This window comes from Nocardia vinacea (genome assembly GCF_035920345.1).
In the GTDB taxonomy this organism is placed as follows: domain Bacteria; phylum Actinomycetota; class Actinomycetes; order Mycobacteriales; family Mycobacteriaceae; genus Nocardia; species Nocardia vinacea_A.
In genome coordinates, this window is record NZ_CP109149.1 from 5,336,675 (window position 1) to 5,394,345 (window position 57,671).

Genomic DNA, 57,671 nt, shown 5'->3' on the forward strand with positions numbered 1-57,671 from the left:
GCTTCGGCATCTGGGGCGGCCTCTCCGAACGGGAGCGGCGCCGCCTGAAGCGCGGCATCGGCTAGAACTTCGCGTCGGCCCGCCTCGGGTGCGCATAGCAGAGGCGGGCTGACTAAGTTTTAGTCATGGCCCGTTCACGTAATCGTCGTCCACCGACCGCACGATCGGTGATCCGTCGTGGACGCGGGGTGCGCGGGCCGATGCTCCCACCGACGGTGCCGGCCTGGCGCACCAGGGGGCAGCAGTTCGACCGGCTGGTCCTGGAGGCCTTCGCGCCCTTGGACACCCGGTGGCACGATCGACTCACCAAGCTCGATATCGCGGTCGACGATGTGCCGAAAATCCGTCCGCTGCACCCGGATTCGGTCACCTGGCCGGACGAGGTGGTGGCCGACGGACCGGTGCCGCTCTCGCGACTCATTCCGGCCGGCGTGGACCGGCACGGCGTGGCCACCCGCGCCCGAGTTGTGTTGTTCCGCAAGCCACTCGAACTACGCGCCGGCGATCCCGACGATCTGGTCGATCTACTGCGCGAGGTCCTCGTCCAACAGATCGCCACCTATCTCGGCGTCGATCCGGACATCATCGATCCCGAAGGCGCGTGACGAACACACCGCCGAGCGGGGTGAACTCGCCCGAAAACGCCGAATCCTTAGCGTGTCTGAGCACATCGGAACGTCGAGCGCGTTACTCTCATCGGCGTGATCCCCATGCGTCGTTGCTGCCGACCAGGTTGCAAGAATCCCGCTGTTGCGACGCTCACCTACGTGTACTCCGACTCGACCGCGGTGGTCGGGCCACTGGCGACGGTGGCCGAACCGCATTCCTGGGATCTGTGTGAAACACATGCTTCCCGCATCACCGCACCAAAGGGTTGGGAGATGGTTCGCCACGAAGGCGGATTCTCTTCCAGCACACCGGATGACGATGATCTGACGGCATTGGCCGAAGCGGTCCGCGAGGCCGGACTGCGCCGCCGTCCCCCGGAGCACGACCAGCGTGGCTATTCCGATTACGCCCCGCCCGCACCGCGCGCCACGCGCACCGGCCGGCGCGGACACCTCCGAGTACTCCCGGACCCGCCCAGCTAGCAGTCGGGACGGGACCGTGTCAGGGGCGTCGGCGCGAGCCACTAGGGTGGTCACCATGACTGTGGCCCGCTCTGCCGAATTCGTGAACGCGGTGATCAAGGCTTATGACGTTCGCGGGGTCGTCGGTGAACAGATCGACGGAGAATTCGTCAAGGATGTGGGGGCCGCGTTCGCGCGATTGATGCGCGCCGAGGGCGCGACCCGCGTGGTCATCGGACACGATATGCGCGAGTCCTCCCCGGAACTGGCCGCCACCTTCGCCGACGGCGTACTCGGCCAGGGTCTCGATGTGGTGCACATCGGACTCGCCTCGACCGATCAGCTCTACTTCGCCTCGGGTGACCTCGATTGTCCCGGCGCGATGTTCACCGCCAGCCACAATCCGGCCCGCTACAACGGCATCAAGCTGTGCCGCGCGAAGGCGCTTCCGGTCGGTCAGGACACCGGTCTGGCGACGATCAAGGACGAGGTGATCAACGGGGTACCGGGCTACGCCGGAACGCCGGGCAGCGCCACGAAAGTCGATCTGCTGGCCGATTACGCGAAGTTCCTGCGCAGGCTGGTCGATCTCGACGATATCCGCCCGCTCACCATCGCGGTGGACGCGGGCAACGGCATGGGCGGGCACACCGTGCCCGAGGTGCTGGGCACCGTGGCGCAGCTGACCCTGGTGCCGCTCTACTTCGAGTTGGACGGCTCGTTCCCCAATCACGAGGCCAATCCGCTCGATCCGAAGAATCTGGAGGATCTGCAGGAGCTGGTCCGCAAGTCCGGCGCCGATATCGGCCTCGCCTTCGACGGCGACGCCGACCGCTGCTTTGTGGTGGACGAGAACGGCAATCCGATTTCGCCATCGGCGATCACCGCGCTGGTCGCCGAGCGTGAGCTGGCCAAGGAACCGGGCGCGGTCATCATCCACAACCTGATCACCTCGCACGCGGTACCCGAACTCGTGCACGAACTCGGCGGCAGCCCGGTGCGCACCCGGGTCGGGCATTCGTTCATCAAGCAGGAGATGGCGGCCACCGGCGCGGTATTCGGCGGTGAGCATTCCGCGCACTACTACTTCCGCGATTTCTGGGGCGCCGATTCCGGCATGCTCGCGGCCCTGCACGTACTCGCGGCGCTCGGCGAGAAGGACCGGCCGATTTCGGAGCTCATGTCGTCGTACGAAACATATGCGGCGTCCGGAGAGATCAACTCGACAGTGCCGGACGCGAAGGAGCGGACGATGGCTGTAGTGGACGCATTCGGGGATCGGGCCATATCGGTGGACCGGTTGGACGGGGTCACCGTCCAGCTCGCCGATGACGCCTGGTTCAATCTTCGCGCGTCGAATACCGAACCGTTGCTGCGGCTGAATGTCGAGGCCCGGTCGACGGAGGAAGTAGACGCACTCGTGACCGAGATTCTGGGCATCGTCCGGTCCTGACTGGGATAGTGGAATCACATGGGAATGCAGTCACTCGCGCGGGATTCGGCGAGCGGGGAAGTATACGGCTCAGCCCGATACCGAGATTCCGGGCATCGTCCGGTCCTGACTGGGATAGTGGAATCACAGCCGGAATGGACGCGCAGGCTCACGATTCGACGCCCGAGGAAGGGGAGGGCTCAGCCCGATACCGCGATTCTGAGCATCGTTCGCTCCTGACTGGAATAGTGGAATTACAGACGTTGGATTCGCCCGACCCGGGCGCCCGTGTCGATCCCTCCGAGTCGACAGCCCGGGTGGGAGCAGGGCGGGACCGCACACAGCGCGATGAGGGGAGGTGTGACGCCCGATGATCGCTGGAACACCGGTGCTCGACCTCGACGATGCCGCTTCGCTCGAGGCCGCCGATGTCGGCGGCGCCCTGCGCTCTGCGGCATCCGGCGGCGCGCAGGTACGCGCGACCGCGGCAGCAATCGGTGAGCACGCACTCGCGCGCCTCGCGGATCTGCGGCCACGCAGCGTGGTGTTGGTCTCCGGCTCGGGCCGGGCGGCTCGCGCCGCGAGTCTGATCGTCGCCGCACTCGGCGACCGTGCCGGCCTACCCGTGGTCCCGGTCGCTGCCCTTCCGCCATGGGTCGGCCCGCTGGACGTGGTGCTCGTCGCGGGTGACGACGCGGGCGATCCCCGGCTGATCGATGCGGTCGACCGGGCACAGCGCCGAGGCGCGGAGGTTGTGGTCGCCGCGCCGCACGAAGGTCCGCTGCGGGCCGCTGCGGCCGGGCGTACCTCACTGCTGGAGCCGCGGATTCCGGTACTGGACCACAATCGGCTGCTGCGCTTCCTCGCGGCCTGTATCGCGGTGCTGCGCATCGTCGATCCGACCCGCTCCGGCGCGGCCGTACCCGATCTGACCGAGCTGGCCGATGTGCTCGATGCCGAGGCATTGCGCGATGGCCCGCACAACGAGGTCTTCCACAATCCGGCCAAGACGCTGGCCGCGCGCATGCAGCAGCGCGCCGTCGTGCTGGCCGGCGACTCCCCGGCCGCCAACGAACTCGCCGAGCACGGCGCCGAGGTGCTGTTGCAGTCGGCGGGCAAGGTTGCCACCGCGGTGGATCTGGCCGAGGCGGTGGCTGCCAATCCCCGAATGGTCGAGGCCGCAGGCGAATCCACGCCCAACTTCGATCCGCTGTTCCACGACGAGGAACTCGACGGACCAGCGCCGGTGGAGCGCGTCCGGGTGTTCGTGCTCAGCGCGGATCTGGATCAGGCCGCGGCGCGTCGCCGGCTCGCCGTCTTCGGCGGCAACGGATCGGGTCTGGTCGACGCCGATCTGGTGAGCGCGGATATCGAACCGCTGCACACCTCACTCACCGATCCCGCCGCGCCCATGCCTGCCAGAGTGGATGATTCGGGCGCGCCGCTGCCCGGCACCATCGCCCATGCCAGCGAACTCGAACAACTCGCGGTGCTCGCGCTGCGCTTGGAGATGGCCGCCGCCTATCTGCGGTTGATCGGCTCGCGCAGCGGTGCGACACAGCCCACGGAACAGCTCGACGGGGGACACTACTAGTGCACGAACTCGTTGGTGCGCTGCGTTCCTATGCCTGGGGTTCACGCACCGCACTCGCTCAGTTGTGCGGCCGACCGGTCCCTTCCGCGCATCCGGAGGCGGAGCTGTGGTTCGGCGCGCATCCCGCCGATCCAGCGTATGTCCGCTTGGAGAACAGCACCCGCTCACTGCTGGAATTGGTCGCGGACGATCCGGAGCGTGAACTCGGCGCCGCCGCACCGGAATTCGGCGGGCGGCTGCCGTTCCTGTTGAAGATCCTGGCCGCCGAGGAACCGCTATCGCTGCAGGCGCATCCGAGTTCGGCGCAGGCGCGGGCCGGATTCGAGCGCGAGAACCACGCGCGGGTGCCGCTGGATTCGCCGATGCGCAACTATCGCGACGAGAACCACAAGCCGGAACTGGTTGTCGCGCTGGACCGGTTCGAGGCGCTGGCCGGATTCCGGGATCCACGTCGCACGGTCGAGCTATTGCGCGCACTGGATGTGCCGGGACTGCGCTCATATGCGGACCTGCTTGCCGCCCAACCCGATTCGGCCGGACTGCGGACGCTGTTCACGACCTGGATCACGCTGCCGCAGAATGTCCTCGGCACACTGCTCCCCCAGGTGCTCGACGGATGCGTCCGCTATCTCTCGGTGAAGGGCGCCCGGGAGTTCACCGCCGAGGCGCGCACCACACTCGAACTCGCCGAGGCATATCCGGGCGACACCGGTGTGCTGGCCGCACTGCTGCTCAATCGGCTGACGCTGGAACCAGGACAGGGACTGTTCCTCGCGGCGGGCAATCTGCACGCATATCTGCGCGGACTCGGTGTGGAGATCATGGCCAATTCCGACAATGTGCTGCGCGGTGGTCTCACGCCCAAGCATGTCGATGTGCCGGAGTTGCTGCGGGTGCTGGACTTCGAGCCGATCGATCTGCCGGTGGTGCTACCGGAACCGGCGGGTGACGGGTCGGTGCGCTATCGGACACCCGCGCCGGAGTTCGCGCTGCGGCGGTTCGACCTGACCGCGGGATCCGGGCAAGTGCCGCTGACAGCCGCGGGACCGGGAATCGTGCTGTGCACGACGGGCACGGTGCGGCTGTTGCAAGGGGAGAACGAGCTGGTGCTGGAACGCGGTGCGGCGGCGTGGATATCGGCGGCCGACACCGAGATTCGCGCCCAGGCCGTCGACGGCGACGCCCAGTTGTTCTGCGCCTGCGTCGGTGGCGGCAACTGACCTGTCCGCCAAGTCTGCTCCTATGCTGCCTTAGGCTGTTCGTTCGACGGCCTTCTGACGGGCCCACAACGGAGCGAGTCTTACGAGCGACCGTTGGCAGCGCCGCAGGGGCTGCAAAACAGACACAGGAGGACCTGACCCAATGTCGGCTGGTGGTGGCAAAAAGGCGATTCTCGCCGCATTGTCGGCGAACGCGGGGATCGCGGCGGCGAAGTTCGTCGGCGCGTTCATCACCGGTTCCGGATCGATGCTGGCCGAGGCGGTGCACTCGGTCGCGGACACCGCCAACCAGGGGCTGCTGCTGCTCGGTCAGCGCCGGGCCGCGCAGGATGCCGATGAACTGCACCCGTTCGGATACGGGCGCAATCGCTACTTCTACTCGTTCATCGTCGCGCTGGTGCTGTTCACACTGGGCTCGATCTATGCCATCTACGAGGGCATCCACAAGATTCAGCATCCGGAGGAGCTGAGCAATCCGATCGTCGCGATCGTCATCCTGTTCCTCGCGATCTGCCTCGAGAGCTACAGCTTCATGACGGCGATGCGGGAATCCATCCCGCTCAAGGGCAATTCGAGCTGGTGGCGGTTCATCCGCAATTCGCGCAGTCCGGAACTGCCGGTGGTGCTGTTGGAGGACACCGGCGCGCTGATCGGTCTGGTCTTCGCATTCGCGGCGGTCGGGCTGACCATTCTCACCGATGACCCGGTCTGGGACGGCATCGGCACCCTCGCCATCGGCGCACTGCTCGGCGTTATCGCGCTGATCCTGATCGTGGAGATGCAGAGCCTGCTGATCGGTGAGGGCGCGACGCCGGAAGAGGATAAGGCGATCCGCGCCAACCTGGTCGACGGCAAGCGCATCGACCGGGTGATCCACCTCAAGACGCAGTATCTCGGGCCGGAGGAGATCCTGGTCGCGGCCAAGATCTCGATCGTGCCCGATCTGGATATCGAGGATATCGCCGCGGCCATCGATGCTGCGGAAGCCAGGGTGCGCGCGGCCGTACCCGCCGCGCGGGTGATGTATCTGGAACCCGACCTGTACCGGACGCCGCGGGCTGATTCGACGATTGCCTGATTCAGCGCGAGGCGCGCAGCAGATCTCTCGGGTCGGTGTGGATTCCGAATTCCTTGCGCAGCACGTGCCGTGCGGCATGCACACCGGACATTCCGTGTACTCCCGGACCGGGCGGGGTCGACGCGGAGCACAGGTAGACGCCGGGTAGTGGTGTGGCGTACGGGTTCCAGCGCGGGACCGGTCGGAAGGCGAACTGGCGCAGGGTCACCGCGCCCGCGGAGATATCGCCACCGATGTAGTTGGCATTGTGCGTCGGCATTTCGGCGCCGGTGACAACATTCTTGGCCAGGATCAGGTCGGTGAAGCCCGGGGCGAAGCGTTCCACCTGGGCGATGACGGCGGCGCTGATGTCGCGAGTGGAACCGTTCGGGACGTGGGCGTAGGTGTAGAGCGTATGGCCGCCCGCCGGTGCCCGCGTCGAGTCGACCACGCCCGGCTGGATGGCGAGAACATACGGACGATCCGCGTGTTGTCCTGCGGCGATGGTCTTTTCGACGGCCATTGCCTCGGCGCGGGTGCCGACCAGATGGAGTGTCCCGGCGAGTTCACACCCCGGCGCCTGCCACGGCACCGGTCCGGACAGCGCGAAGTCGACCTTGCAGGCCGCGCCGCCATAACGGAAGCGGCGCAACCCCTTCGCGTAATGATCCGGCAGCCGGTCCCCCGCCATGCGCAGCAGTTCGGCGGGCGCGGTATCCAGCACAACCGCACGCGCGCTACCGAATTCGTCGAGCGATTCGACGCGGTGCCCGGTGACGACCTTGCCGCCGAGGCGTTCGAGTTCGGCGATCAAAGCATCCGGAATGGCCTGGCTGCCGCCGCGTGGCAGCACCCAGCCTCCGGCGTGGGCGAGTGTCGCCAGCAGCATGCCCGCTCCGGCAGCGGGGATGGCGCGCGGCGGTGTAATCGCATGCGTGGCAACGCCGGTCAGCAGTGCAGGTGCCGCCTGCTCGCGAAATCGTAGGTTCCACAGGGGCGACCCCTGCTCGAGCACCCGCAGTCCGAAGCGCAGTCCGGTCAGCAGGTCGGCGGGCGGGCGGCGCAGATCCGACATCGCGAACTCCACGACCTGCTGCCAATGCCGGATCATCGGCTCGAAGAGTGCACGCCATGCGGCGCCGTCACGGCCGAGACCAGCGGCGGTGCGGTCCAGATCGCGCCAGGCCACCCCTGCCGTCCCGCCGTCGAGCGGATGCGCGTAGGACACCTCGGGCGCGAGCAGTTCGACACCGTGCGCGGCAAGATCGAAGGTGCGAAAGAACGGCGACGCCAATGCCATCGGATGCGCACCGGCGCAGACATCGTGCCGATATCCGGGCAGCGTCAACTCGGCGGTGCGGCTCCCGCCGCCCGCCGTGGCCTGCGCCTCGTACACCTCGACGGTGAGACCGGCACGCGCCAGGATCACCGCCGCGGCGAGACCGTTGGGACCAGAACCGACCACGACGACATCGGGCATACCTCGATTCTGCCGGGTCGACCCGGGCTGTGCCGTCACCCGCGCGAGGTATCGATCACCCATTCACTCCCTTATGTGTCCATTGGCCGAGCAGCACCCGGATCCGCTCCTCGCGCAGCTCGTCGACCAGGCGACCGCTGCGGTCCAGGGTGGCGATGCCGTGCAGGGCGCTCCAGGCCACCTCGGTGCCCGCCTGTAAATCGAAATCGCCCGCGAACGGCGCGTACGCGCTCTGGATCTCGCCGAATGCGTCGCGCAGCGCCTGTGGTGCGTCGTTGCCGAAGTTGAGTTCGGTATCGAGGACGAACATCGCGTCGTATCGGGCCGGATTCTCGGTCGCGAAGTCGAGGTAGCCGCGCACCATGGCCTCGAGCGCCTCGCTCGGAGTCTTCGCGCGGGCCCGCCGCTCGCGCAGCTGTGCAGTGAGATCGACGATGCCTTCTTCGGCGACGGCCGTGACGATCGCCGCCTTGCCGGCGAAGTGGCTGTAGAGCACCGGCTGGCTGTATTCGATCTTCTCGGCGAGGCGGCGCACGGTCACCGCCTCCCAGCCCGAGGTTTCGGCGAGTTCACGTGCGGTGTCGATGATGCGCTGATGTCGTTCGGCTCGTTCGCGTTCTTTGCGGCTCTGCGTGGTCATACCGAAAATTCTAGCAGCGCTAGACAAACTAACGCGGCTCCATTATGGTCGCTCACAGACCTAGCGGCGCTAGTTTTCAGAGCAGCGCCACAAGCACTGAGCACCGATGAATTTCGGCGATCGGCCCCGTCCACATCGCTGAGCGCACCAACAGAGGAGACGAACATGGCAACGACCAAGGCCAAGGGGCCCGCGTCCTACTTCCCGTCGATCGAGGCCAAGTACGGTCGCACCATCGATGAGTGGAAGTCCGCCGTGCGCGCGTCGCATCTGGCCTCGCACAAGGAAATCGTCGAATGGCTGACGTCCGAGCACGGCTTCGGCCACGGCCACGCCACCGCGATCGCCCAGCACTACCTGCATCCGGAGAAGTGGGCCGACTGATCCCACCGACACCACGAAGGGCCCGCAGATCCTGCGGGCCCTTCGTGTTTCAGGAAAACTTCTCGGCGCGGCTGGTCACGGCCCGAGGAATAAACGTTCGCACGGCAGGCGCGGTAGCAGTCGGCAGTCCTCGACGGTTTCGCGAATCAATTCGATTGTGCACCAGCGCTTTCGCCGCCAGTCGTGGATCAGATTGTGTACCGCCGCCACAGTGGCGGTGTAGTCGAAGACCACACCGGACATCCAGATCCGCAGGTGCAGATCACCTTCGGTCGGAAACCATGCTTCGGCGGTCACGGCCTATCTCCTCGCCGGGCAACGCGCGAGGCACTATGCCTTGACCATATCCACGGCGCCTGGCTCCTGCGGTGTCGGCTCCCCGTGTTCGTCGTCGATCATGGTCGTCTCGTCGAAGGGCAGTTTGCGGTCGAGGACCGAGTGGACCCACTCCATGTCGATGGTCTTGGTCCAGGTGCCGACCAGGACGGTGGCAACGGCATTGCCCGAGAAGTTGGTCAGCGCGCGGGCTTCGGACATGAACCGGTCGATGCCGACAATCAGGCCGACGCCGTCGAGCAGTTCGGGGCGATGGCTCTGCAGTCCACCCGCAAGCGTGGCAAGACCCGCACCGGTGACACCGGCCGCGCCCTTGGACGCGACGATCATGAACACCAGCAGGCCGACCTGCTCACCTATGTTGAGCGGTTTGCCCATCGCATCGGCGATGAACAGCGACGCCATAGTCAGGTAGATGGCGGTGCCGTCCAGGTTGAACGAATATCCGGTCGGCACAACGACACCCACGGTGGTCCGTTCGACGCCGAGGTGCTCCATCTTCGCGATCAGCCGCGGCAGCGCGGACTCCGAGGACGAGGTACCGAGGATCAGCAGGTATTCCCTGGCCAGGTAGCGCACCAGCTTGAAGATGGACACCCGCGATACCGCCCACAGCAGCACGCCGAGCACACCGAAGATGAATACCAGACAGGTCAGGTAGAACGCGATCATCAACAGCGCCAACTGCTTCACCGCGTCCAGGCCGGTCTTGCCGACCACATTCGCGATCGCGCCGAACGCACCGATCGGGGCCAGCCACAGGATCATCGACAGGATCCGGAAGACCAACTTCTGCAGCGATGCGACACCGCGCAGGATAGGCTCCCCCGCCGTGCCCATGGCCTGCAGCGCGAATCCGACCAGCAATGCGATAAACAGCGCCTGCAGCACGCTGCCGCTGGTCAGCGAGGAGGCAAGGGTGGTCGGGATGATGCTCTGGATAAATTCCCAGGTGCCGCCTGCGGCGTGCGCCTGATCGGCAAGCTTCGACCCCTGGTTGGCGGTCTTGGCGATATTCATGCCGGAGCCGGGCTCCAGCAGATTGCCGACGACCAACCCGATGCCGAGCGCCACCGTCGACATGACCAGAAAGTACCCGAGCGCCAGCCCGCCCACCTTGCCGACATTGGCCGCCGAGCGCACCGATCCGATGCCGAGCACGATCGTGCAGAAGATGACCGGTGCGATCATCATCTTGATCATATTGATGAATATGGTGCCGAGCGGGGCCACGTCCTGACCGAATTCGGGCGCCAGCCAGCCGACCAGAATTCCCGCGATTACGGCGACGATAACGCCCAGATACAGCCAGTGGGTGCGGTCGCGCCGCTGTCGTTTTACTACATCGCTCATAGCGGGAAAGTCCTCTTCAGTGGTACCGGGGTGAGGTGGCTCACGCCCTCACGTGCACAATGTTGGCTGCTAAGGGTGACGGTGGTCACGCTTTGGTGCATTACGTTCAATGGCTCGAGGGAAAGAAAGTGTTGCGCGGTGAGAAACGCGGGGGACGCGGTCGGCTATCGCTGGCCGGACAGGCCTTCGTGCTCCAACTCGTGGTGCTCGGGCTGGTCATCAGCATCGGAGCGGTGCTAGCCGTACTGGACGCCAGGCACGACAGCGATGTCACCGCCTCGCGTGAGGTCACCGATGTCGCGGTGAGCGTGGCGGACGCGCCGTCCACCATCGAGGCCCTGCGCGCCCCCGACCCGACCGCCCTGCTACAACCGGTGACCGAACGGATTCGCAAGGCAACCGGTATGGACTTCATCGTGGTGATGGCGCCGGATCGGACCCGGTACACCCACACCACGCCCGAACGCATCGGCCAGCCCTTCAGCGGCAATATCGATCGGGCACTGGCAGGGGAGACGTTCACCGAAACCTTTTCCGGAACGCTCGGGCCCTCCATCCGGGCGGTCACGCCGGTCTATGACGATGGGCGCATCGTTGCGTTGGTATCGGCGGGTGTCACCCGGGCGCGGATCGGCGATCAGGTCGGTACGCAGTTGCCCCTGATTCTCGGCGTTGCGGCGGCAGGTCTGGCGGTCGCGGCGGCCGGTTCGTTCCTGCTGAGTCGCCGGATTCGTCGGCAGACGCACGGTCTCGCGCCGGATGAGCTTCGCACGATGTACGAACAGCACGATGCGGTGCTGCATTCGATCCACGAAGGCCTGGTGGTGTTCGGTCCGAACAGTGACGGTGCGGAAGTCGTCAACGATGAGGCGCGCAGGCTGCTCGATCTGCCCGATGGGCCCGTCGCGCGCGCGGATCTGCCGATCTCGATGCAGCGGATGAGTTGGGGGGTGGTCCGCGACGAGATGCATGTGACCACGGATCGGATTCTGCTGGTCAATCAGGATGTCGTCACCTGGGAGCGGCGGCCGATCGGCACTGTGATCACCATTCGCGACCACACCGAATTGCGTACCGTAATGGGCGAACTCGACTCGGTGCGCGGTTTCGCGGAATCGCTGCGTGCGCAGGCACACGAATCGGCCAACCGGCTGCACACTGTGATCACCATGGTCGAGTTGGGGCGCTATCGGGAAGCGGTGGAGTTCGCGACCGCGGAACTTCAACTGTCCCAAGCCCTTATCGATCGGCTGCTCGCCTCGGTCGGCGATCCCGCACTTGCGGCACTGCTGCTCGGCAAGGTGAACCAGGCCGCCGAACGCGGCATCGAGCTGACGATCACCGAGGATACGGCGCTCGACTCGACCGCGCCGCTGTCCGCGCAGGAGACGGTGACGCTGGTGGGTAATCTGATCGACAATGCCATCGACGCGGCCGCCGAAGGTGACGCTGGATGGGTGGAAGTGACTGTGCGCCAGCATGATTCAGCACTGTATGTGTGCGTCGCGGACAGCGGTCCCGGAATGTCGGCCGAAGCATTCACTCGCGCCGCCGAACGCGGCTACTCCACCAAGGCCGACCATCAGGGCCTCGGGCTGGCACTGGTTCACCGCCTTGTCGACCGGCACGGCGGCGTGATCGGCACCGAACGCGATCCGGAAAGTGCCGTGACCGTGACGATCCCACGAGAGGATGCGCGATGATCCGAGTGTTGATCGTCGAGGACGAGCCATTGATCGCGGAGGCGCACCGCGCCTACGTCGAACGAATACCTGACTTCACCGCGGTCGCGGTCGCACACACCGGTCGTGAGGCCATGCGCGCCGCGGCCGATGCGGCCGCCGAAAACGCGCCGATCGATCTGGTGCTCATGGATATCGGACTTCCCGATGCCAGCGGCCTCGATGTGGCCGCCGCCCTGACCGGCCTCGCACCCCGCCCGGACGTCATCGCCATCACCTCGGCCCGCGACCTGGCCATGGTGCGCACCGCAGTCTCCTACGGCGTGGTCCTCTACCTGCTGAAACCGTTCACCTTCGCCGCCTTCCGCGACAAACTCGAACGCTACCGCGAATTCCGCACCGCCCTGCCCGCGGGCGAAACCGCCATCTCCCAATCCGACATCGACCGCGCCCTCAGCGCCTTACGCACCTCCGACCAACGCGCAACCGCCCCCAAAGGCGTTGCCCCCCAAACGCTGGACGAAATCTCCCGCACCGTCCGCGACGCCCCCGGCGGCCTCACCGCCGCCGACACAGCCAGCACCGTCGGCGTTTCACGCATTACCGCATGGCGCTACTTGGAAAAACTCGCCGACGACGGCCTGGTCGACCGCAAGTCCGACTACGGCCGCGCGGGCCGCCCCAAAACCCGCTACACCTGGAAAATCCGCCCGGAGTGATCGGACCCGGCGGGAGCACGGGATGCGCACACTTTCGCCGCTGCCGCACCGGTGCCGCGTGCGGTGACCTCGGACCGGAACCCGGAAATCAGTTCAGAGTGGTGAAGATATGTCGGGCAGCCTCGGCTATCAGGTCTTCGCTAGGTTGGGCGTCGTAGCCACCGGGGCGGTCCGACATGATCGCCAGTAGCAGCGGCGGGCGCGCGGGTGGGGTCACGATGGCGATGTCGTTGGCGCGGCCGTAGTTGCCGGTGCCGGTTTTGTTGGCGACGGTCCAGCCGTCGGGGATGGCGGCTTTGATGCGTTTCGCACCGGTGACATTGCGCTCGAGCCAATCTGTCAAGAATGCACGCTTGTCATCTGGCAGCACCGAGCCCAGGATCAGCGTCCGGAAATCGGCAGCGATCGCGCTTGGGGTAGTGGTGTCCGAATCATTGCCCGGAACAACGTTATTGAGCTCGGGTTCGTAGTTGTCCATCCGGCCGACCTGGTCGCCGAGGCCACGTAGGTAGTCGGTGAATCCAGCCGTTCCGCCGATATCATCGAGCAGCAGATTGCCCGCGGTGCCGTCGCTGTAGCGGACCGCCGCGTCGCACAGTTCGCCAATTGTCATCCCGGACTCGACCCGGTCCTGGGTGATCGGTGAGATGGATCGGATGTCCTCACGAGTGAACCCCACCCGAGTATCCAAATGCGATAGCGGATTTCGCGACAGCACCGCGGCCGCGGCAAACGCCTTGAACGTCGAGCAGAACGCGAAGCGCTCATCCGCCCGATACGCGACCGTGGTTTCGCTTCCGGTCGCGACGGCGAAGATCCCCAGTCGAGCATCGAATCGTCGCTCCAGTTCGGCGAAGTGCGCTGTCGAATCCGGCCGCGCCACCGAATCCGATATCGGCGCAGCGGCGACCTCGTCCGCGGGCGACTTCGTGCAGGCCGCCAGCGTGCTCAGCAGAGCAATGCCGAGCAGCGCGCGCCGCCTGGAATCGATTCCGGCAGAACGAGTCATGTCACACCTTTCGTAGATCGCGGCACTTGTTCGATCTTCGCCATAACGGCCCGCGCCGTCATCGGCGACATCGCAGAGTCGCGAAATCGTCACAACGGAGTTCGGCACAACCGCATCGCCCTACCGGTGGGCGTTTTTGGGGGCCGCGCGGATGTGGGCGCGTTCGCCCTGTTTCCCGAAAAGGCTGAGGAATTCGGCCGGCTCGTTGTCCGCCGCGCCGAACCAGTGTGGGACGCGGGTGTCGAATTCGGCGGCCTCGCCGGGGGTGAGGATGATGTCGTGTTCGCCGAGGATGAGGCGTAGGCGTCCGTTGAGGACGTAGAGCCATTCGTAGCCCTCGTGGGTCTGCGGGTCGGGTTCCCTTCGGCGACCGTCGGGCGGGATGACCATCTTGTACGCCTGGATACCACCGGCTCGGCGGGTCAGGGGCAGCATGGTCATGCCGTGGCGGGTGATGGGGCGCAAGTGGATACGCGGGTCGCCGGTGGGTGGGGCGTCGACGAGTTCGTCGAGGGTGACGCCGTGCGCCTTGGCCAGCGGCAACAGCAGTTCGAGGGTTGGGCGGCGGGCGCCGGATTCCAGGCGGGACAGGGTGCTCACCGAGATGCCGGTTTCCGTCGAGAGGTCGGCCAGTGTGGTTTCGCGCTGGCGGCGTAGCGCGCGTAACCGAGGTCCGACCGCGTCGAGGGCTCTACCGAGGTCGTTGTCCATGCCCACCAGATTGCCATATCGGCAAGTTTGTTTGCCAATCTTGGCGACCAGCCTGCATGGTCGTCCGGAGGAGGTGGTCATGGTGACCCAACTGAAAGATGGCTATGACGTGGTGGTGATCGGCGGTGGCGCGGCCGGATTGAGCGGCGCGCTGATGCTGGCCAGGATGCGACGGTCGGTGGTCGTCATCGATGCGGGGCAACCGCGTAATGCTCCGGCCGAGGGCGTGCACGGACTGCTCGCCCGGGACGGAACACCGCCGGGCGAATTGCTGGAACGCGGTCGGGCCGAGGTCCGCGGCTATGGCGGACATGTGGTGAACGGCGAGGTCATCACGGTCGCGCGGGATGCCGACGGGTTCGCGGTGTGCCTCGGTGACAGGTCCGTGCGGGCGCGTCGACTCTTGGTGACCACCGGTCTGGTCGATGAGCTACCCGAGATCGCGGGACTACGGGAACGTTGGGGCCGCGATGTGATCCACTGCCCGTACTGCCACGGCTGGGAGGTTCGCGACCAGGCCATCGGTGTGCTCGGCACCGGCCCGATGGGGGTGCACCAGGCACTGCTGTTCCGCCAGCTCACCACCGATGTCACGTACTTCTCGCACACCATGCCACTCCGCGCCGAACAGTCGGAGGAGTTGAACGCCCGCGGCGTCCGCGTGGTGCGCGGCGAAGTGACCGCGCTGGAGATCGTCGACGACCGCCTCGCGGGAGTGCGGTTGAGCGACGGCACCGTAATCGCCCGCGAGGTCGTGGTGGTCGGCTCGCGGATGGTCGCCCGAGCGCACTTCCTCGAAACACTCGGACTGCAACCGACCGAACACCCGGCTGGCGTCGGCGAATACATCACCACCGACGCCACCGGACGAACCGATGTGCCCGGCGTTTGGGCCGCAGGCAATGTCACCGACCTGACGGCCCAGGTCGGCGCGGCCGCAGCGGCAGGCGCAGCTGCCGCAGCCCAGATCAACGCCGATTTGGTCGTCGAGGAGACCCGCCGAGCCGTCGCCGCCTACCGCGAACCGTTCTCCGCCGAAACCGAAGCGCAACTGTGCGAGGCCGTTACGGGCGACCATCGGCACGGCATATAGCCCTCAGACCGTTGTCGGCTCGGGAGCCGGGGCGCTGGCCCGGCGACCGAGCCGAACCGGCATCCGCTCATATCCGTGCAGCGTGAACAACTCTCGACGCTGCGGTGCCCCATCGAGTTGCAGGTCCGGGAAGCGCTCGAACAAGGATTGCAGCGCATAGGTGGCTTCCATTCGGGCCAGGCTCGCACCGAGGCAGACGTGGATGCCACTGCTGAATGTCAAGTGCTCCTTGGCATTCGAGCGGCCGACATCGAAGACATCCGGATCGGTGAAGACCGCAGGATCGCGGTTCGCGCCTGCCAGCGACAGCACCACGGTATTGCCCTTGTGCAGCTGCACACCCTCGAGTTCCAAGTCGGTCGATGCGATTCGCGCCGTCGTCTGCACCGGCGCATCGATGCGCAGCACCTCTTCGACCGCATTCGGCCAGAGATCCGGTTCGGCGCGCAATCGATCCAATTGTTCGGGATGCGTGACCAATTGGGCGACGCCGTTGCCGATCAGGTTGACCGTGGTCTCGAAGCCCGCACCCATCAACAGGCTCGCAGTCGCCTTCAAGGCGAAATCGTCGAGTTCACCCGAGCTGACCAGGCTGCTGAGAATGTCGTCGCCCGGTTCGCGGCGCAGTCGCGCGATATGGCCGTCGAGGTAATCGTTCATCACCTCCATCGAACCGAGCGCACGCCGGAATGCCCGCCAGGAAATCCCGATATCGAGCAGCGGCGTCATCCGATCGCCCCACTCCAGGAATAGCTTTCGGTCCTTTTCCGGGAAGCCGAGCATTTCCGAGATGATGGCGATCGGCACCTGCGCGGCATACGACGCGATCAGATCGGCCGAACCGCCCGAAGGCAGCGCACCGAGCAGTTCCTCGGTGACCGTCTCGACCCGTTCCCGCAATCGGCCGATCGCGCGCGGGGTGAAGGCCGATGCGACCGGCTTGCGCATCTGCGTATGCTCCGGCGGGTCGATGACCAGCATCGACGGCGGCTCAACCGGATTGGGCGGCAAGGGAAGTCGCTCGGCGAGCAATTGCAGCGGCTTCGGAATATTGAAGGTGTCGGTGGTGCGCACACCGAATCGGTTGTCCCGCAGCACGGCTCGGCACAGCTCGTGGTCGAAGCTCGCCCACGCGATCGCGGTGCGCTGCAGCCGCCCCTGTCCGCGCAGCCGCTCGATCAGTGGATAGGGATCGGCGAGACCATCCGGCCCGCCCATCAGTTGGGCGAACGGATCACCGCGCCGCGCCTGGGTGCGCAGGGCCAACCGCGGCGCACCCTGCACCGATAACCACCGGAACCAATACTGCGGCTTCATCACTTCACCAACCCCATCGTTGCGCGACAATTCCACCGTACGGACTCCCCGGCCAGGGTGGAACGTCCCATGGTCGGACGCCGACCTATACCAGGGTAGGAGCTCAGCCGCGCTGCGCGGTGACCCGCTCGGATTCGATGCGCCGCTCGCGCAGCGCCGGATCCGGATTGACCACCTGTACCAGCGAAGCCCCCGCCACCAGCACCGAGACAAACCCGTCGATCAGTTCGGCCGCGGTATCCCAGGAAGTGCTCGACAGCACCCGGTCGCCCTCGGAAAACCCTTGTAGCACAGCGGATTTTCTCGCCTCGGCGAGCACCTCGGAGACCGGCATCCCGTCCAGCGCCACCCCGGCCCCGCGCGGCATGAACTGGTCGCCGTGCACCCGCACGGAGGTGGCGAAATCGGTGATGCCGATCGGCAGATCCCGCACCGGCATGCCGAAGGCATCCAGCGAGAGCGCGGCGACCTCCGGAATACCGTCGGTCTCGTCCAATCGTTCGGCGATCGCCAGCGCCAGATCGGCATCCGGATCGGGCCCGAGCACTACCTCGGTCCCCGCCCACCAGCAGCCGAGCAGCACCGCAGCGGTCTGCCAGTGCGCGGGCAGCAGCACCGCGACGCGCGCACCCGGGCTCAGCCCGAATTCGTCGCGGATCAGATTGGCGGTCTTGGCCGCCCAGTTCGCCAGAGTCAGCCCGGAGAGTTCGATCCGGGCGCCGGTGGCATCGTCGTAGTAGGTGACGCGCGGACCAGCCGGGTCGCGCTCGAGGATCGGATCGAGTACCGCCTCGGTGAGTGTCAGCACGTGGTCGTGGTCACGCATCGGTCAATTCACGCATGGTCAATTCACGCATTTCGGTCCGTTCTGGCCTGCGTCGATCGGTGGAGCCGGCGGTACGGGCGTAGCGGTGCTCGACGTTCCGGAGAAGTCGAACATGCTGCCCGCGGTCGAGCCCGGACCAGAATAGTCGCTTGCCAGCACGACGCTGACCGAATCCGGGGACAACGTGCTGTCCGCAATGACTGTAAGCCCGCCGAGCGCCTTCGCTACCGCCTTGGCCTTCGGATTCGAGGTATCCATCGCGAGCACTCGACTGCTGGTGACGCTGGGCCCGGTGTAGTTGCCGACCAATCCCTCCTGGAATCCCTTGGCCGTCAGCGCCTGTGCCACCTGTCCCGCGAGCCCGCCGATCCCACTCGCATTGAACACACTGACGCTCACCGATGCCGGATCGATCGTCGGTTCGGCATGATCCTCCGACTTGCCGTCGACCAGCGACGCCACATACGACTTCACCGCTTTCGAATCCACCCGCACGACCGATTCACCATCGCTGGTCGTGTCGTTGAGATCGGCGACCGGAATCGTTTCGAAGCTGACCTGACCACCCGAAAGATCCTTCAGCTGTTGCAGAAACGCCAGTACGTCCCAATCGTCGTCCAGCACGACGGTGCGACCGACCGCATCGCTGAGATTCTGCAACTTGCCCGGATTGCTCAGTGTCTTGGCGCTGAGCACCTGGCCGACCAACCGCGCCATGAAGACCTGCTGGCGCACGATCCGGTCCAGATCGCCGCGCGGCAGATCATGGCGCTGGCGCACGAAGCTCAAAGCCTGTGGGCCGTCGAGCTTCTGGCGACCCGCCCGGAAGTCGGCGCCGGACATCCATTCGTCCACGGGATTGTTCAGGCAGACATCGACTCCGCCGACCGCATCGGTCAACAGCACGAACCCGAGCAAACTGACCTCGGCGTAGTGGTCGACCGTAATGCCGGTGAGATTGGCCACTGTCTTGATCAGCGCCTGGCGCCCAGCCTGCGTGGACTGCTTGTCCGCGTCGGACTCCGAGACGCCGTGGTTGATCAGCTCGAGGCGCTGAGCCTCTTTGGTCGCGCCGTAGGCCGAGTTGATCTTGCCCTTGCCGATCCGCGGAATGTCGACATAAGAGTCGCGCGGAATGGAGATGGCGGTGGCGGAGCGGCCGTCGTTCGGGACGCGAACCAGCAGGATGGTGTCGGTATTGGTGCCGACCTCATCGCCCGCGTGCAACATAGCGCGCTCATTGCTGCTGAGCGGATTACCGTGCGCATCGGTGCGGCTATCCACACCGACCAACAGGATGTCGACCGCGCCGTCGCTGCCGCCGCCGAGGCCGAGGCCGCCGATGCGTTCGATATTCGAAATCAGCGAGTCGACGCTGTGCCAGGCAAATCCGGTGATGAGCAGTACCAGCACCGCCCCGACCGCGACGAACGCGCGCAGCGGACCCAGGCCGCTCCCGGCTGCGGATAGTCGCGACGACGCTGTCGCCCTCACCTTCTGCGGCACCACTGCATCCTCTCGCCAAAAACCGAGCGTCCTGCCAAGCACCATGCTGCGCTTGCCAGCGCGCTCCCAGCTGATGTTCCGACTGCGCAGCGCCGGTTTCGTCGAAGCCCACGCGTCGCTGACTCGACCGCCCCGCCTCCGGTAGCCCCCGTCTCCGTTGCCCCGAGGCTAACCGACGGCTACCGCGGCGGACCACAACCGCAGGTGCCACGGCGTGCCAGACTCGTGCCCGTGACCGCGATATCGCCCTCATCGACCGTAGCCGCGCGCCTCGTCGTGACCGGAGCGCGTGGGCAGTTGGGACGCGAACTGTTGCGCCGCGCACCCGACGCTCACGCCTTCGGTCGCGACGAATTGGACATCACGGACGCGGCCGCCGTGCGCGCCGCACTCGCACCGGGTGATGTCGTGCTGAACTGCGCCGCCTACACCGCGGTCGACCGGGCCGAATCCGATTCCGAGGCCGCCTTCGCGGTCAATGCGACCGGACCTGCCGTACTCGCTGCCGCCTGTGCGGAGGTGGATGCCCGATTGATCCATGTTTCGACCGACTACGTGTTCGGCGGAACCCACGACAAGCCGTACAACACCGACGACCCGACCGAACCCGCCACCGTCTACGGCCGATCCAAATTGGCAGGCGAACAGGCCGTGCTGGCAACCGCGCCGCACGCACATGTGGTGCGCACCGCGTGGGTATACACCGGGCGCGGAAGCGATTTCGTCGCGACCATGCTGCGGCTGGAACGCGAACGCGACACCCTCGACGTGGTCGCCGACCAGCTCGGCTCCCCGACCTACGCCGCCGATCTGGCCGCCGGACTCCTGGAATTGGCGGGTCGGCCGGATGCGCCGCGGGTGCTGCACGCCACCAACTCCGGCCAGGTCAGCTGGTTCGAATTCGCGCGGGCGATCTTCGCCGGAATCGGCGCGGATCCGACTCGGGTGCGCCCGTGTGACTCGACCGCATTTCCGAGACCCGCACGGCGCCCGACATATTCGGTGTTGTCCAACCGTTCCTGGGCCGATGCCGGACTGACTCCGCTGCGGCCGTGGGAGGTCGCACTCGGGGACGCGCTGTCGGGGTTGTCACAGTAGGCTGCATGGCTGTGAACGAGCGTCAGCGAGTGAACCATCAGCACAGTGCGCCATTGCGCACGACGGAGCCGAGCGTCAGCGAGGAGCGGTCGTGAGCGATTCCGGATCCGCGGCCCCCGGCGGCCTTGTCGTCGTCACGGTGACTTATTCACCCGGCGAGCATCTCGAGCACTTCATCACCACCCTGGCCGCTGCCACCAGCGAAAAACCGCAGGTGATCCTGGCCGACAACGGTTCGGTGGACGGTGCGCCGGAGCTGGCGGCGGAGGCCAACGCACACGTGCGACTGCTGCGGACCGGCGGAAATATCGGTTACGGCGGCGCGATCAACCGGGCGGTCGCGGAGATCGATCCGAGCGTCGAATTCATCGTCATCGCCAATCCGGATATCCGCTGGGACTCCGATTCCATCGACAAACTGCTCGCCGCCGCGAAGCGCTGGCCGCGGGCGGGCGCGCTCGGGCCGATGGTGCGCGAGCCCGACGGCAGCGTCTACCCGTCCGCACGCTCGGTGCCCGGACTGCTCGACGGCGCCGGACACGCCATTCTCGGCACGGTGTGGCCGTCGAATCCGTGGACCCTGCGCTACCGCCAGGACAACGAGCAGATCTCCGAGCGGGCCGTCGGCTGGCTGTCCGGTTCGTGCCTGCTGGTGCGGCGGGCGGCCTTCGATTCGATCGACGGCTTCGACTCGCGCTACTTCATGTACATGGAGGACGTGGACTTCGGCGACCGGATGGGCAAGGCGGGTTGGCACAACGTCTTCGTGCCCGACGCCGAGGTCACCCACGCCAAGGGCCACGCGGCCGGACGCCATCCCGAGGTGATGCTCCCTGCGCACCACGCGAGCGCGTACCGATTCCAGGCCGATCGGCATCCGCACTGGTGGCAGGCGCCATTGCGGTTGGCGTTGCGGGCCGGACTTGCGATCCGTTCCCGAATTGCGGTTCGATCTGCGCTGCGTCAACAGGCACGGGAAGCCCAGAGCTAACGTCACAAGTTCGGCACACAACGGTGCCGAACCCGTGTCGCTGGGTACTGAAACTGGTGTCTGTCCGTTGACGTGACGCGCACCACGATCCACTGTGAACAGGGAGCATGATGGCAGGAAATGCAGGCACCGACGCCGTGATTCTGGTCGGCGGCCAGGGCACGCGGTTACGTCCGCTCACCCTGTCGGCGCCCAAGCCGATGCTGCCGACGGCCGGACTGCCGTTCCTGACCCACCTGCTCGCCCGCATCGCGGACGCCGGAATCACCCACGTCGTGCTCGGCACCTCGTTCAAGGCGGAGGTCTTCGAGGAATACTTCGGTGACGGCGCCGACCTCGGCATCGACCTCGAGTACGTCACCGAGACCGAACCGCTCGGCACGGGTGGTGGCATCCGCAATGTGCTGCCCAAGCTGCGCGCCGACAACATCATGGTGTTCAACGGTGACGTGCTCGGCGGCACCGATCTCGGTGCGATCCTGGACACCCACGAGTCCACGAATGCGGATGTGACCCTGCATCTGGTTCGGGTGAGCGACCCGCGCGCATTCGGCTGCGTGCCGACCGACGAGGAAGGTCGGGTCACCGCCTTCTTGGAGAAGACGCAGGATCCGCCGACGGATCAGATCAACGCCGGTTGTTATGTCTTCCGGCGCGAATACATCGAGAAGATCCCGGCGGGGCGGCCGGTGTCGGTGGAGCGCGAGGTGTTCCCTGCGCTGCTGGCCGAAGGTGCCCGCGTGCAAGGCCATGTCGACTCCTCCTACTGGCGCGATATGGGTACGCCGGAGGACTTCGTCCGCGGCTCGGCCGACCTGGTCCGCGGCATCGCCCCCTCCCCGGCCCTGCCCGGACAGCGTGGTGAATCTCTCGTCCACGAGGGTGCGGGCATCGCCCCGGGCGCGCTGCTCATCGGCGGCACCGTCGTCGGTCGCGGCGCCGAAGTAGGCGCAGGTGCGCGCCTCGACGGCGCGGTGCTCTTCGACGGCGCCCGCATCGAAGCAGGCGCCACCGTGGAACGCTCCATCATCGGCTTCGGGGCCCGCATCGGCCCCCGCGCCCTCGTCCGCGACGCCGTCATCGGTGACGGCGCCAACATCGGGGCCCGCTGCGAACTACTACGTGGCGCCCGCATCTGGCCCGGCGTAGACATCCCGGACGGCGGCATCCGCTTCTCCACAGACGTGTAATCTCAAGGCACACAAGGTATTCGGCGTGCGTGAGGTGGGCGCGCGGTGAACCCCTTGCCACCGCCTGTTCGAACGGCACGGTCCTGGCAAGATCGACCACCGTCCACGCGACAGTCGTGCCCGGCAGTTCGCCCAGCCACATCCACTCCATGCCACACTGGCAATTCGTGGGCGAGAGCAGCCGATATGTGGGTGACTGTCACGGCCGAGACCGAGGCGGCGCTCACCCGCGCCACCAACCTGCCTGCCCTCGGCGGCGGCGGGGAGGCGCGGAAACTCAGCTGAAGCCGACGGCTTGTTCGCCCCAGGCGGTGTGCAGGTCGCGGTCCGGATTGTCGATTACGCGGTCGATGTTGTCGATCAGGAGGGTGGTGCGAGTGCTGGGGCGGTAGGGGGGCCAGTGTTTGGAGCCGTCGATCGCGGCGGGAACACCATGGGTGGCGAAGGCGAGCCAACGGCGTCGCATGCGACCGGAGACTTCCATGGCTACCTTGCGGCCGCCGAGCCAGAAGGTGGGGTCGTGGTTCAGGGTGCCGAAATTGCCGAAGACATAAGGCAATTCGGTGGCGTGACCGGCGCCGACGCGGGCCGCCTTCAGCATCGGGGTGGCGTGGTCGAAGCGATACGTCCAGGTCGGTGAGTGCTGGGCGTGGCCGTCGGCGACCCAGTGGGCCGGCATGCGGAAGGCCGCGTCGGTGGACATGGCAAGTGCGCCACGAGTTTTCGCGAGATCCGGATAGGCCGAGGTGATTTCGGCGATACGCTCGGGCGACATATCCGGATGATTGGCGGCCACATCGCGCAGCATGGCATTCACCGCATCCGGCGTCACCGGCATGATCGGCGAGCGGAGGACGCGGAACAGCGAGGCCTCGTCCTTATTGGTGCCGATGATCAGCGGTACACGATGCGAACGGCCCTGTTGGAAGCGGTCGATGGGATAGGTCGGGACCAAATAACCGTCGACGACGGGCGCGGCGGCCAGTCGGCCCGGCTCCTTCAACGGAATCTCGTCCAGCAGTACGCCCGCCGCCGTGACGATCCGGTCGATCGGGCACTCCAGCAATTCGCTTGCGCGAGAATACGGCAGCTCGATCAGTTCCAGAAAACGCTGGGCCACAGCGGCAGCCCGCTCCTGGCCGAAAACCGTTGTCGCGGGCGGACTTTGCGCAATCGCCTGATGGAACAGACCGGCCGCCGGCGGGGAAGTCAGCAGTGCGGTCACGCATCCGGCGCCGGACGATTCACCGAATAGCGTCACGTTGCCCGGATCGCCGCCGAATGCGGCGATATTGTCGCGGACCCACTCGAGTGCGGCAATCTGGTCGTGCAGACCGAGGTTCGGCGTGAAATCGTCCGAGAGCGAGGACAAGTCGAGGAAGCCGAGGGCGCCCAGGCGGTAATTGACCGTCACCACGACCACGTCACCGGCTTCGGCCAACTTGCGACCGTCATAGATCTCCTGGGCCGCGGTGCCGAGGCAGTACGCGCCGCCGTGCAACCACACCATGACCGGACGCGGCGCACCGTTATCAGCCGAGCTACGCGGCGACCACACATTGAGCCACAGGCAGTCCTCCCCCATCCGCAGGTCGGAGTCGACCGGGACCATATTGCCCATTGTCTGCGGGGCGATTTCGCCGAAGGTCGTGCATTCGCGGATTCCATCCCACGACTGCGGCGGCAGTGGCGGCCGGAACCGGTTCGGACCGGACGGCGCGGATGCGTACGGAATGCTGCGCCACACCGCGACCGGTCCGTCCCAGCGTCCACTCACGCGACCCCAGTTCGTCTGGGCGACCGGCTCGGTGTCGCCGACCTCGGAGCCAGGTTCGATATCGAACTGCGTGGTCATCTTCCGCACCTCCTGCCTACGACCCGGGCAGTGCGCTGCGAGTTTGCTCCGGCCGGGTCCAAGCACCTAGCGATCTCTTATCGAGAGTACGTCCAGTTGGACAGTGGGATAGGTAGGACGCACCCCTCACCCTTGGCGCTACGCTGGGCCGATGCCGAGTTATAGCTTCCGGTGCCGCAGCTGTGGCGACACTTTCGAGGTCAACCGTCCGATGGCGGAGGCGTCGAATCCGGCGGCCTGCCCGAAGGGCCACGACGACACGGTCAAGCTGCTGACCACATTTGCCACGGTCAGCAGGGGTGGCGGCGGTGCCGCCGCACCCGCGCCCGCGCCACGGCCCGCCGGTGGCGGGTGCTGCGGTGGCGGCTGCTGCTCCTGAATCCGGCTCAGCGATCGGCGTGGTCGATATCACGCTCGGTCGGGTCGGTCTCGCTTGTCTACGTGGCCGAGGTCACGGTCCGGTGCGACGCGGTCACGCACGCGTTGCTTGAGTACGGCGATATCCGGGAATCCGCCGTCCACCTTGCGCTCCCAGATCTGGTCGCCGTCGATGGTGATGCGGAATACGCCGCCCGTGCCGGGGATCAGCGCCACCTCACCGAGTTCGGTGGCGAAGGTGCTCAGCAATTCCTGTGCCATCCAGCTCGCGCGCAGCAACCAGCGGCATTGCGTGCAGTATTCGATCGCGACACGTGGCATGGGTGGCACGCTACCCGTCACGGTTCGATGATGCCGTCGAGGTAGAACCAGGCGCCGTCCACACGGGTGAATGTGCTGACCTCGTGCAGAGATCCACGTCGACCTTCGGCCTTGTAGTGGGCGATGAATTCCACAGTGCCGGTGTCGTCGAACGGTCCGCCGCGCTCGGTGCGCACGATCTCCAGGAACAGCCAGCGCTGGTCCGGATCCAGTTCGAGCGTCTTCGGTCGGGTGCGCGGATGCCAGGACCGCAGCAGGTATTCGGTATCGCCGACCGCGAATGCGGTATAGCGCGAACGCATCAGCGCCTCGGCCGTCCCCGCCGGCCGCTCCCCCGCCAGCACCGGCCCACAGCAGGCGCCGAACAGCTCCCCACGCTTACACGGGCACGCCTGTGAGTCGTCCATGACTACAAATCTTGCTCGCCGTGCGGATCACTGCGCGCTCCGGGCCCTTGATCAAGATCAGGTGGCACTGGTGGAGGGGGCTACTCGGGCGATGCCCACGCAGATTCCACCTGATCTTGATCCATGCGGTCGGGGGAGGTCGGGGGACGAATGGATTTGGTTTAGGTTGGCGTGTTGGGCGGAGTGTCGCGTAAAGGTGCACTGGCGTAGGCGATCCGGCAACTGCGGGGCGACGAATCACGGGGTGGATAAGCGGAAGTGTCGACATTGATCGAGGAGCCCGCCATGGGACTGCTGAATGTGTTGAACATCTTGGGAACCGGTTCCGCCATTGCCTCGGAGGGCCTTTCGCTGCTGGCCGGCGTCATCGGACTGTTCAGTCAGTCCTGACTTCTCGATCGCTCCAGCGGGTGGCGGCTGTGGCGAGTGAGGTGGCGATGGCTGCGGTCTGCTCGCGCCAGCGGCGGAGTTCGGTGACGCTCGGGGCTAGTTCGTAATCGTGGTGGTGGGCGGCGCGAGACAGGGCTGCCCATACCGTTGCGACCTGCGCGGCGGTGGCGTCGCCCGCGAATACGCGCAGCGCGAGCAGTTGGGCACGCATCGGGCAGCGCGCCAATTCCGGTGCCACCTGCAACCACAACTCGTCGACGGATTGTTCGAGCGCGAGCCGCAGAATCCACACCGTCGCCCGCGACCACAGCCCATCGGCATCGGTCACCGCCCCGTCGAGCAGTCGATCCACCGCATCGAACCGCTCGGCCACCGTCGGCCGCGGCGGATGCGGTTTCCCCGCCACCCCCTGCTTGCGCGCGCCCCCTCGCCGCCCCGCCCCACCCACCTTCCGCTGCCGAGCCCCCTCACCCCGCCGAGTCGTACGGCCCTGCCGAGCCGCGCCGCTCTTCCCAGCCGATTCGTCCGCCATCCCGACTTGCCTTCCCGCCCAACCCTTTCCGCCCTGCCGGACCGACTTCCCCCGCGAGTCGCCATCCCCCTTCCGACCGGCACCGTCTTGTCGACCCTCGATACCTTGCAACCCCGCGCCACCCAATGGATCACTATCTCGCGCCCGACCGCCGTCCGCGTCGCCCGACGTGCCTGAGTCATCACGCGTCCCGCTCACCGCCGCCTCCGAGCTATCGATGCGCAGCACTCGTTCATCGGCGTAGCCAGCCGACGAACTTCTCGGTGTCGGCAATCAGGTCGCGCATGCTGCGGCCGATCGGGACGTGGGCTCCTGCGGTAGCGTCGCGTAAGGCGTCGACGACCCATTTGCCTTCCCGGGCCAGGTGTTTGTTCAGGTCGTCTACTCGGCCGCCGATACCCATTACCGCGAGCGCGACCATTGCGCGGGTTGTTTGCGCGCCTTCGATATGGCGTTCGACGTCGCGGTGGTCCATGCCGTCGGCGAGCAGATTGCGCCTGGCTCTGGCCAGGCTGGCCGCTTCCACGGCGGAGCGGCAACAGGTGGCCACCAGTTCGTCGGCGATCGCCGGGGGAAGTTGGGGGGTGCGGACCAGGGAGCGGGCGTCGTCGAGGTAGCGGCGGATCGGGTCGCTGGACACCCGCACTTCCACTACCGAGCGTTCGCGGCGCTGCACTTCGAGCACGCTGGCGTCCAGCTGCATGCGCCGCACAGCCTCGGCCAGCCGCTCGTCATGGGTGAAGACGATGACCTGCCGCGTCCACGCCATGACCTCGAGCACTCTGGCCAGTCCGTCCACCTTGGCCGGATCCATGGCCTGCACCGGGTCATCGATCATGACGAAGCGAAAAGGACTGTCCTCCACCGTCGCTCGCGGCAGGAACAGCGAAAGCCCGAGGGCGTGCAGCTCGCCTTGACTCATCACGCCGAGCGCGGCGCCGTCTACCTCGTCGACGGTGACATCGAGCAGCACCCGCCGCGCGGTTCCGGCGTTGCCCTGCAATCGAATCGCACCGAGTTCGACATTGCTCTGCTGACGCAGTGTGCGCCAGACCCAGCGCGCCGTGGTCTCCAGCGGCGCCATCCGCTCCCCGCGCAATCCGGCCGTCGCGGATTTGAGCCAATCCTCGGCGCGCTTGAGTGTGCGCAGTTCGCTGCCGTTCGCGACGACCGCGCGGGCCCCCTCCAGCCAGCCGCTGATGCGTGGCACCAGCGGCGCCCACACCTCGTCGAGGCGGTTCAGTTCCTTCCGGGTGCCCTGTTGCAGCAACTCGAGTTCGTCGACCAGGCGCGTGTGCGCACCGCGTAGTCGATCGGGCAGGTCAGGCGAATAATCGGCGCCGGTCAGCGCCGCCCAGTCCGTCCAGGCGCGATGCACCGCGGTGGTGTCGACGGTGGGCGGATTGCGCGGATCGAAATCGAGTTCCGGGGGAATATGTTCCGGGAGTGCGCGGGCGTCGCGGACCGCCTGTCGCAGTGCGGTGCGCGCGGTCGCGAGTGCGTCGACTCGAGAGGTCAGCTCGGCAATCGAGGCGTCCGCACCGCGTAACCACGTCGCGTCCAATTCCCCACGCCCGCAGACCGGACACGCACATTCCCCGCTGGCACCGACATGATCGCGCGCCCGCCGCAGCAATTCCAGCACCCGCAGATCGGCCTCGGCATCGGCGGTCGAATCGCGCGCGAGCACTGTGCGGCACTCTTCGAGGCGTGCCGCGATCGCTTCCACTTCGGCACCCGACGGCAAGACCAGCCGCACGATTGCCCGCAGCCCATCCGGCCCGACCGGATTCTCTGCCGTGCCGAGTATTTCGCGACCGATGGCCCTGAGATCGGGGCGATCCGGGCGCAGTAGCGCCGCCATCCGCACCGCACGGTCGTCAGCCACCGTACCGAGCGCGGTCACCAGTTCGATGCGCTCCTGACGCGAATCTCGTGCGGCGCGTTCGAGTTCCAGTCGGCGGGTGCGAATCCGCTCCTGCGCCACTGTCAATTCGTCGAGGCCGAGCAGCCGGTGCAGCGCGTCGAACAGATCGCTCGGTTTGCCGTCGACGAGTGCACCGAGTTCGCTGTAGGACAGGAACGGGCGATACAACTCCAGTAGACCGGCCCAGCGATTGCCGTCGAAATCCGTTGACGCGGCACCGGATCGCTGTTCGGTCCAGTGCGCCTGGCTCAGATCCGCCTGCGGTGACCACTCTTTGGCGATGGTCAGCTCGGGATCGGCTCCGGTGGTGAGCAATTCGAGTTCGATGCGTGCCGAACCGCCGTCGTGCAGATTCCGCCAGCCCTCGCGCCATGCCGCCGACCGCCCGTCCCAGCGGCGATTACTACCGGTGAGCACCAGCTCGGCGGCCTCAGCGAAGCTCGACTTACCACTTCCGTTGCGGCCCACCACCAACGTGAGACCGGGTCCCGGCGGCAACTGCAGTGTCGCCTCGGGTCCGATACCGCGGAAGCCGCGCACCCGGATCGCACGCAGGAAGATGCCGGAGCCGTCGAATTCGGTTGTCAGATCATCGGACTCGCCGCCGCCGAGGGCGCGGAGCACGGTGTGCGCGACGTCGGAGGTGACTGCGGGATCGGCCGCGAGCCGTCGGGATACCACTTCGGTCAAGCGCGGCACCGTCGCAGTATCGGTTCCGGGATCTGTACGCATGCGTAACCCCCTAGACCACGAACCGCGGTACGTCCTCCAACCCCGCACGGGTATCACTGTTGAAAGCTGAGCGAAACGCTACCCGATGGCGTCGAATTCGCCCACAGCGGTGCCGTTTCGCACGGTCGGAAGGGGAAGATGCGAATCTGCCCGCGGGGATGGTATGGCCATCGAACAGGCTGGGCCCCGCTCGATGTCCACCCCTCGCCAACCCCGGCGGGCAGCTCGATGGTGTGTCACCCGATTTGGGTGGCTCGGTCGGAGCCGAACAGGACAGAATGCCAGAATCGGACAACCAACGCAAGGCACTTTTCCTGCCGAATCTGTCGTCCGCGCAGCGTATTCCAGAAAAATAGCCGCTCACCACCTGACTTGTCGGTGGGCTGCGGTAGAAATTCGACAACCGAGCAACGGGGGAAGACATGACATACAGTCGATCCGGGGCCGCCGGATGAACCAGGCGGGAGCCATACACATGACCGCGCCGTGGACCGAGGAACAGGTCAGCGCGCTCGCACCCGACGTGAGCTCGCTATCCGCCGCGCGCAAGCTCGCCGGGCGCTGGCACGACACCGGACAGTCGGACACCGCACTGTGGGGCCTGTGTCGGGGCAGCGGCGCCAAGCCGTATCAGACAGTCGTGGATCTGGCAGGTCCGGCATACAAGTGCTCGTGTCCGAGCCGCAAGTTCCCGTGCAAGCACGCATTGTCGCTCTTGCTCGCCTGGTCGGGCGGCACGGTCGCCGAAGCCGCGATCGCGGACTTCGCGGCGGAATGGATCAACGCCCGCGCGGTCCGCGCGGCCAAGCCCGCCACTGACCCGCAGGCCCGCACGGCGAATCCGGCGACCGTCGAACAGCGGCGGGTGCGGGTGACGGCGGGTCTGGAGGAACTCGATATCTGGCTCGGCGATCAGGTGCGCACCGGGCTGGCCCAGACCGATCGCTCGTTTCGTGCCTTCGAGACGATCGCGGCCCGGATGGTCGACGCGCAGGCCCCCGGCGTCGCGGCCACGTTGCGACAGCTGCCGACCACCGTGGTGACCAGGGCGGACTGGCCAGATGTCGTACTCGCCGAATACGCGAGGCTGCATCTGCTGATCGCCGCGCACCGCCGGCTCGACGAGTTGTCGCCGGAGCTGCGGGCCAGCATCCGCACCCATATCGGCTATCCGACATCCGCCGAATCCGTACGCGCCGAACCCGCGGTCCGAGATCAGTGGCAGGTACTCGGCATCCGGACCAGTGCGGAGGAGCGGCTCTACACGCGCCGAACGTGGTTGTACGGCAGGCAGACTCGACACTGGGCACTGCTACTCGAGCACTCCTTCGGCGCGCCGAGCTTCTCGGCGGAGGTGCCGCTGCCCGGCATGATGGCCGAAGCGGATCTGCACTATTACCCGGGTGGCGCGCGGCTGCGGGCGCTCTGGGGCGAACGGCACGGTGCGACCGAACCGTTCACCACGCTGCCGGTTGCCGACGGGACGATCGCAGCCGCATTGGTTGAGCATGCCGAGGCGCTCGCGGGCGATCCGTGGCTGCGATTCCGACCGCTGCTGCTCACCGATGTCGTGCCGGTGTGGACCGAAAATGGCTGGTACATAGCCGAATCCGATGGTACCGCGCTGCCGGTTGCGGCTACCGAGCAGCCGTGGCGACTGCTCGGGGTGTCCGGTGGGCATCCAGTGACGCTGGCCGCCGAATGGGGTGTGGCCGGATTGGTGCCGATCTCGGTATTCACCGCGGGTGAGGTCGTCGATGTCGACAGTGCGGAGTTCGGCACGCGTGCGACGTCGAATGCGCCTGCCGCACCGGTGTCGGAGGAGCTGACCTCGGTGGCGCTGCTCGGTACGGCCCGCAGGGCAGCGGATCCCGCGCGGCTCGAGGCTCCGGTGGCCGCCGCGGCGACCCAGTTGCGCACCGATCCAGCACTTGTGCTTCTCGAATCTGCCGCTCTGTGTGGTGCTTTCGCACGTGGTGGCGTATCCGTCAGTACGGCAACCAAGTCCGAACCCGCCGTGGATGACGCGCGGCGACTCCTGCCCCGCGCCGCGGCATCCCGACTCGCCCGCCTGTTGCGGGACCGATCCCCCTTCCTACCCGAATGGTTCGCGGCGGCAGCACCGTTCGACTACCGGGCCCCGGACGCACTGTGCTCGCTCCTGCTCGAGCAGGCGAAGGCGAATACCGAACTGCGCGAACCACTTTTGCGTCTGGCCGGAACCCGCGGCCGCTGGCTGGCCGACCAGCATCCCGACTGGCGCGACCTGGTGCGACAAGGATCTTCCGATGCGCCGACGGAGCAGAGCTGGCAGTTCGGCCAACCACCCGAGCGCCGCGAATGGCTCGCCGACCTGCGCCGACGAGATGCCAAAGCCGCACGTGAAGCGCTGACCACGTCGTGGCCGAAGGAATCCGGCCCGCTGAAGGCCGAACTGTTGGCCCTACTCGCCGATGGGATTTCGGCCGATGACGAACCGCTGCTCGAGACTGCGCTGGACGATCGACGATCGGATGTCCGGCGAGTCGCGGCCGGACTGCTGCCGCTGCTATCGGATTCGGCGTTCACGCAGCGCATGACCCGACGCGCGAGCGCATGGGTCACGGTCGAACAACAGCTGCTGCATCCGAATCTGGTAGTCCGCATTCCGGAGGACCTCGACGATGCCGATCGCAGAGACGGCATCAACGACCGCACGGTGGAGTTCACCTATCGCTGGGACGGCGCACCGGACCTGCGTGCTGGTCGGCTGCGGCAACTCGTCGCGGCGACACCGCTGACGCACTGGGAGTCCGAACTCGGCGCACCGGATAAGGCCACCCGGGCCAAGATCACTGACCGGTTCCGGCAGCCGCTGTTCGACGGTTGGGTGGATGCCGCACTGGCACAGCATGATTCGGCCTGGGCGCGGGCGCTGTTCGACGCCGGGGTACCGACCGACCTGGCGATGCTGCGCCGGCGCGAATTGTTCGCGCTGCTGCCGCTGCCCGATCGCACCCGGCATCTGCTGCAATTGGACGGCGCGTGGCTCTCGGAGCTCGAGGCGCTGCTGCCCGCCATGGGCCATCCGTGGCCGGAACCTCTTGCCCAACACCTGATTCTGTTGTTGTTCGAACGCGCACGTGCCGCGGCAAAACGCCCCGAAGCGCATGGCACCGGCCCGAGCGCGCATCGGTCGCTGCTGTCCGCGGCGGCCGTGCACCTGCCTGTCACCGCGGCGCGGACCGCCACCGCGGTGGCGCACCGATGCACCGATCCCAATTGGGAGCGAGCCTTCGATCAGCTCGCCCATGACCTCAACCACCGCTCGATGATGCTCGAGGAGTTGCAGTGACCACTACCGATTCGAAGCCGGAGCTGTTGCGTCCGCATGCCGAACAGGCTTATGCCGAGGAACTGCGGACACTGGCCGCGATCGACGATCGACCGCGGCCGCCGTCGTGGCAACTGTCGCCGTGGGCGGTGGTCACCTATCTGCTCGGTGGCACGCTCGACAACGGCACCGTGATCAGCCCCAAGTACGTCGGGCCGCGACGGCTCATGGAGGTGGCGGTGGCGACGCTGGCGACCGATCGGGCGCTGCTGCTGCTCGGCGTGCCCGGCACCGCGAAAACCTGGGTATCGGAACATCTTTCGGCGGCCATCAGCGGTGAATCGACGCTGCTCGTACAGGGCACCTCGGGTACCGCCGAAGAGGCGATCCGCTACGGCTGGAACTATGCGCGGCTGCTCGCGGAGGGGCCGAGCGAGGGTGCGCTGGTGCCGTCGCCGGTGATGACCGCGATGCGTCGCGGTGCCATCGCCCGGATCGAGGAACTCACCCGAATTCCGTCCGATGTGCAGGACGCGCTGATCACCGTGCTGTCCGAAAAGACACTGCCGGTACCGGAACTCGGGATGGAGGTGCAGGCCACCAAGGGCTTCAATGTCATTGCCACCGCCAATGACCGCGACCGTGGCGTCAACGATCTGTCCTCCGCTCTGCGTCGCCGCTTCAATACCGTTGTGCTGCCGCTGCCCACCAGTGAGGACGAGGAGGTCGCCATCGTGACCCGCCGCGTCGAACAACTCGGCTCCGCGCTCGAACTTCCGGCGGTTCCCGCCGCAGCCGAGGAAGTACGCCGGGTCGTGCGCGTTTTCCGCGAGCTGCGTTCCGGCATGACCGCCGACGGCCGCACCAAACTCAAGACGCCGTCCGGCACCCTGTCCACCGCCGAAGCGATCTCGGTGATCACCAATGGCATCGCCCTGTCGGCACACTTCGGCGACGGCACCTTGCGCGCGTCCGATATCGCGGGCGCGGTCCTCGGCTCGGTCATCAAGGATCCGGTGGCCGACGCCGTCGTCTGGACCGAATATCTGGAAGCCGTGGTGCGCGAACGCCCCGAATGGTCCGATTTCTACCGCGCGTGCCGCGAGGTCACCGGATGACGCGACGCAGCCGACCACACCGCCAGTTCAACCGGGGGTGACACGGTGAGCAGGACAAACACGGCCGAAACCGACGACCGCACGGAAGCTGCGGCCGTCCAGGAGAGCACCGCACCAAGTGGTCCGGTGACCCGCGTATTCGGCATCCGCCACCACGGTCCGGGTTCGGCCAGATCACTGCGCACCGCGCTAGCGCAGTTTCGCCCCGACGCGATCCTGATCGAGGGCCCGGCCGACGCCGACCCCTTGGTCGGATACGTTGCGGCCGAGGGGATGTCGCCGCCCGTCGCACTGCTGGCCTATATCCCGGACCAACCCGCCAAGGCCGCGTTCTGGCCGTACGCGGTGTTCTCCCCGGAATGGCAGGCACTGCGTTATGCGGCCGAACACGCAGTGCCGGTACGGTTCTGCGATCTGCCCGCGACCGCCGTCCTGGCTGCCGAGGACGAACCGGGCGATCGCATCGACCCTCTCGCCGAATTGGCAGCGGCCGCCGGCTATGACGATGCCGAGCGCTGGTGGGACGCGGTGGTCGAATCCGTCGCCGACGCCGGCGCTTTCGAAGCGATCACCGAGGCGATGGGTGCGCTGCGAGAAGCCGCTGAGCAAGGCCTGTTCGCGATCGGAACTGCCACGGGCACAACCGAAGACGTTTCGTCCAGGGATAAGCCTGGCGGGGTTCGCGAAAACTCGCTGAACGGTGACTCCGTCGGCGAAGCGGTCGGGTTCGAAGACGCTGACCGTGAGCCCATCGGGATCGACGCGCACACCTTGCGGCGTGAGGCGTATATGCGGCAGACGATGCGGAAGGCGTTGAAGGAGGGGGCGCAGCGGCTTGCGGTGGTGTGTGGGGCGTGGCATGCACCGGCATTGGCGGGGAAGTTGGGGCCGGCGACGGCGGATACCAAATTGCTCAAAGGGCTGCCGAAGGTGAAGGCGACGGTGACTTGGGTGCCGTGGACGCATTCCCGGCTGGCGACGACCTCCGGATACGGCGCCGGAATCACCTCGCCGGGCTGGTATCACCACCTGTTCACCGAGACCGAGCAGCCGATCGCGCGCTGGCTGACCAAGGTGGCAGGGGTTTTGCGCGCGCACGATCTGCCGGTCTCCAGTGCGCACATCATCGAATCCGTCCGGCTCGCCGACGCGCTCGCGGTGCTGCGGGCTCGGCCGCTGGCCGGGCTGTCGGAGGTCACCGAGGCGGTGCGGTCGGTGATGTGCGCGGGTGATGAGACGATGCTGCGGCTCGTCGCGTCCGAACTGGTGGTCGGCGAGGCACTCGGCGCAGTACCCGATGGAACGCCGACGGTCCCGCTGGATGCCGATCTGCGTGCCCGGATCCGCACACTGCGGCTCAAGCAGGAAGCCCTGTCCCGCAACCTCGATCTCGACCTACGCAAGGAGCGCGAGGTCGAGCGCTCCCGCCTGCTGCACCGGCTGCGGGTACTCGGAATCGACTGGGGCACACCGACAACCGGCGAAGTGCGCAGCACAGGCACCTTCCGCGAATCCTGGACGCTGCGGTGGCGACCGGAATTCGCCGTCTCGATCATCGAGGCCTCGCGCTGGGGCACCACCATCCGCACCGCGGCGGCGGCCAAAGTCCTCGACACTGCGGGCCGCGAGGGCAGCACTGTCGGCGACCTCACGGCCGCACTCGAGGTCGCGCTGCTCGCCGACCTCGGCGACGCCACCAACGGCCTGATCATCCGCCTGGAATCGGCCGCGGCACTCGACCACGACGTAACCCACCTGCTCGCGGCCCTCCCCGGCCTGACTCGGACGCTGCGCTACGGTGACGTCCGCGGCACCGATACCGAGGCACTCGCTCACGTCGCCGACGGCCTGCTCGTGCGGATCTGCGCCGGCCTGCCGGGCGCGGTCACCGGCCTCGATACCGATGCCGCCGAGCAACTCCGCACCCAACTGGACGCCGCGCACACCGCCATCCACACCCGCGACAACGATTGGGCCACCGGCGAATGGCTGGCCGCCCTGCACCGCCTTGCCGACCGTGACGATGTGCACGGTGCCCTCGTCGGTCGCGCCGTCCGACTGCTCGCCGATGCCGGGCGCATCGACGAATCCGATTCCGCACGTAGGCTTTCCGCCGCGCTTTCGATCGGCAATACCGCAGCCGCCAAGGCCGCCTGGATCGACGGCTTCCTCGGAGGTCGCGGGCTGCTGCTGGTCCACGACCGAGAGTTGTTGCGGCTCATCGACGATTGGCTGCGAAGTCTCGTCGACGATATGTTCGTCGAAATCCTGCCGCTGCTGCGCCGCACCTTCGGCGCATTCGAATCCGGGGAGCGCCGCGCCATCGGCCAGGCGGTGCGCGACGGCGGCTCCGGAACATCGCGTACCGGCGCGGAAATGACGTTCGATGTCGAACGAGGGCTCGTCGCCATGCGCACGGTCGCGGACATCCTGGGAGTGTCGGCATGAGCCCGACGCGCGCACCGCGCTCGGGCCCCTCAATCAACCCGAACCACGATGTGGCGGCATCCTGCCGTCACCTACCGCCCCGGAGTGCCAGGATGAACGCGATCGATGAAAGCCAGTCCAGGCGTTGGCGTCTGGTGCTCGGCACCGCCGCCGAACAACCCCTCGGCGACTTGGGTTCCGCGGACGACGAGGCTATGGATCGAGCCTTGGGTGCGGTCTACAACACCGACGACCAGACCTCTGGTAAACGCTCGGCCGGACTCGGCGGCTCCGCACCGAAGGTGGCCCGCTGGCTCGGCGATATCCGCACCTACTTCCCGTCCACCGTCGTCGAGGTCATGCAGCGCGATGCCGTCGATCGCCTCAACTTGACCCAACTCCTGCTGGAACCGGAACTCCTCGAAGCGGTGGAACCCGACGTGCACCTGGTCGGCACCCTGCTGAGCCTGAATCGGGTGATGCCCGAAACCACCAAGGCGACAGCACGAATGGTAGTCGAGAAGGTGGTCCGCGAAATCGAACAGCGCATTGCCGCACATACCGTCGCGGCGGTATCCGGCGCACTGAACCGCGCCGCCCGCGTCACCCGACCTCGGCTGCGGGATATCGACTGGGATCGCACCATCCGCAAGAATCTCGCCAACTACCTTCCCGAACACCGGACCGTCGTGCCCGAACGCCTGGTCGGCTACGGCCGCAAGGCGCAGGCGGTGCGCCGGGATGTCGTCCTAGCCATCGATCAATCCGGTTCGATGGCCTCCAGCGTGGTCTACGCATCGGTCTTCGGCGCGGTCCTGGCCTCGATGCGGTCGCTGAAAACGTCCCTGGTCGTTTTCGATACCGAGGTCGTCGACCTGACCGAACAACTCACCGATCCGGTCGAGGTCCTCTTCGGCACCCAACTCGGCGGCGGCACGGACATCAATCGCGCCATCGCCTATTCCCAATCGCTCATCACCCGCCCCGCAGCCACCCTGTTCGTCCTCATCTCCGACCTCTATGAGGGCGGTATCCGCGAAGAGATGCTGCGCCGCGTCAACGCCATGCGGGAATCCGGCGTCCAGGTGGTCGTCCTGCTCGCCCTCTCCGACGACGGCGCTCCCGCCTTCGACCACGACAACGCCGCCGCTCTCGCCGCCCTCGGCATACCGGCCTTCGCCTGCACCCCCGACAAGTTCCCTGACCTGCTCGCTCTCGCCCTCGACCGGGGTGATATCCAAGCCTGGGCCAACCGAAATGCCGGAACCAGCTGAGTCAGCGCGTCGGCACCGGCTGCGGACCCACCGGCCCCATCGCACCCCACGCCGTCGCCGAAGCGGGCACAACCAGCGGATGCAGCAGTGCCGCCAACCCGAGCAGCACCACCGCGACAATCGCGTCGAGCCAGTAGTGATTACCGGTCCCGACCACGACCACCGTGGTGAGCACCGGATGTGCAAACGCCAGCCACCGCCAGGAACTCCGGGTCGCCGCGACCACGGCGAAGGCCAGCAGCAGGGCCCACCCCACATGCAGCGAGGGCATGGCCGCGAACTGGTTGGATAGCCCGCCGGAATCCGGTGAGCCATAGACGGATTGGCCGTGTATGGCGGCGAGGTCGACAAAGCCGAACTCGGGCAGCATGCGCGGCGGCGCGAGCGGTATCAGCACATGCACCACGAGCGCGGCTCCGGTCAATGCCACCATCAGGTTGCGGGTCCAGCGGTAGTGCTGCGGCCGGAAAACCCACAGCCACAACAGCACCCCGACCGCCACCGTGAAATGTGCGGTGGCGTAATAGAAATTGGCCGGTACCGCCAGAAAATCCCGATGCAGGAATGCCGCCTGCACCGTGGTCTCCTCCGGCAGTCCGAGCTTGTCCTCGAGCCCGAGCATTTCCCGGGCATTGCCGAGTGCGTGCACGGTGTCGTCGGCGGTGAACATCCGCCCGACCCGATAGGCCAGATAGAGCACGGTGATCAAAGCGAGTTGCCTGACCGCCTCGCCGCCACGGCCGTGCACCGCCGCCCTCATCTTCTCGGCGATGCCGCCGACCGCGGGCGAAAAACCCACGTTCGGACCACCGAGACCCACTGCCACCATCGCCAGCGGCCTCCTTACCCATCCAACCCCACATGTTAAACGGAGTAACAACCTCCGTTTACCGTAGCATCACTCGTTAGCCAGACTCAGCACACTGTGACCGGACAGACACATCTCCGATAGGCTGCGCGGCCGTCGTCCGCGCCGCATCGTGCGGACTCGACCGCCGTAGGACCATCGGGCATCTTCGAATTCGGCTGTGATGCAGCGGCACTCACCCAAGGCATTCGAGCGGCTGGCTGCCCGCGGGCACCATGGCCGCGATCATCGCGGGTCTGTCCCGGGGTGCCGACCTCGGTGCCGCACTCGATCTGGCCCCGCACTGAACTCACCCGGCACGACGAACACGACGAGACCTCGACCGCCCTCGCCGCCGCCATCGACCTGGCCGCACGCGGGGGCGCCCGGATGCCCGCGCCGGAGGATATGGAGGGCCTCGGCTGGATCGGCCCGGAAGCCTTGGCCATCGGAGTATTCGCCGCACTCGCCGCCGAGAAGGTCGGTGGCACACCGGAACAGATCTTCCGCAACGGAATCCTGTTCGCGGTCAACCATTCCGGCGATAGCGACTCCACCGGAGCCATCTGCGGCAGCATCCTCGGCACCCGCTACGGCCGCCGCGCCATTCCACACGAATGGTGCACCATGCTCGACGCCGGTCCGATCATCGAACGCTTGGCCACGGACCTCTGTATCGAATTCGGCCCCACTCCGCCGAGCGACGCATACGGTGCGCCGACGGCGGAGTGGTGTGCCCACTAATTTCCGAGGTAGACCTACAAGTCCGCGATGGCGGCCAATGGTGGGGTGCGGGCGGCGCGAATACCCGGCCACAGCGCGGCGAGCACACCGACCACGGCCGAACTGATGAGCACCAGCACCAGTTGGTTCCATGGGATGGCGATCTCATCGATGCCCAGATCACGCAGAGTCCGCAGGAAGCCGACACCGAGACCGAGGCCGAGCAGCATGCCGACGATCGCACCGAATACCGCTATCAGCATGGATTCCAGATAGATGGTTCGGCGAACCTGCGCCCGCTGCATGCCGACCGCGCGCAACATGCCGATCTCCCGACGCCGCTCCACCACCGACAGCGCCAGGGTATTGACGATGCCGAGAATCGCGATCACCACCGCCAGCGCGAGCAATCCGTACAGGATGGCGAGCAGCGTATTGATCTGCTTGCCCTGCGCGCCCTTGAACTCCTCCCGATCCTGCACCTGGACCACGACGAACTGCTCGGTCGCATTCTCCAGATCGGTGCGCATCTGAGCCAGATCGGCACCAGGCTCGGCCTTGACGAACATCAACAGGTTGGTCCGGAAATTGACCGGCATCACCTCGTCGTACATGACCGGCGACACCACCAGCGGTCCGAGCAGCGGCGTCTTCTTATAGATGCCGACCACCTCGACCGGAACCTTCTTGAACCCCAAGCTCGTCACGGTGACTTGATCGCCGACCTTCCAGCCGCGCTTATCGGCCTCGTCCTCCGAAACCATGACATCGTGGTCGCCCAGCGTGTTGGTGCCCTTGATCATGTTGTAGTTCAGGACGCTGTCGGGCGAGCCGTCGAATTCTGTGCCGGCCAGCTGCTCATCGCCGACCTTGAACGTGACACCGCGCAAGCCGACCACATCGGCCACCCCGGGCACCGATTTGCGCACGGCGTCACCCGCACCGAGCGGAACACCGATCATCTGCGGTCCGGCCAGCACATAGTCGGCCTTCACTCCCTTGTCGACTATCACGCTCACGCTGGCCTTCGCCGACGCGCCGAGCATGCCGATCGCGGTCACCAGCATCAAACCGAGGGTAAGCGCGAAAGCCGTTGCGGCAGTGCGCCGTGGGTTGCGCGCGGCATTATTGCGCGACATCCGGCCGATCGGGCCGAACGGCCGCAGCAGCACCCCGAGACCGCCCACCACCGGCCGCGACAATGCGGGCGCGGCGAGCAATACCGCGAAGATCAGACCGAGCGCGCCGATCCCGACCGTCAGTGCGGCATTGCCGCCGGTCTTCTGCGCACCGAGTACGACGAGCACCACACCCGCGACGGCCAGCGCACTACCGATACCGGTCCGCAGCCGCAGCGATTCACCGGCCGAGGCGAACTCCTCGCGCATGGCCTCCACCGGCGGGATCTTGGCGGCCCGACGCGCGGGCGCATAGGCGCTGACCACCGTCACCAACAACCCGACGAGCAGTCCGACGATCACCGTGCGCGGCAGCACCGTCAACGATCCGGTCGGCAGGCCGAGATCGAACGCATTGAGCAGTGCCGAAAGCCCGAAGGCCAGACCGATGCCGCCCACCAAACCGATTGCGCTGCCGACCAATCCGATGACCAGCGCCTCCGCCACCACAGATCGGCCGACCTGTTGTCGACTCGCGCCGACCGCGCGCAGCAGCGCCAGCTCACGCAACCGCTGGGCCACGATCATCGAGAAGGTGTTGTAGATGATGAAGGTGCCGACGATCAGTGCGATCGCACCGAAGGCGAGCAGGAAGTAATTGATGAAGTTGAGCGCGTTGGAGACTTCCTTCTTCAGATCGGCGCGCACCTGATCGCCGTTCTGCACCTTGTAATCCACCAGCACGTTCGCGATCTTGTCGCGCAGATCGTCGCCCGGTATACCGACGGCCGCGATATCGATATAGGCGACATGCGAGCCGTCGGTGAACAGCTGTCGCGCCTGCGCGTCGTCGAACAGCACGCCGATGAAACCGCCGGTGTCCGAAGGGACTTCGTAGATTCCGGTGAGGGTGACGTCGATCGGATTGCCGTGTGAGGGAACCAGCACCTTGGTTTTGTCGCCGACATGCAGGCCCGCGCGTTCGGCGCCACCGGTATTGAGTGCGATTTCGCCCACGTGCGCCGGCGGGACGCCCTGCACGAACTTGTCCGGTTCGGCGACCGCCTTATCCGGCGGTATATAGGACTGGCCGAAAGTGGGTGCGCCACCGGTCTGTACGGCCTTCTTACCATCCGGATACAGCAGCACCAGCGGTCCGTTGACGCTCGGCGCGACCGCCCGCACCCCGTCCATCTTCGAGATCTGATCGACCACGCTGAGCGGAATGCCCTGTGCCTGTTGCTTTTGCGGACTCACCCGCACATCGACGCCCTTGGCCTGATTGGCGAAGATCCCGTCGAAGGTCCGCTGGAGCGTATCGGTGAAGACGAATGACCCTGCGATGAATGCGGTTCCGAGCACCACCGAAAGCAGGGTCAGTGCCAGTCGCACCTTGTGCGCGGCGAGATTGCGCAAGACCACCTTGCGCATCGGTTTGCCGCTCATTACACCTGCTCCAGCGACTTCATCTTGTCGAGCACCGATTCGGCGGTCGGATCGCGCAACTCGTCGACAATGCGACCGTCCGCCAGGAACACCACCCGGTCGGCATATCCCGCCGCGTGCGGTTCATGGGTGACGATGACGACCGTCTGCCCGAATTCGTCCACCGCCGCGCGCAGGATCGACAGCACCTCCTCCGAGGCGCGCGAATCGAGGTTGCCGGTCGGCTCGTCACCGAAGATGATCTCCGGCTTACCGGCCAGCGCCCGCGCGCACGCCACCCGCTGCTGCTGCCCGCCGGACAGTTCGCTCGGCCGGTGGGTGAGTCGATCGGTGAGCCCGAGCCGCTTGATGACCGTATCCAGCCAATCCTGGTCGGGCTTGCGGCTGGCAATATCCAGCGGCAAGGTGATGTTCTCCTGCGCGGTCAGCGTCGGCACCAGGTTGAATGCCTGGAAGACGAAGCCGATGCGGTCGCGCCGCAGCTGGGTCATCTGCTTATCGGAGAGCCCCGCGAGATCGGTATCGCCGATCCGCACGGTTCCGGTGCTGGCGCTGTCCAGGCCGGCCAGGCAGTGCATCAGGGTCGATTTGCCCGATCCGGAGGGCCCCATGATCGCGGTGAACTCCCCCTTCACGAATTCGGCCGATATCCCATCCAGTGCCCTGACCTGAGTATCTCCGTGGCCGTAGACCTTCACCAGGTCGATGGCGCGTGCCGCGACCGTGGCGGCAGCCGATTTCTCGAGGTCGGCACCTAGGGCGTGCGAAGTCATGGAATCCAGTCTGTCGGGTATCGCGTGCCCGCGCCATCAGGGACCTCCCCCAACTCTCGAGGTCTCAATGAACCCTTAGAACTACGCCGACCGGCCCAGACCGAAGACGGTCGGATTCTCCGCGAGGTCGCGGAAGTAGCGCGCGGCGTCCGGTACCAAGCGGCGTTCGGTGAGATCGAGCAGACCGCCGACGCCGACGATCTCCGCGGAGACCGTGCCATCCGCCTTGCGGATCTCCTGGATGGTCTGGTGGGTCTTGCCATCCCAGGCGAAATCGCAAGTGACAGTGACCTCGTCGCCCACAAAGAGTTCCTGTTTGAATTCGAGCGTCACCCGCAGCGAGATCGGCCCGACCCCGGCGTCCAGCAACTTCTCCTGGGATAAGCCGCCTTCCCACAGGCAGGCCCAGCGGGCCCGTTCCGCGTATTGCAGATAGACGGCCTGGTTCATATGTCCGTTGCCATCGATGTCCTCGGGCGACACGGTGATGGAGAGCGCGAATCCCATTGGCTCACGGTAGCGGCGGGGTACGACAAGTACCCGCCGCCACCGCACCGGCCTCATGCCTTGATGAAGTCGAGTATGTCGGCATTGAGCCTTGTTGATGGTGCGAACCACGCCCGGCGAAATAGTGCGGCGGCCCCGCGATGACGGGGAAGGAGCTACTTCAGAATCAGCAGCGCCGACTTCTCTATGCGGTCGGCGATTTCGGAGTAGGAGGCGTAGCCCATGCCCGCACGGACGAGTGCGCCCGCGTAGACGAGTTCGAGGGATTCGACTACGTCCTGGTCGGCGTCGGGGCCGAGGGCGCGGACCAGTCGTTTGCGGATTTCCATGCCGATCCGCGCGCGGAGGTGGGCGACGTCGGGATCGCGGCCGAGCAGGGCACTGGTGACGGCGCCCGAGAGTTCCTGTTCGTCGGCGACGAGCATGGCGATATTGCGGAGTTCGGCGACGACCCGGACGGTGGGGTCCGGGTCATCGCTGACGGGAGCCGAACTGGCGAACAGGCGACGCCAGAAGATCTCGGCGACGAGGTGTTCCTTCGAGGAGAAGTAGGTATACGCCGTGGCGGTGCCGACGCCGGCCGCCGCGGCGACCATGCGGATGGTCATCCCCGCGAAGCCTTCGCGCGCAAGCACTTCCACCGCGGCCTTGGTCAGCTTGTCAACGGTGTCGGCCTGTTTCTCGGTGAGGCGACGCCGGGTCGCCTCCAGGATGATGGACTCGCCTTCGGACATGTGTCTAGATCCTACTTTGCGGCGGCGCGGCCGGCGCGCCGGCCATAGAAGCTACCGTCACCGAGAGACGCACCGCTGACATAGCCGCCGGCACAGAGCCCGGAGGTGCAGCGGCCCGCGGCGAACAGGCCGGGAATCGGTTCACCGGAGACGTGCAGCACTCGCGAGTCCAGGTCGGTGCGCAGGCCGCCGAGGGTGAAACCCGCAGTGAATCCCCGCATGTCGAAGGCGGCGAGCGGGGTGCCGATCGGCTTGACCCACTGCGGCTTCTTCCCGAGCAGCGGATCCTTGCCGTCGACGGCGTGCAGGTTGTAGCACTCGACGGTGCCCTGCAGCGCGCGCTCCGGCAGACCCATATCGGATTCCAACTCCGCGACCGTCTCGGCCGCCCAGGTCGGCGGCTGCCGGAAGAACGGCGTGGATGTCACGGTGGCCAGCGCCGCCTCGAGCGACTCCTCATCGATGACCAGAAATGCCTGATTATCCTGCTGGATCAGCGTCGCCTGCCCGATCCGCCCCGGATATGTGTCCTCCGGGATATAACGCTGGCCGCGCCCGTTGACCAGGATGCCGCGCGCCAGCAGCTGCGGATCTCCGAAGAACGCCACCTCGGTGGCATCCATATGCGCCAATTCCGCACCGAGCGCCTGCGCGACCAGGATGCCGATGCCGTCGTGCTCTTCGATGGCGGCGGCGGGCCGTCCGATCAGCCGCGGCGCATAGGCCTCGATCATCTGCTGGTGGTAGGCGAAACTGCCGGTGGCGAGCACGACCCCGTGTTCGGCGCGGATCGCGACCTCCTTGCCGAAGCGCGTCGCGAGGACGCCGACCACCCGATCGGTCTCGTCGATCACCAGCCGCCGGATCCTGATGTCGTATTCGACACCGACACCGAGACTTTCGGCGGTATCGGCCAGCGGCTTCATCAGCATGTAGCCGCCGCTCTTGGCGCCGATCTTTTTATCCGCCATTTGCGGAACATGGCCGCGCGGAGCGGGTTTCGCGATCGCATTGAACGGTGCGGCATTCTCGCCGCCGGAGTACATCAGTCCTTCGTCGTGCGGCGGCTCCCAGCCGGGCTCACCCCAGAACTCCTCCTTGAACGGCACCCCGCAGGAGACCAGCCAGTTGTAGTGCTCGACGCTGTTCTGGCAGTAGTCCGCGATTTTCGCCCTATCCTGTCCGGGACCCAGCGCGGCCTGCAGGAATGTCTCCATATTCTCCGGCGTGTCCTCGAAGCCGAGCGCCTGCTGCAAGGGAGTGCCGCCACCGAGGTAGATGAATCCGCCCGCCATGGCCGCCGCACCGCCCCAGCCGCCGGTGCGCTCCAGGATCAGCACCTCGGCGCCGGCGCGGGCGGCCTCGATGGCGGCGCAGACACCGGCGATGCCGTATCCGGCGACGACGACATCCGCCTCGAAATCCCACGCGGCAATCGCGTCGGCACGCAGCGGCCGGATCTTTGCTGCATCAGACATGTTTCGCGTTCCTCACTTGCTCACGTCTTCGGACGACAGAGACGATTCGGACTCCCCCACCTGTTCGGACTGCTTGCGTGCCGCCTTTTTCTGTTGGGCGACAATCGTTCCCACCAGCAGGTCGAGTTTGGTGCCGGTCGGCCAGCCGACGTAATAGCAGAGGAACAGCGCGATCTCGTGCAGCTGCGCCTCGGTCAATTCCGCATTGCGCAGCGCGGCGCCGATCTGGATGCCCGCCGTATCCATCGCGCCCTGGGCGGCGAGCGCACCGAGCAGGATCAGTCGGCGGTCCCGAATGGTGAGCCCAGGGCGCGACCAGATTTCGGCGAACAGATGATCGGCCGTCACGGCGAAATGGTCGCTGGGGTAGTCCTGGAATTCGGTGCCGTAGACCTCGGCCATCTTGGCCAGCCCGCGCTGACGTACCGAATCATCAGATCCGTTGTCACGCGCACCCGTCACCTGACCGCCGCTCCTCATCGAATCGCTACGCGATACTTCACTCATTGGATTCCCTTTCCTTCGGCACGCCGAGCCCGGACCCGAGGCGGTCGAGAGCCAGTTCCGCCAGCGGCAATTCGACGCCAAGTCTCGCGCCGAGATCCAGGGCCAGGCTCAGATCCTTTTCGCCGAGATCGCGCACGTGGCTCAATATCGGCAGCCAGAAATCATTCGGTTCGATCGGCGCGGTGCGGTCGCGCAGCATGATCGCGCCGGGGCCGCCGGTGACCGCATCCGAATGCCGAACGACGTTGCCCAGCAGGGTGATATCCAGGTTGGCCGCCTCGGCGAGCCGCTGCGCCTCGGTGGCGGCGGTGAATGCGATGAAGTGCAAGAGGTTGCGCGCCAACTTCATTCGGGTGCCCGCGCCGACCGAGCCAGCGTGCACGACCAGATCGGCGAAGCAGCCGAAGGGTCCACGCACCCGCTCGAATGCCGTATCACTGCCGCCGACCATGACCGCTAGCTTGCCGCGCGTGGCCCCGGCCGCACCACCGCTGATCGGCGCGTCCACCAATTCGACGCCGTATTCGGCACATTCGCCCGCCAGCTCTTCGGCGGTTCGGTCGCTGATGGTGGAGTGCACGGCGACAACGGTGCCCGGGGCAGCCGTCCGCAACACCCCTTCCGGTCCGGTGACCACCGCCCGCACCTGTGCGTCGTCCAGTACGGTCACCGAAATCACGGCCGCTTTCTCGGCGATTTCCGCGGCCGAAACGGCCGATACCGCACCGGCTTCGGTGAGCGGCTGCACCGCATCCGGGCGCATATCGCATACGGTGAGCCCACCGGGCCAGGCCAGCAGGCTTTTGGCCATCGGTGCGCCCATATTGCCCAAACCGATGAATCCGACCGGCAATTCGCTACTCATGACCGGAACACTTGTCCGCCGTCGACATTGAAGATCTGCCCGGTGACCCAGCTGGCCTCGTCCGAGAGCAGATACAGGCAGGCGCCGACCAGGTCATCCGGTGTTCCCATTCGCTTGAGCGGCAACCGTTTCACCATATCGTCGACGATGACGCTCGGTGTCACGGTTTTGGTGGCTTCGGTATCGATGGGCCCGGGCGCGATGGCATTGATGCGGATCTTGGAACCGCCGAGTTCGAAGGCGAGCTGCTGGGTCAGGCCATTGATACCGACCTTGGCCAAGCCGTAGAAGCTGGAGTAGGTCCATGCGGCGGTGGAGGATTGGTTGACGATCGAACCGCCGCCCGCCTTGACCATGTGCTGCCACACCGCGCGGGTCATATTCAGCGCACCGTCCATATTCACGCTCATGAACTTCTTGTAGTAATCCCACGGCACACTGAGCAGCAGATTGAGTTTCATATCGCCGTAGATGGCGGCATTGTTCACCAGATGGTCGATCGCCCCGAATTCGCGGACGGTCAATTCGGCCAGGGCGGTGGCCGATTCCGGTTCGGCCACATCGACCTCGCCGAAGATGGCGCTGCCGCCACCGGCGGTGATCTCGGCCGCGACAGCCTTACCGCGTTCGGCATTCAGGTCGGCGACAACGACATTGGCGCCTTCGTTCGCCAGCGCCTTGGCGTATGTCGCGCCGATACCTTGGGCGGCGCCGGTGACGATGGCGGTCTTTCCCGGGAATCGAGTCATGTAATCAGCTCCTCTAATCTATTCAGCATCGCGCAGCGATTCGATGGGGGGTGGCGGTCGGGAGACCGGTGGGCGTGTGGTCTAACCGGCGGTTGCGACGAGCTTGGTTTCCAGGTATTCCTCGAATCCGGCGAGGCCCATTTCCCGGCCGATGCCGGATTGTTTGTAGCCGCCGAACGGTGCGTCGGCCGAGTACCAGATGCCGCCGTTGACGCCGATCGTGCCGGTGCGAACGCCATTGGTGACGTGCCGAATTCGGTCCGGGTCGGTGCCCCATACCGAGCCGGAGAGTCCGTACGGGGAGTCGTTGGCGATCCGAATCGCATCGTCGTCACCGTCGTGCGGGATCACCACGAGCACGGGTCCGAAGATCTCCTCGCGGGCGACCGTCGCGGTATTCGGCACATCCGCGATCAATGTCGGTTCGATGAAGTATCCGCGCTCGCGGCCCGCCGGTCGGCCGCCGCCGACCACGATCCGGCCGCCCTCGGCACGCGCGATCTCCAGATATCGCTCGACTCTGGCCCGCTGGCGCTCGGAGATCAGCGGTCCGCAGACGGTGCGCGCATCGGCCGGATCACCAGGAACAATGCCCGACAGGGTGGCCGCCGCGGCCTGGATCGCTTCGTCGTATATCGCGCGCGGTACCAGCAGCCGGGTTGTGAGGGCACACCCCTGTCCCGCGTGCACGGCCACCGAAAACGCCGCCACCGAACAGGCACCCACGATATTCGCGTCGTCGAGCACGATGAATGCCGATTTGCCGCCGAGTTCGAGGAAGGTCTTCTTCAAAGTCGTTGCCGCGCCGGTCATTACCGATCTACCGGTCTGCGTCGAACCGGTGAAGCTGATCATATCGACGCGCGGATCGGCAGTGAGCTGTGCGCCGAGACCGTGATCGGTGGAGGTCACGATATTGACGACGCCCGGCGGAATATCGGTCTGCTCGGCAATGATCGCGCCGACGGCCGCCGCACACCACGGGGTATCCGGTGCGGGCTTGAGCACCACGGTATTTCCGGCCGCGAGCGCGGGACCCAGTTTGGCGAAATTGATCTGGTGCGGGAAGTTCCACGGCGTAATTGCCCCGACCACGCCGACCGCCTCGCGGCGCAGCACCCGATGACTCTTGATACCCATGGGTGTCGCGGTGCCGAGATCGGTTTCCCAGCTGTAGGTTTCGGCCAGCGAGGCCGAGTACGAAAGATCGGCGACCGGGCCTTCCAATTGTGGCCCCCTGGTCAGCATGGTCGGCGCGCCCGCCTCCGCGACGGTGATCTCGCGCAACTCGTCGACATTGGCCTGCAATGCGGTGCGCAACTGTTCGAGGCAGCGGGCGCGGAAGACGTGATCACGCGACCAGTCGGTGTCGTCGAATGCGGTGCGCGCGGCCGCGATGGCCGCGTCCATATCCGCGCCGTTCGCATTGGCGGCCTGACCGATGACCGCTTCGGTCGCCGGGTTCACCGTCGCGAAGACGCCGTCCCCGCCGGTGACCAGTTTGCCGCCGATCAGCAGGCGCGAACCGTCGGCGGGCAAGAGGCTGCGCCCACCCGTCGCCCGACCATCGCCCCCCATCGAATCACTGCGCGATGCTGCATTCATAAAGGCTCCGATACTGTCTGGACAGGTGTACGGAATATAGTCTCGGTCCACACCCGGGCGCAAGAACTCGTTTCAGAACTGCGCTCCGAAACCAGCCCGACCGCACCCAACGAGAACTATCAGCCATCATTCTGGCCCAACCCCGACCCCACCCAGATTGTTCAGGCAAACCTCTGTCGATTCCGGCATGCCGGTGGTACCGTCCAGACACATGTCCAGCTACATGTCTCCCATCGATGACGCGACACCGGTCATCGATGAGAACTGGTTCTCGAATTCCGGGTTATCGCGATGACGGCCGCCCCACTGGAGCCCCTGACCTTCGACCCCTACGACTACGCGTTCCACGAGGACCCGTACCCCACTTACGAGCGGCTGCGCACCGAGGCGCCGCTCTACTACAACGCCGACATGGATTTCTGGGCGCTGTCCCGGCACGCGGATGTGACCGCGGCCTTCCGCGACAGTGTCCGCCTGTCCAGCGCCAACGGGGTCTCGCTGGATCCGGCGGCCTGGGGCCCACACGCAAGCCGGGTGATGTCGTTCCTGGCCATGGACGATCCACGGCATATGCGTATGCGCCGCCTGGTCTACAAGGGCTTCACCCCCAAGCGGGTGGCCGAGATGGAAGACCGGATCAGGGACCTGACGCTGTCCTATCTCGAACCGGCACTCGCGACCGGCGAGTTCGACTGGGTCGATGAGGTCGCGGGCAAACTCCCGATGGATGTCATCTCCGAACTGATGGGCGTGCCCGAGGCCGACCGCGCGGAGATCCGCAGGCTGGCCGATCTGGTGGTGCACCGCGAGGACGGCGTCCTGGATGTCCCGATGGCCGCCGCGCAGGCATCGATCACGCTCCTCACCTACTACGCGGACCTGGTCGCCGCGCGCAGGCGCGCTCCGACAACGGATCTCACCTCGGCGCTGCTGGATGCCGAAATCGACGGCGACACCCTGTCCGACGAGGAGATCATCGGCTTCATGTTCCTGATGGTGGTGGCCGGTAACGAGACCACCACCAAACTCCTCGGCAATGCGCTGTATTGGAGCGCACGCAATCCGAGCGAATACGCCAAGGTCGTCACGGAACCCGAGCTGGTCTCCGACTGGGTCGAGGAGACGCTGCGCTACGACACCTCCAGCCAGATGGTCGCGCGCTGTGCCGCGGTGGATATCGACCAGCACGGCCGCACCATCCCGAAGGGCGCGAAGGTGCTGCTACTGATCGGTTCGGCCAATCGGGATCCGGAAGTCTTCGCCGACGGCGACCGCTACCGCATCGGACGCACCGATAAGGCCGGACTGGCCAGTTTCGGTGCGGGCGTGCACTTCTGCCTCGGCGCTCATCTGGCCCGACTGGAGGCAAACGTCGCGCTGCGCGAATTCGTCTCGCGCGTACGGTCTTACGACATCCTCGACGCCGGGATCAAGCGCGTGCACTCGTCCAATGTCCGCGGGTTCGCCAACCTGCCCATCATCGTGGAGGCGAAATAATGCCACGGTTCGAACCGAATCCGGTACGCCGACCGGCGATTGTGGCCGGAGCATCCTCCGGTATCGGCGCGGCGACGGCCGAGGCGCTCGCCGAACTCGGACATCCCGTCGCGCTCGGCGCACGCCGCGTGGATCAATGCGAGGCGCTGGCGGCCAAGATCCGCGCCAATGGCGGCGAAGCCTTCGCCCACCAGCTCGATGTCACCGACGCGGCATCCGTCGACGATTTCGTCGCCGCGGCCGAAGATACCCTCGGGCCGACCGAAATCCTGGTCTCCGGTGCGGGCGATATCGAATTCTCGCTGGTACACGAGATGGAACCGGATCGGTTCCTCCAGCAGGTGCAGGTGCATCTGGTCGGTGCGCACCGGTTGGTGCACCGGGTACTGCCGGGCATGATGCGAAGGCAGCGCGGCGATTTCGTCTTGATCAGCTCCGACTGCGCCGAGGAACCACGCCCGCGCACCGGCGCCTACAGCGCTGCCAAAGCCGGGCTCGAAGCAATGGTCCAGCAGATGCGAATGGAGCTGGAGGGCAGCGGAGTTCGCGCATCACTGGTGCGCCCGGGTCCGACACTGACCGGCATGGGCATGAATTCCACTCCAGAGGTGGTCGGGCCGATGCTGGAGGACTGGAAGGCCTGGGGTTTCGCCCGTCACCCGTACATGCTGCGTGCCAGCGATCTGGCCGCCGCGGTCATCGCCGTGGTCTGCGCACCACGGGGCGCGCATCTCGTGCTGGTCGAGGTCCAGCCCGAGGCCCCGCTGCGTCCGCTACCGAATGCCGAGGACAGGAGCCGACCGTGAGGATCATCGCCGATCTGGATCTGTGTCAGGGGCACGCCGTCTGCCAGGACGAAGCGCCCTCGGCCTTCACCGTGCCCAAGCGCGGCAAGGTCGAAATCCTCGACCCGACACCGGGTCCCGAAGCCCGCGCGGATATCGAACGCGCGGTGCGCTACTGCCCCACCCAAGCGCTGTCGATCCGTGAGGACCCTGGGGGATGGCAGCCGACGGAGCCTGCGGAGTCGGCGGGGCGGGTAAACACAGCGGGATGGCAGCCGACGGAGCCTGCGGAGTCGGCGGGGCGGGTAAACACCGCGGGATGGCAGCCGACGGAGCCTGCGGAGTCGGCGGGGCGGGTAAACACAGCTGCGAAAGGAACACAGTAATGCCAGACTTCGACCGCGCCGAACTCGACGAGATGGTCCGGCGCTGGGTGCTCGAGAACCAGCGCTGCGAGGAAAAGGGCGACTGGAAGCCGCTCGCCGAGATGTACACCGAGGACGCCACCTACGGCTGGAACTACGGCCCGACCCAGGAATTCATGGCGGTCGGGCGAGCCGAGATCCGGGAACTCGCGCTCGGTCAGGAGATGCAAGGGCTGGAGGGCTGGTCCTATCCATACCAACAGTTCGTCATCGATGAGCGCAGCGGCGATGTCATCGGCTTCTGGAAGCAGGTCAGCGACAACAAGCGACCCGACGGCCGCAACTACAGTCCGGAGGGTATCGGCGGCAGCTGGTTCCGCTACGGCGGCGACTACCAATGGTCCTGGCAGCGTGACTTTTTCGACTTCGGCAATGTCTCGCAGTTGTTCGTGGAGATGATCCAGAACAATGCGCTGACCGCGGGTATGCAGAAGCGCATCCAACGGTCGGTCTCCGGAAAGACGCTGCCGGGCTGGTATCGGATCGGCGAAGCACCGGTTCCACTGTGGTGATATCGAGCTTCGACCGGTTGTCGCGGGCCCAGCTGGCGACGCTGGTGCCCGAACTGCTGCTGTGCGGTCATCTGATCGACCGGTCCGGAATGGCGCACTCCATCGGGGCATTCGGGCGCGAGGGCATGGCGGCGGTTGCCATCGAGGAGTGGCAGCTCGCCAGTCCGGTCTATACCCGCCGCATGCGCCGCGCGCTCGATTTCGAGGGCGATGACGTGCCGACGATCTTCAAGGGTCTGCAACTCGATATCGGTGCGCCGCCGCAGTTCATGGACTTCCGTTTCCGCGTCGACGATCGTGACCACGGCGAGTTCTGGCTGGACCACTGTGGCGCGCTGGCGGATGTGGAGCCGCTCGGCGAGGAGTTCGTGGTGTCCATGTGCCACGACATCGAGGATCCGACCTTCGATGCGACCGCCCTCGCGACAAATCCGCACGCCCAGGTCCGGCCGATCCACCGGCCGCCGCGTCATCCGGCGGACCGAAAACCGGTGTGCGCGTGGACCGTCATCATCGACCCGGCACACATCCCACCGTCCGCACCGCCGAATGCCGAGATGGTGGCCAACTCCCGGGCCGCACTACTGGAACTGTCCCCCATCGATAAGGACGATCCCGGCCAAAGCGATTACGCCGGTCCGCTGCTCAGTGATCTGCGGTTCGCCGACTTCTCCAAATCTGCGCTGGTGCGCATGGCCGACGAGGTCTGCCTGCAACACCATCTGCTCACCATCGGTTTCATGACCGCCGTGCGCGCTCGGTCCACCGACACCGCAACGGATATCGGCCGCAAACAATTCACCGGCATCGCCGGACTCACCTCCGAGCGGATTCGCAACGCACTCGGGCTCGGCGACGATCCGGCCGCGCTGGCCGAGGTATTGCTCCTGCATCCGGCATGGAATCCCGCGCCGTACACCGGCATCGATGTATCCGTTACCGACGATTCGGTGCGACTGCGAGTGCCGTGGCACAGCGATGCCGATACCGACCGCACCTGGCCATCGATGATCGATCCCGATCATCTAGCACCACTGGCGGCCATGGTGCGCGGCGTGAATCCACGGTTCGACGTGCACTCGACCACCTCCGACGAGCACGGCTGGACCGCCGAAATAGCCCTTGCCGCAGCGCCGTTCAAGGAGGCGACCGAGGTGGCCATCACCCGGATCAGCACCGGCGCCGCCTTCACCTTCACCGACCGCGGCATTCCGCTGCCGCTCACCGTCATTCGCTGAAAGTGAATTGCCATGTCCCACAATTTCGCCGACCTCTTCGAGCATGCGGTCGACGTGATGCCGGAGCGCACCGCGCTGATCGAGGGCGATCGCGCACTCACCCTCGCCGAACTCGACGCCCGCGCGAATCGCCTCGCCGACCATCTCGGCTCGATCCGCGTCGGCCCCGGTACGCACGTGGGTTTCCAGATGCACAACGGCATCGAAACCATGACCACCCTTATTGCCTGCTTCAAGCTGCGGGCAGTCCCGATCAATATCAACTATCGGTACGGCGTCGAAGAACTGCGCTACCTCTACGACAATGCCGACCTCGAAGTGCTTGTGTGCCATGCGAAATACGCAGACACGGCACTGGCAGGACTCGCCGACACGCCGTCGATCCGCGTGCTGATCGTCGACGACCGGCCACCCCCTCGAATTTCCACTGACACCACCATCACCGCGGCAGACTCGTCCGCCTCATATGAGCAGGCCTTACTCTCGAGCTCCCCAGCCCGCCGCGCCGTCGACCGCAGCCCCGACGACCTGTTCATGATGTACACCGGCGGCACCACCGGCCGACCCAAGGGCGTCATGTGGCGGCAAGAGGATATGTGGCGGGTGCTCGGCGGCGGCATCGACTTCTACACGAACGAACCGGTTTCCGACGAATATCAACAGTCCCGTGTCGGCGCACAGGGCGAACCGAGCACTTGGTTCATCCTCCCGCCGCTCATCCACGCCGCCGCGATGATGCCGTCCTTCACCGCCCTGTGGTCCGGCAATGCCGTGATCTTCGAGCCCAAATTCGATGCGCAGCGGGTGTGGCGGGTGGTCGAACAACATCGCCCGCAAATCATGGTGATGCCATGGCGCGTCCACTGATCGATGCCTACCGCGCCGCCCCGGTGGACGCATCCTCGCTCGTCGCCATCGGCTCGGGTGCCGCGCTGCTGTCGCAACCGGTCAAAAACGCACTGCTGGAACTGTTTCCGTCTACGGTCGTCTCCGATTCCATCGGCTCCTCCGAAACCGGTTTCGGCGGCATCGGTTTCGCGCAGAAGGACGACAATCCCGGCCGCGGTCCGCGCGTACAGAGCGGGCGCGGCGCGATCGTGGTCGATGATGCGGGACGGCAGGTCGAACCCGGTTCCGAGGGCTGGCTCGCCAAGACCGGTGCGGTGCCGATCGGCTACTACAAGGATCCGGAGAAGACCGAGCGGCTGTTCAAGACGGTCGACGGCACCCGGATCGTGGTGACCGACGATCGCGCCAGGGTCGAGCCGGACGGCTCGGTGACCCTGATCGGCCGCGGCAATATGGTCGTCAATACCGGCGGCGAGAAGGTCTTCGTCGAAGAGGTCGAGAGCGTGGTTAAGGCGCACGAGGCCGTCTACGACGCGGTGGTGATCGGGGTGCCGCACGAGCGCTGGGGCCAGCAGGTGGCGGCGGTCATATCGGTCGCGGGCGCCGGACCGGTGGATTTCGCCGCGCTCGAGCGACATGTGCGCAAGCATCTCGCGGGATACAAGGTGCCGAGGCAGATCTGGCTGGCCGACGTGGTGACGCGCGCCCCGAGCGGGAAGCCCGATTACCGCTGGGCCCGGGAGTTCGCGGCGGGCCGCGCACCGGATCATCAGGCGGATTGACCATGTCTCGGCATGCATTCGACCAGGTCATCCCACTCGAGCCCCTGACATTCACGATGAGAACGTGTTCTAATTCGAAGGCATCTGCCGTCAGCACGGAGAAGGTCCGATGAATACAACCGAAGCCAAGAAGGAATCCGCACCGGCGCTGCCCGCCCGGATCACCGAAGCGTTGATCGGCAGGCTGACCGAAATGGTCGCTGCCTCCGGTACCGCCGATCCGTATTCGATGGTCGAGGTCTACACCGGCGCCGTGGTCGGCGCACTCCCGCAGTCGACCCCTGAGGATGTCGCCACCGCCTATGCGACCGCCCGCGCGGCCCAGAAGGAATGGGCGGCCTGGCCGCTACAGCGCCGGCTCGAGGTCTTCGAACGCGCCCACGACCTGATCCTCGCCGAATACGAAACCATCGCCGACCTGATCCAGATCGGCTGCGGTAAGACCCGCCGCATGGCCTTCGAGGAATCCTGCGATGTGCCGATGGTCATCAGCCACTACCTGAAGACCGCACGCCGGGTACTGAAGCCCAAGCGGCGCGGCGGCCCGGTGCCGCTGATCACCACCTCGACCGAGGAGCACCGCCCCAAAGGTGTCGTCGCGGTCATCGCGCCGTGGAATTTCCCATTCGCCATCGCGCTGTCGGATTCGATGCCCGCGCTGATGGCGGGCAATGGCGTCGTACTCAAGCCCGATAACAAGACCGCGCTCTGCGCGCTGTTCGGGGTGGAACTGCTGTATAAGGCGGGTCTGCCGAAGGGGCTGTTCCAGGTCGTCTGCGGTGAAGGTCCCGATGTGGGTCCGACCTTGATCGACAATGCCGACTTCGTCATGTTCACCGGCTCGACCGCGACCGGCCGGGTGGTCGGCGAAGGCGCGGGCCGCAATCTGATCGGCTGCAGCCTCGAACTGGGCGGCAAGAACCCGATGATCGTGCTGGACGACGCGAATCTCGACGAGGTGATTCCCGGCGCGTCATTCGCGGTCTTCGCGAATTCGGGCCAGGCCTGTATGCACATCGAGCGGATCTATGTGCAGGACCGGCTGTATGACGAGTTCGTGCGCCGATTGGTCACGGCGGCAGACGAATTGAACGCCGAGATCGGCGCGGCCTACGACTTCACACCGGAATTCGGCTCGCTGGTCTCGGTGCAGCATATGGAGCGGGTCGCGGCGCACGTCGAGGACGCGCGCACGAAGGGCGCGACCGTGCTGACCGGCGGCAAGGCGCGACCGGATATCGGCCCGGCGTTCTATGAACCCACCGTGCTGACCGACGTCACCCCCGAGATGACGCACGCGAGCGCGGAAACCTTCGGTCCGGTGGTGAGCGTCTACCGGTTCACCGACGAGCAGGACGCCATCCGGCTCGCCAACGACACCTCCTATGGCCTGAACGCCAGCGTGTGGAGCCGAGATCTGGCCCGCGCCAACCGAATCGGCGCCCAGCTCGAGGCCGGGAATATCAATATCAACGACGGCTTCGTGACCACCTACGCCGCCAAGGCCACCCCGTCCGGCGGTGTCAAACAGTCCGGCGTCGGCACCAGGCACGGCGATCAGGGCCTGCTCAAATACACCGACACCGTGAATATCGGCGTGCAGAAGCGCCAGGTGATGGCGGCCCGCGCGGGCCTGCCCTACGAGAAGCAGCTGAAAACAACGCTGACGACCCTACGACTCATGCGCCGCCTCAGGTTGCGCTGAAACACTTTTCACCCAGGAGTTAGCTATGGCAGCGCCCACGTTCCCGCCAGGCTTCGATTTCACCGATCCCGGGCTGTGGGAAAACCGCATGCCGGTCGAGGAATTCGCGACCCTGCGCCGCACCGCACCGGTGTGGTGGTGCGCGCAGCCGGATGCGACCTCGGGCGGCTTCCGTGACGGCGGGTACTGGGTGGTCAGCAAGTACGAAGACGTGAAGGAAATTTCGCGCAGCCCCGAAATCTATTCCTCCGCGCAGAAGGGCGCGATCATCCGGCTGCCCGACGATGTCACCCCGGAACAGATCGAACTCACCGGTGCGATGCTGATCAATATGGATGCGCCGAAGCATGCCAAGATCCGCCGGATCGTCTCCAAGGGATTCACCCCGCGTGCGGTGGAGGGCCTGCGCGCCGCACTCACCGAACGCGCGGCGCGAATCGTGCACGAGGCCAAGCGAACCGGCGGCGGCGACTTTGTCCAGCAGGTGGCCTGCGAACTGCCGCTGCAGGCCATCGCGGAACTACTCGGCGTGCCGAATGACGATCGCCACAAGCTATTCGAATGGTCCAACCAGACGCTGAACTACGACGATCCGGAGTACGGCGACGCGAATGCCGCCTTCGCCGAAATCCTCGGCTACGCATGGAATATGGCTGAACAGCGGCGCGCCTGTCCGGTCGACGACATCGTCAGTCAACTGGTGCACGCCGATGTCGACGGCGAGGCGCTCGGTTCGGACGAATTCGGGTTCTTCGTCATCCTGCTCGCCATCGCGGGCAATGAGACCACCCGCAATGCCATCACCCACGGCATGAAGGCCTTCGTGGACCATCCGGAGCAGTGGGAGCTGTATCGGGAGCAGCGACCGCGCACCGCACCCGACGAGATCGTCCGCTGGGCGACCCCGGTGAATGCGTTCCAGCGCACCGCGGCCCAGGACACCGAACTCGGCGGGCAGCAGATCAAGCAGGGGCAGCGGCTGGGAATCTTCTACAGTTCGGCCAACTTCGACGAGGACGCCTTCGAAAATCCGTTCACCTTCGACATATTGCGCGATCCGAATCCGCACGTCGGATTCGGCGGCACCGGTGCACATTATTGTGTCGGGGCGAATCTGGCCCGACTGGAGATCGACCTGATGTTC

General features: G+C 66.2%; 50 protein-coding genes and 2 pseudogenes (2 of these 52 running past the window's edge). 28 read left to right on the forward strand and 24 right to left on the reverse strand.

The annotated features are described in order from the left end of the window. The 7 genes from OIE68_RS24425 to OIE68_RS24455 form a co-directional block, all read left to right on the forward strand. A protein-coding gene (locus OIE68_RS24425) for a WhiB family transcriptional regulator (protein ID WP_029901515.1) crosses the window boundary here: on the forward strand, positions 1-65 show its final stretch. 169 nt of this gene lie to the left of the window's left edge; the window shows 65 of its 234 coding nt (coding positions 170-234); its start codon lies beyond the left edge, outside the window; its stop codon occupies positions 63-65. Positions 66-125: 60 nt separating this feature from the next. Further along, complete coding sequence (locus OIE68_RS24430) at positions 126-605, forward strand: metallopeptidase family protein (protein ID WP_169338101.1); 480 nt, start codon at positions 126-128, stop codon at positions 603-605. Positions 606-710: 105 nt separating this feature from the next. Next, the gene (locus tag OIE68_RS24435) at positions 711-1,091 is read left to right on the forward strand and encodes a DUF3499 domain-containing protein (protein ID WP_083898166.1); all 381 of its coding nucleotides are present in this window, start codon (positions 711-713) and stop codon (positions 1,089-1,091) included. 61 nt (positions 1,092-1,152) lie between these two features. Continuing rightward, the gene (locus tag OIE68_RS24440) at positions 1,153-2,523 is read left to right on the forward strand and encodes a phosphomannomutase/phosphoglucomutase (RefSeq protein WP_327101786.1); all 1,371 of its coding nucleotides are present in this window, start codon (positions 1,153-1,155) and stop codon (positions 2,521-2,523) included. Between the two features lie 349 nt (positions 2,524-2,872). Next, on the forward strand, positions 2,873-4,096 hold the full coding sequence (locus tag OIE68_RS24445; protein ID WP_327093434.1) for a tobH protein: 1,224 nt from the start codon (positions 2,873-2,875) through the stop codon (positions 4,094-4,096). Then, positions 4,096-5,316, forward strand: a complete 1,221-nt coding sequence (gene manA, locus OIE68_RS24450; RefSeq protein ID WP_327093435.1) for a mannose-6-phosphate isomerase, class I — start codon at positions 4,096-4,098, stop codon at positions 5,314-5,316. Before OIE68_RS24445 ends, manA begins: the two co-directional genes overlap by 1 nt. A 142-nt stretch (positions 5,317-5,458) precedes the next feature. After that, positions 5,459-6,394: a cation diffusion facilitator family transporter gene (locus OIE68_RS24455; protein ID WP_327093436.1), complete on the forward strand. Its 936-nt coding sequence runs from the start codon at positions 5,459-5,461 to the stop codon at positions 6,392-6,394. Between the two features lies 1 nt (position 6,395). Here the strand turns inward: OIE68_RS24455 and OIE68_RS24460 are convergent, their stop codons facing one another. Both OIE68_RS24460 and OIE68_RS24465 read right to left on the reverse strand, forming a co-directional pair. Next, a complete protein-coding gene (locus OIE68_RS24460) occupies positions 6,396-7,853 on the reverse strand; it encodes an NAD(P)/FAD-dependent oxidoreductase (RefSeq protein WP_327093437.1) in 1,458 nt (485 codons plus the stop codon). Positions 7,854-7,908: 55 nt separating this feature from the next. Next, positions 7,909-8,493: a TetR/AcrR family transcriptional regulator gene (locus OIE68_RS24465; protein WP_327093438.1), complete on the reverse strand. Its 585-nt coding sequence runs from the start codon at positions 8,491-8,493 to the stop codon at positions 7,909-7,911. A gap of 165 nt (positions 8,494-8,658) precedes the next feature. Here OIE68_RS24465 and OIE68_RS24470 point away from each other — a divergent pair, with 165 nt between their 5' ends. Continuing rightward, positions 8,659-8,877, forward strand: coding sequence for a DUF4287 domain-containing protein (locus OIE68_RS24470; RefSeq protein WP_327093439.1), 219 nt, complete (start codon positions 8,659-8,661; stop codon positions 8,875-8,877). A gap of 75 nt (positions 8,878-8,952) precedes the next feature. On the opposite strand, the gene OIE68_RS24475 is transcribed toward OIE68_RS24470, so the two are convergent. Then, positions 8,953-9,174 carry a hypothetical protein gene (locus OIE68_RS24475; protein WP_327093440.1) on the reverse strand — a complete coding sequence of 74 codons (222 nt, stop codon included), beginning with the start codon at positions 9,172-9,174 and terminating at the stop codon, positions 8,953-8,955. 33 nt (positions 9,175-9,207) lie between these two features. Beyond that, complete coding sequence (locus OIE68_RS24480; protein WP_327093441.1) at positions 9,208-10,566, reverse strand: cation:dicarboxylate symporter family transporter; 1,359 nt, start codon at positions 10,564-10,566, stop codon at positions 9,208-9,210. 128 nt (positions 10,567-10,694) lie between these two features. On the opposite strand from OIE68_RS24480, the gene OIE68_RS24485 reads away from it, so the two are divergent. Beyond that, entirely contained in the window at positions 10,695-12,269 is a 1,575-nt protein-coding gene (locus OIE68_RS24485) for a sensor histidine kinase (protein ID WP_327093442.1), read from the forward strand. Then, entirely contained in the window at positions 12,266-12,967 is a 702-nt protein-coding gene (locus OIE68_RS24490) for a response regulator (protein WP_327093443.1), read from the forward strand. Before OIE68_RS24485 ends, OIE68_RS24490 begins: the two co-directional genes overlap by 4 nt. 88 nt (positions 12,968-13,055) lie before the next feature. Here OIE68_RS24490 and bla read toward each other — a convergent pair whose 3' ends face one another. Together bla and OIE68_RS24500 are read right to left on the reverse strand one after the other, a co-directional pair. Further along, positions 13,056-13,976, reverse strand: a complete 921-nt coding sequence (gene bla / locus OIE68_RS24495) for a class A beta-lactamase (protein ID WP_327093444.1) — start codon at positions 13,974-13,976, stop codon at positions 13,056-13,058. A 120-nt stretch (positions 13,977-14,096) separates the two neighbouring features. Continuing rightward, positions 14,097-14,687, reverse strand: coding sequence for an XRE family transcriptional regulator (locus OIE68_RS24500; protein ID WP_327093445.1), 591 nt, complete (start codon positions 14,685-14,687; stop codon positions 14,097-14,099). Between the two features lie 79 nt (positions 14,688-14,766). Between OIE68_RS24500 and OIE68_RS24505 the strand changes: the two genes are divergently transcribed. After that, positions 14,767-15,780, forward strand: a complete 1,014-nt coding sequence (locus tag OIE68_RS24505) for an NAD(P)/FAD-dependent oxidoreductase (RefSeq protein ID WP_327093446.1) — start codon at positions 14,767-14,769, stop codon at positions 15,778-15,780. Between the two features lie 3 nt (positions 15,781-15,783). On the opposite strand, the gene OIE68_RS24510 is transcribed toward OIE68_RS24505, so the two are convergent. The 3 genes from OIE68_RS24510 to OIE68_RS24520 form a co-directional block, all read right to left on the reverse strand. Next, complete coding sequence (locus OIE68_RS24510; RefSeq protein WP_327093447.1) at positions 15,784-17,097, reverse strand: cytochrome P450; 1,314 nt, start codon at positions 17,095-17,097, stop codon at positions 15,784-15,786. 103 nt (positions 17,098-17,200) lie between these two features. Continuing rightward, positions 17,201-17,923 carry a TIGR03089 family protein gene (locus tag OIE68_RS24515; protein ID WP_327093448.1) on the reverse strand — a complete coding sequence of 241 codons (723 nt, stop codon included), beginning with the start codon at positions 17,921-17,923 and terminating at the stop codon, positions 17,201-17,203. Positions 17,924-17,941: 18 nt separating this feature from the next. Then, positions 17,942-19,372 carry an LCP family protein gene (locus OIE68_RS24520; RefSeq protein ID WP_327101787.1) on the reverse strand — a complete coding sequence of 477 codons (1,431 nt, stop codon included), beginning with the start codon at positions 19,370-19,372 and terminating at the stop codon, positions 17,942-17,944. A 288-nt stretch (positions 19,373-19,660) separates the two neighbouring features. Between OIE68_RS24520 and rfbD the strand changes: the two genes are divergently transcribed. The 3 genes from rfbD (at position 19,661) to OIE68_RS24535 (ending at position 22,708) form a co-directional block, all read left to right on the forward strand. Further along, a complete protein-coding gene (rfbD, locus tag OIE68_RS24525; RefSeq protein ID WP_327093449.1) occupies positions 19,661-20,527 on the forward strand; it encodes a dTDP-4-dehydrorhamnose reductase in 867 nt (288 codons plus the stop codon). Between the two features lie 91 nt (positions 20,528-20,618). After that, entirely contained in the window at positions 20,619-21,518 is a 900-nt protein-coding gene (locus tag OIE68_RS24530; RefSeq protein ID WP_327093450.1) for a glycosyltransferase family 2 protein, read from the forward strand. 110 nt (positions 21,519-21,628) lie between these two features. Continuing rightward, on the forward strand, positions 21,629-22,708 hold the full coding sequence (locus OIE68_RS24535; RefSeq protein WP_327093451.1) for an NDP-sugar synthase: 1,080 nt from the start codon (positions 21,629-21,631) through the stop codon (positions 22,706-22,708). A 277-nt stretch (positions 22,709-22,985) separates the two neighbouring features. Here OIE68_RS24535 and OIE68_RS24540 read toward each other — a convergent pair whose 3' ends face one another. After that, entirely contained in the window at positions 22,986-24,563 is a 1,578-nt protein-coding gene (locus tag OIE68_RS24540) for a carboxylesterase/lipase family protein (protein ID WP_327093452.1), read from the reverse strand. Positions 24,564-24,714: 151 nt separating this feature from the next. Between OIE68_RS24540 and OIE68_RS24545 the strand changes: the two genes are divergently transcribed. Then, entirely contained in the window at positions 24,715-24,942 is a 228-nt protein-coding gene (locus OIE68_RS24545) for a zinc ribbon domain-containing protein (protein WP_327093453.1), read from the forward strand. Positions 24,943-24,971: 29 nt separating this feature from the next. Here the strand turns inward: OIE68_RS24545 and OIE68_RS24550 are convergent, their stop codons facing one another. The 4 genes from OIE68_RS24550 to OIE68_RS24565 form a co-directional block, all read right to left on the reverse strand. After that, positions 24,972-25,262 carry a SelT/SelW/SelH family protein gene (locus OIE68_RS24550; RefSeq protein ID WP_327093454.1) on the reverse strand — a complete coding sequence of 97 codons (291 nt, stop codon included), beginning with the start codon at positions 25,260-25,262 and terminating at the stop codon, positions 24,972-24,974. A gap of 17 nt (positions 25,263-25,279) precedes the next feature. After that, entirely contained in the window at positions 25,280-25,669 is a 390-nt protein-coding gene (locus OIE68_RS24555; RefSeq protein WP_327093455.1) for a YchJ family protein, read from the reverse strand. Between the two features lie 376 nt (positions 25,670-26,045). Further along, positions 26,046-26,591, reverse strand: a complete 546-nt coding sequence (locus tag OIE68_RS24560; RefSeq protein WP_327093456.1) for a hypothetical protein — start codon at positions 26,589-26,591, stop codon at positions 26,046-26,048. A gap of 232 nt (positions 26,592-26,823) precedes the next feature. Further along, a complete protein-coding gene (locus OIE68_RS24565; protein ID WP_327093457.1) occupies positions 26,824-29,250 on the reverse strand; it encodes an AAA family ATPase in 2,427 nt (808 codons plus the stop codon). A 475-nt stretch (positions 29,251-29,725) separates the two neighbouring features. Here OIE68_RS24565 and OIE68_RS24570 point away from each other — a divergent pair, with 475 nt between their 5' ends. The 4 genes from OIE68_RS24570 to OIE68_RS24585 all read left to right on the forward strand — a co-directional run bounded on the left by OIE68_RS24570 (position 29,726) and on the right by OIE68_RS24585 (position 37,382). Then, complete coding sequence (locus tag OIE68_RS24570; RefSeq protein WP_327093458.1) at positions 29,726-32,584, forward strand: SWIM zinc finger family protein; 2,859 nt, start codon at positions 29,726-29,728, stop codon at positions 32,582-32,584. Beyond that, the gene (locus OIE68_RS24575) at positions 32,581-33,681 is read left to right on the forward strand and encodes an AAA family ATPase (protein ID WP_327093459.1); all 1,101 of its coding nucleotides are present in this window, start codon (positions 32,581-32,583) and stop codon (positions 33,679-33,681) included. Before OIE68_RS24570 ends, OIE68_RS24575 begins: the two co-directional genes overlap by 4 nt. Positions 33,682-33,807: 126 nt before the next feature. Next, a complete protein-coding gene (locus OIE68_RS24580; protein ID WP_327101788.1) occupies positions 33,808-36,129 on the forward strand; it encodes a DUF5682 family protein in 2,322 nt (773 codons plus the stop codon). A 92-nt stretch (positions 36,130-36,221) separates the two neighbouring features. Further along, entirely contained in the window at positions 36,222-37,382 is a 1,161-nt protein-coding gene (locus tag OIE68_RS24585) for a VWA domain-containing protein (RefSeq protein ID WP_327093460.1), read from the forward strand. A 1-nt stretch (position 37,383) separates the two neighbouring features. Here the strand turns inward: OIE68_RS24585 and OIE68_RS24590 are convergent, their stop codons facing one another. After that, on the reverse strand, positions 37,384-38,211 hold the full coding sequence (locus OIE68_RS24590) for a phosphatase PAP2 family protein (protein WP_327093461.1): 828 nt from the start codon (positions 38,209-38,211) through the stop codon (positions 37,384-37,386). Between the two features lie 225 nt (positions 38,212-38,436). Between OIE68_RS24590 and OIE68_RS24595 the strand changes: the two genes are divergently transcribed. Then, entirely contained in the window at positions 38,437-38,973 is a 537-nt protein-coding gene (locus OIE68_RS24595; protein WP_419150794.1) for an ADP-ribosylglycohydrolase family protein, read from the forward strand. Between the two features lie 14 nt (positions 38,974-38,987). Here the strand turns inward: OIE68_RS24595 and OIE68_RS24600 are convergent, their stop codons facing one another. The 9 genes from OIE68_RS24600 to OIE68_RS24640 form a co-directional block, all read right to left on the reverse strand. Then, a complete protein-coding gene (locus tag OIE68_RS24600; RefSeq protein WP_327093463.1) occupies positions 38,988-41,516 on the reverse strand; it encodes an ABC transporter permease in 2,529 nt (842 codons plus the stop codon). Then, complete coding sequence (locus tag OIE68_RS24605; protein ID WP_327093464.1) at positions 41,516-42,289, reverse strand: ABC transporter ATP-binding protein; 774 nt, start codon at positions 42,287-42,289, stop codon at positions 41,516-41,518. The genes OIE68_RS24600 and OIE68_RS24605 overlap by 1 nt, the downstream gene beginning before the upstream one ends. 81 nt (positions 42,290-42,370) lie before the next feature. Further along, on the reverse strand, positions 42,371-42,796 hold the full coding sequence (locus OIE68_RS24610; RefSeq protein ID WP_327093465.1) for an acyl-CoA thioesterase: 426 nt from the start codon (positions 42,794-42,796) through the stop codon (positions 42,371-42,373). 155 nt (positions 42,797-42,951) lie between these two features. Then, positions 42,952-43,530 carry a TetR/AcrR family transcriptional regulator gene (locus tag OIE68_RS24615; RefSeq protein WP_040694975.1) on the reverse strand — a complete coding sequence of 193 codons (579 nt, stop codon included), beginning with the start codon at positions 43,528-43,530 and terminating at the stop codon, positions 42,952-42,954. A gap of 11 nt (positions 43,531-43,541) precedes the next feature. Beyond that, complete coding sequence (locus OIE68_RS24620; protein WP_327093466.1) at positions 43,542-45,008, reverse strand: FAD-dependent oxidoreductase; 1,467 nt, start codon at positions 45,006-45,008, stop codon at positions 43,542-43,544. A gap of 12 nt (positions 45,009-45,020) precedes the next feature. Beyond that, positions 45,021-45,488, reverse strand: coding sequence for a carboxymuconolactone decarboxylase family protein (locus tag OIE68_RS24625; RefSeq protein ID WP_327101789.1), 468 nt, complete (start codon positions 45,486-45,488; stop codon positions 45,021-45,023). A 19-nt stretch (positions 45,489-45,507) separates the two neighbouring features. Beyond that, positions 45,508-46,380: an NAD(P)-dependent oxidoreductase gene (locus OIE68_RS24630; RefSeq protein ID WP_327093467.1), complete on the reverse strand. Its 873-nt coding sequence runs from the start codon at positions 46,378-46,380 to the stop codon at positions 45,508-45,510. Beyond that, positions 46,377-47,129 carry an SDR family oxidoreductase gene (locus tag OIE68_RS24635; protein WP_327093468.1) on the reverse strand — a complete coding sequence of 251 codons (753 nt, stop codon included), beginning with the start codon at positions 47,127-47,129 and terminating at the stop codon, positions 46,377-46,379. The genes OIE68_RS24630 and OIE68_RS24635 overlap by 4 nt, the downstream gene beginning before the upstream one ends. 81 nt (positions 47,130-47,210) lie before the next feature. Continuing rightward, positions 47,211-48,707: an aldehyde dehydrogenase gene (locus OIE68_RS24640; RefSeq protein WP_327101790.1), complete on the reverse strand. Its 1,497-nt coding sequence runs from the start codon at positions 48,705-48,707 to the stop codon at positions 47,211-47,213. A gap of 318 nt (positions 48,708-49,025) precedes the next feature. Between OIE68_RS24640 and OIE68_RS24645 the strand changes: the two genes are divergently transcribed. From OIE68_RS24645 to OIE68_RS24680, 8 genes and pseudogenes are all read left to right on the forward strand, one after another. Continuing rightward, a complete protein-coding gene (locus tag OIE68_RS24645) occupies positions 49,026-50,231 on the forward strand; it encodes a cytochrome P450 (RefSeq protein WP_327093469.1) in 1,206 nt (401 codons plus the stop codon). Next, positions 50,231-51,037: an SDR family oxidoreductase gene (locus OIE68_RS24650; protein WP_327093470.1), complete on the forward strand. Its 807-nt coding sequence runs from the start codon at positions 50,231-50,233 to the stop codon at positions 51,035-51,037. Before OIE68_RS24645 ends, OIE68_RS24650 begins: the two co-directional genes overlap by 1 nt. Beyond that, a pseudogene (locus tag OIE68_RS24655) lies at positions 51,034-51,222 on the forward strand (ferredoxin); the annotation flags it as partial. The gene OIE68_RS24650 and the pseudogene OIE68_RS24655, both read left to right, overlap by 4 nt. Before the next feature lie 179 nt (positions 51,223-51,401). Further along, a complete protein-coding gene (locus OIE68_RS24660) occupies positions 51,402-51,953 on the forward strand; it encodes a nuclear transport factor 2 family protein (protein ID WP_327093471.1) in 552 nt (183 codons plus the stop codon). Continuing rightward, positions 51,947-53,191 (forward strand): hypothetical protein, encoded by a 1,245-nt coding sequence (locus tag OIE68_RS24665; protein WP_327093473.1) that lies wholly within the window; start codon positions 51,947-51,949, stop codon positions 53,189-53,191. The genes OIE68_RS24660 and OIE68_RS24665 overlap by 7 nt, the downstream gene beginning before the upstream one ends. A gap of 12 nt (positions 53,192-53,203) precedes the next feature. Beyond that, a pseudogene (locus OIE68_RS24670) lies at positions 53,204-54,822 on the forward strand (acyl-CoA synthetase). A gap of 109 nt (positions 54,823-54,931) precedes the next feature. After that, positions 54,932-56,527: a succinic semialdehyde dehydrogenase gene (locus OIE68_RS24675; RefSeq protein ID WP_327093474.1), complete on the forward strand. Its 1,596-nt coding sequence runs from the start codon at positions 54,932-54,934 to the stop codon at positions 56,525-56,527. 25 nt (positions 56,528-56,552) lie between these two features. Then, positions 56,553-57,671, forward strand: the 5' portion of a protein-coding gene (locus tag OIE68_RS24680; protein WP_327093475.1) for a cytochrome P450. Its footprint extends 108 nt past the window's final position; the window shows 1,119 of its 1,227 coding nt (coding positions 1-1,119); the start codon lies at positions 56,553-56,555; its stop codon lies beyond the right edge, outside the window.

Coding starts and splice junctions, on each gene's coding strand:
- OIE68_RS24600 (WP_327093463.1), bottom strand. CDS start 41,516: ATGAGCGGCAAACCGATGCGCAAGGTGGTCTTGCGCAATCTCGCCGCG.
- OIE68_RS24460 (WP_327093437.1), bottom strand. CDS start 7,853: ATGCCCGATGTCGTCGTGGTCGGTTCTGGTCCCAACGGTCTCGCCGCG.
- OIE68_RS24550 (WP_327093454.1), bottom strand. CDS start 25,262: ATGCCACGTGTCGCGATCGAATACTGCACGCAATGCCGCTGGTTGCTG.
- OIE68_RS24500 (WP_327093445.1), bottom strand. CDS start 14,687: ATGGACAACGACCTCGGTAGAGCCCTCGACGCGGTCGGACCTCGGTTA.
- OIE68_RS24505 (WP_327093446.1), top strand. CDS start 14,767: ATGGTGACCCAACTGAAAGATGGCTATGACGTGGTGGTGATCGGCGGT.
- OIE68_RS24430 (WP_169338101.1), top strand. CDS start 126: ATGGCCCGTTCACGTAATCGTCGTCCACCGACCGCACGATCGGTGATC.
- OIE68_RS24545 (WP_327093453.1), top strand. CDS start 24,715: ATGCCGAGTTATAGCTTCCGGTGCCGCAGCTGTGGCGACACTTTCGAG.
- OIE68_RS24585 (WP_327093460.1), top strand. CDS start 36,222: ATGAACGCGATCGATGAAAGCCAGTCCAGGCGTTGGCGTCTGGTGCTC.
- OIE68_RS24455 (WP_327093436.1), top strand. CDS start 5,459: ATGTCGGCTGGTGGTGGCAAAAAGGCGATTCTCGCCGCATTGTCGGCG.
- OIE68_RS24490 (WP_327093443.1), top strand. CDS start 12,266: ATGATCCGAGTGTTGATCGTCGAGGACGAGCCATTGATCGCGGAGGCG.
- OIE68_RS24625 (WP_327101789.1), bottom strand. CDS start 45,488: ATGAGGAGCGGCGGTCAGGTGACGGGTGCGCGTGACAACGGATCTGAT.
- OIE68_RS24555 (WP_327093455.1), bottom strand. CDS start 25,669: ATGGACGACTCACAGGCGTGCCCGTGTAAGCGTGGGGAGCTGTTCGGC.
- OIE68_RS24635 (WP_327093468.1), bottom strand. CDS start 47,129: ATGACTCGATTCCCGGGAAAGACCGCCATCGTCACCGGCGCCGCCCAA.
- OIE68_RS24515 (WP_327093448.1), bottom strand. CDS start 17,923: ATGCGTGACCACGACCACGTGCTGACACTCACCGAGGCGGTACTCGAT.
- OIE68_RS24650 (WP_327093470.1), top strand. CDS start 50,231: ATGCCACGGTTCGAACCGAATCCGGTACGCCGACCGGCGATTGTGGCC.
- OIE68_RS24590 (WP_327093461.1), bottom strand. CDS start 38,211: ATGGTGGCAGTGGGTCTCGGTGGTCCGAACGTGGGTTTTTCGCCCGCG.
- OIE68_RS24620 (WP_327093466.1), bottom strand. CDS start 45,008: ATGTCTGATGCAGCAAAGATCCGGCCGCTGCGTGCCGACGCGATTGCC.
- OIE68_RS24570 (WP_327093458.1), top strand. CDS start 29,726: ATGACCGCGCCGTGGACCGAGGAACAGGTCAGCGCGCTCGCACCCGAC.
- OIE68_RS24535 (WP_327093451.1), top strand. CDS start 21,629: ATGGCAGGAAATGCAGGCACCGACGCCGTGATTCTGGTCGGCGGCCAG.
- OIE68_RS24560 (WP_327093456.1), bottom strand. CDS start 26,591: ATGGCGGACGAATCGGCTGGGAAGAGCGGCGCGGCTCGGCAGGGCCGT.
- OIE68_RS24615 (WP_040694975.1), bottom strand. CDS start 43,530: ATGTCCGAAGGCGAGTCCATCATCCTGGAGGCGACCCGGCGTCGCCTC.
- OIE68_RS24630 (WP_327093467.1), bottom strand. CDS start 46,380: ATGAGTAGCGAATTGCCGGTCGGATTCATCGGTTTGGGCAATATGGGC.
- OIE68_RS24445 (WP_327093434.1), top strand. CDS start 2,873: ATGATCGCTGGAACACCGGTGCTCGACCTCGACGATGCCGCTTCGCTC.
- OIE68_RS24435 (WP_083898166.1), top strand. CDS start 711: ATGCGTCGTTGCTGCCGACCAGGTTGCAAGAATCCCGCTGTTGCGACG.
- OIE68_RS24610 (WP_327093465.1), bottom strand. CDS start 42,796: ATGGGATTCGCGCTCTCCATCACCGTGTCGCCCGAGGACATCGATGGC.
- bla (WP_327093444.1), bottom strand. CDS start 13,976: ATGACTCGTTCTGCCGGAATCGATTCCAGGCGGCGCGCGCTGCTCGGC.
- OIE68_RS24510 (WP_327093447.1), bottom strand. CDS start 17,097: ATGAAGCCGCAGTATTGGTTCCGGTGGTTATCGGTGCAGGGTGCGCCG.
- OIE68_RS24540 (WP_327093452.1), bottom strand. CDS start 24,563: ATGACCACGCAGTTCGATATCGAACCTGGCTCCGAGGTCGGCGACACC.
- OIE68_RS24640 (WP_327101790.1), bottom strand. CDS start 48,707: ATGGGGGGCGATGGTCGGGCGACGGGTGGGCGCAGCCTCTTGCCCGCC.
- OIE68_RS24605 (WP_327093464.1), bottom strand. CDS start 42,289: ATGACTTCGCACGCCCTAGGTGCCGACCTCGAGAAATCGGCTGCCGCC.
- OIE68_RS24565 (WP_327093457.1), bottom strand. CDS start 29,250: ATGCGTACAGATCCCGGAACCGATACTGCGACGGTGCCGCGCTTGACC.
- OIE68_RS24645 (WP_327093469.1), top strand. CDS start 49,026: ATGACGGCCGCCCCACTGGAGCCCCTGACCTTCGACCCCTACGACTAC.
- OIE68_RS24660 (WP_327093471.1), top strand. CDS start 51,402: ATGCCAGACTTCGACCGCGCCGAACTCGACGAGATGGTCCGGCGCTGG.
- OIE68_RS24675 (WP_327093474.1), top strand. CDS start 54,932: ATGAATACAACCGAAGCCAAGAAGGAATCCGCACCGGCGCTGCCCGCC.
- OIE68_RS24470 (WP_327093439.1), top strand. CDS start 8,659: ATGGCAACGACCAAGGCCAAGGGGCCCGCGTCCTACTTCCCGTCGATC.
- OIE68_RS24480 (WP_327093441.1), bottom strand. CDS start 10,566: ATGAGCGATGTAGTAAAACGACAGCGGCGCGACCGCACCCACTGGCTG.
- OIE68_RS24465 (WP_327093438.1), bottom strand. CDS start 8,493: ATGACCACGCAGAGCCGCAAAGAACGCGAACGAGCCGAACGACATCAG.